53 protein-coding genes and 1 pseudogene (2 of these 54 only partly in view) are annotated in these 56,115 nt (G+C 63.8%); 25 read left to right on the top strand and 29 right to left on the bottom strand.

The features are described 5' to 3' along the window. From LOY34_RS22920 to LOY34_RS22890, 7 genes are all read right to left on the bottom strand, one after another. Positions 1-290, bottom strand: the beginning of a protein-coding gene (locus LOY34_RS22920; RefSeq protein WP_093387284.1) for a diguanylate cyclase. The gene continues 1,204 nt to the left of window position 1, outside the view; only the first 290 of its 1,494 coding nucleotides appear in the window; the start codon lies at positions 288-290; its stop codon lies beyond the left edge, outside the window. Positions 291-485: 195 nt separating this feature from the next. Continuing rightward, positions 486-1,817: an OprD family porin gene (locus LOY34_RS22915; protein WP_195885009.1), complete on the bottom strand. Its 1,332-nt coding sequence runs from the start codon at positions 1,815-1,817 to the stop codon at positions 486-488. A 205-nt stretch (positions 1,818-2,022) separates the two neighbouring features. Continuing rightward, entirely contained in the window at positions 2,023-2,238 is a 216-nt protein-coding gene (locus LOY34_RS22910; protein ID WP_045197146.1) for a hypothetical protein, read from the bottom strand. 175 nt (positions 2,239-2,413) lie between these two features. Continuing rightward, a complete protein-coding gene (locus LOY34_RS22905; RefSeq protein WP_195885008.1) occupies positions 2,414-3,796 on the bottom strand; it encodes a heavy metal sensor histidine kinase in 1,383 nt (460 codons plus the stop codon). Then, positions 3,771-4,445 carry a heavy metal response regulator transcription factor gene (locus tag LOY34_RS22900; RefSeq protein ID WP_045197149.1) on the bottom strand — a complete coding sequence of 225 codons (675 nt, stop codon included), beginning with the start codon at positions 4,443-4,445 and terminating at the stop codon, positions 3,771-3,773. The genes LOY34_RS22905 and LOY34_RS22900 overlap by 26 nt, the downstream gene beginning before the upstream one ends. Positions 4,446-4,454: 9 nt before the next feature. Beyond that, the gene (locus LOY34_RS22895; RefSeq protein WP_195885007.1) at positions 4,455-7,547 is read right to left on the bottom strand and encodes a multidrug efflux RND transporter permease subunit; all 3,093 of its coding nucleotides are present in this window, start codon (positions 7,545-7,547) and stop codon (positions 4,455-4,457) included. Continuing rightward, positions 7,544-8,710 (bottom strand): efflux RND transporter periplasmic adaptor subunit, encoded by a 1,167-nt coding sequence (locus LOY34_RS22890; RefSeq protein ID WP_258664045.1) that lies wholly within the window; start codon positions 8,708-8,710, stop codon positions 7,544-7,546. The genes LOY34_RS22895 and LOY34_RS22890 overlap by 4 nt, the downstream gene beginning before the upstream one ends. A 291-nt stretch (positions 8,711-9,001) precedes the next feature. Here LOY34_RS22890 and LOY34_RS27625 point away from each other — a divergent pair. Then, positions 9,002-9,283, top strand: a pseudogene (locus LOY34_RS27625) (PAS domain-containing protein); the annotation flags it as partial. Between the two features lie 216 nt (positions 9,284-9,499). After that, positions 9,500-10,585 carry a methyl-accepting chemotaxis protein gene (locus LOY34_RS22885; protein WP_371128667.1) on the top strand — a complete coding sequence of 362 codons (1,086 nt, stop codon included), beginning with the start codon at positions 9,500-9,502 and terminating at the stop codon, positions 10,583-10,585. 6 nt (positions 10,586-10,591) lie between these two features. Here LOY34_RS22885 and LOY34_RS22880 read toward each other — a convergent pair whose 3' ends face one another. The 4 genes from LOY34_RS22880 to norR all read right to left on the bottom strand — a co-directional run bounded on the left by LOY34_RS22880 (position 10,592) and on the right by norR (position 14,262). Continuing rightward, entirely contained in the window at positions 10,592-11,341 is a 750-nt protein-coding gene (locus LOY34_RS22880) for a YkgJ family cysteine cluster protein (RefSeq protein ID WP_195885005.1), read from the bottom strand. Beyond that, on the bottom strand, positions 11,338-11,649 hold the full coding sequence (locus tag LOY34_RS22875; protein WP_093379574.1) for a hypothetical protein: 312 nt from the start codon (positions 11,647-11,649) through the stop codon (positions 11,338-11,340). Before LOY34_RS22875 ends, LOY34_RS22880 begins: the two co-directional genes overlap by 4 nt. Before the next feature lie 79 nt (positions 11,650-11,728). Next, positions 11,729-12,628 (bottom strand): chemotaxis protein, encoded by a 900-nt coding sequence (locus LOY34_RS22870; RefSeq protein WP_045197161.1) that lies wholly within the window; start codon positions 12,626-12,628, stop codon positions 11,729-11,731. A gap of 80 nt (positions 12,629-12,708) precedes the next feature. Beyond that, positions 12,709-14,262, bottom strand: a complete 1,554-nt coding sequence (norR, locus tag LOY34_RS22865) for a nitric oxide reductase transcriptional regulator NorR (protein WP_258664044.1) — start codon at positions 14,260-14,262, stop codon at positions 12,709-12,711. A 153-nt stretch (positions 14,263-14,415) separates the two neighbouring features. On the opposite strand from norR, the gene hmpA reads away from it, so the two are divergent. Both hmpA and LOY34_RS22855 read left to right on the top strand, forming a co-directional pair. Then, positions 14,416-15,597: an NO-inducible flavohemoprotein gene (gene hmpA / locus LOY34_RS22860; protein WP_123566510.1), complete on the top strand. Its 1,182-nt coding sequence runs from the start codon at positions 14,416-14,418 to the stop codon at positions 15,595-15,597. A 170-nt stretch (positions 15,598-15,767) separates the two neighbouring features. Beyond that, on the top strand, positions 15,768-16,235 hold the full coding sequence (locus LOY34_RS22855) for a phosphate-starvation-inducible protein PsiE (protein ID WP_093379589.1): 468 nt from the start codon (positions 15,768-15,770) through the stop codon (positions 16,233-16,235). Here LOY34_RS22855 and LOY34_RS22850 read toward each other — a convergent pair. Continuing rightward, on the bottom strand, positions 16,204-16,509 hold the full coding sequence (locus LOY34_RS22850; RefSeq protein ID WP_123566509.1) for a DUF3509 domain-containing protein: 306 nt from the start codon (positions 16,507-16,509) through the stop codon (positions 16,204-16,206). The two genes, LOY34_RS22855 and LOY34_RS22850, sit on opposite strands and share 32 nt — an antisense overlap. A 200-nt stretch (positions 16,510-16,709) precedes the next feature. Between LOY34_RS22850 and LOY34_RS22845 the strand changes: the two genes are divergently transcribed. The 5 genes from LOY34_RS22845 (at position 16,710) to LOY34_RS22825 (ending at position 20,489) form a co-directional block, all read left to right on the top strand. Beyond that, positions 16,710-17,126 carry a hypothetical protein gene (locus tag LOY34_RS22845; protein WP_195885003.1) on the top strand — a complete coding sequence of 139 codons (417 nt, stop codon included), beginning with the start codon at positions 16,710-16,712 and terminating at the stop codon, positions 17,124-17,126. A gap of 3 nt (positions 17,127-17,129) precedes the next feature. Then, complete coding sequence (locus LOY34_RS22840; RefSeq protein WP_195885002.1) at positions 17,130-18,557, top strand: PAAR domain-containing protein; 1,428 nt, start codon at positions 17,130-17,132, stop codon at positions 18,555-18,557. Further along, a complete protein-coding gene (locus tag LOY34_RS22835; protein ID WP_258664043.1) occupies positions 18,550-18,948 on the top strand; it encodes a hypothetical protein in 399 nt (132 codons plus the stop codon). Before LOY34_RS22840 ends, LOY34_RS22835 begins: the two co-directional genes overlap by 8 nt. Positions 18,949-19,080: 132 nt before the next feature. Then, positions 19,081-19,482, top strand: a complete 402-nt coding sequence (locus LOY34_RS22830) for a hypothetical protein (RefSeq protein WP_195885000.1) — start codon at positions 19,081-19,083, stop codon at positions 19,480-19,482. 692 nt (positions 19,483-20,174) lie between these two features. Further along, complete coding sequence (locus tag LOY34_RS22825) at positions 20,175-20,489, top strand: hypothetical protein (RefSeq protein WP_195884999.1); 315 nt, start codon at positions 20,175-20,177, stop codon at positions 20,487-20,489. A 57-nt stretch (positions 20,490-20,546) separates the two neighbouring features. Here the strand turns inward: LOY34_RS22825 and LOY34_RS22820 are convergent, their stop codons facing one another. The 4 genes from LOY34_RS22820 to LOY34_RS22805 all read right to left on the bottom strand — a co-directional run bounded on the left by LOY34_RS22820 (position 20,547) and on the right by LOY34_RS22805 (position 24,983). Beyond that, the gene (locus LOY34_RS22820; RefSeq protein ID WP_123566506.1) at positions 20,547-20,951 is read right to left on the bottom strand and encodes an HPF/RaiA family ribosome-associated protein; all 405 of its coding nucleotides are present in this window, start codon (positions 20,949-20,951) and stop codon (positions 20,547-20,549) included. Between the two features lie 178 nt (positions 20,952-21,129). Next, positions 21,130-23,469 (bottom strand): TonB-dependent Fe(3+) dicitrate receptor FecA, encoded by a 2,340-nt coding sequence (fecA, locus tag LOY34_RS22815; RefSeq protein ID WP_195884998.1) that lies wholly within the window; start codon positions 23,467-23,469, stop codon positions 21,130-21,132. A gap of 90 nt (positions 23,470-23,559) precedes the next feature. Further along, positions 23,560-24,492 (bottom strand): FecR domain-containing protein, encoded by a 933-nt coding sequence (locus tag LOY34_RS22810; RefSeq protein ID WP_258664042.1) that lies wholly within the window; start codon positions 24,490-24,492, stop codon positions 23,560-23,562. Next, positions 24,489-24,983 carry a sigma-70 family RNA polymerase sigma factor gene (locus LOY34_RS22805; protein WP_195884996.1) on the bottom strand — a complete coding sequence of 165 codons (495 nt, stop codon included), beginning with the start codon at positions 24,981-24,983 and terminating at the stop codon, positions 24,489-24,491. Before LOY34_RS22805 ends, LOY34_RS22810 begins: the two co-directional genes overlap by 4 nt. A 219-nt stretch (positions 24,984-25,202) precedes the next feature. Here LOY34_RS22805 and LOY34_RS22800 point away from each other — a divergent pair, with 219 nt between their 5' ends. The 7 genes from LOY34_RS22800 to LOY34_RS22770 all read left to right on the top strand — a co-directional run bounded on the left by LOY34_RS22800 (position 25,203) and on the right by LOY34_RS22770 (position 33,512). Further along, positions 25,203-27,170 (top strand): ligand-gated channel protein, encoded by a 1,968-nt coding sequence (locus LOY34_RS22800; RefSeq protein ID WP_093379623.1) that lies wholly within the window; start codon positions 25,203-25,205, stop codon positions 27,168-27,170. Positions 27,171-27,244: 74 nt separating this feature from the next. Further along, the gene (locus tag LOY34_RS22795) at positions 27,245-27,550 is read left to right on the top strand and encodes a DUF3649 domain-containing protein (protein ID WP_195884995.1); all 306 of its coding nucleotides are present in this window, start codon (positions 27,245-27,247) and stop codon (positions 27,548-27,550) included. Continuing rightward, positions 27,547-29,121 (top strand): PepSY domain-containing protein, encoded by a 1,575-nt coding sequence (locus tag LOY34_RS22790; protein WP_258664041.1) that lies wholly within the window; start codon positions 27,547-27,549, stop codon positions 29,119-29,121. Before LOY34_RS22795 ends, LOY34_RS22790 begins: the two co-directional genes overlap by 4 nt. After that, positions 29,121-29,447 (top strand): DUF3325 domain-containing protein, encoded by a 327-nt coding sequence (locus tag LOY34_RS22785; protein WP_093379632.1) that lies wholly within the window; start codon positions 29,121-29,123, stop codon positions 29,445-29,447. Before LOY34_RS22790 ends, LOY34_RS22785 begins: the two co-directional genes overlap by 1 nt. Positions 29,448-29,469: 22 nt before the next feature. Next, positions 29,470-30,033, top strand: coding sequence for an RNA polymerase sigma factor (locus LOY34_RS22780; RefSeq protein WP_123566555.1), 564 nt, complete (start codon positions 29,470-29,472; stop codon positions 30,031-30,033). After that, complete coding sequence (locus tag LOY34_RS22775) at positions 30,030-31,004, top strand: FecR domain-containing protein (RefSeq protein ID WP_195884993.1); 975 nt, start codon at positions 30,030-30,032, stop codon at positions 31,002-31,004. The genes LOY34_RS22780 and LOY34_RS22775 overlap by 4 nt, the downstream gene beginning before the upstream one ends. Positions 31,005-31,109: 105 nt before the next feature. Continuing rightward, positions 31,110-33,512 (top strand): TonB-dependent receptor, encoded by a 2,403-nt coding sequence (locus LOY34_RS22770; protein ID WP_258664040.1) that lies wholly within the window; start codon positions 31,110-31,112, stop codon positions 33,510-33,512. On the opposite strand, the gene LOY34_RS22765 is transcribed toward LOY34_RS22770, so the two are convergent. Further along, positions 33,509-34,384 carry an AraC family transcriptional regulator gene (locus LOY34_RS22765; protein ID WP_195884991.1) on the bottom strand — a complete coding sequence of 292 codons (876 nt, stop codon included), beginning with the start codon at positions 34,382-34,384 and terminating at the stop codon, positions 33,509-33,511. The genes LOY34_RS22770 and LOY34_RS22765 overlap by 4 nt on opposite strands. A gap of 137 nt (positions 34,385-34,521) precedes the next feature. Here LOY34_RS22765 and LOY34_RS22760 point away from each other — a divergent pair, with 137 nt between their 5' ends. After that, on the top strand, positions 34,522-35,424 hold the full coding sequence (locus tag LOY34_RS22760; protein ID WP_195884990.1) for a DMT family transporter: 903 nt from the start codon (positions 34,522-34,524) through the stop codon (positions 35,422-35,424). A 54-nt stretch (positions 35,425-35,478) separates the two neighbouring features. On the opposite strand, the gene LOY34_RS22755 is transcribed toward LOY34_RS22760, so the two are convergent. After that, positions 35,479-36,450 carry a D-glycerate dehydrogenase gene (locus LOY34_RS22755; RefSeq protein ID WP_195884989.1) on the bottom strand — a complete coding sequence of 324 codons (972 nt, stop codon included), beginning with the start codon at positions 36,448-36,450 and terminating at the stop codon, positions 35,479-35,481. A gap of 73 nt (positions 36,451-36,523) precedes the next feature. Beyond that, a complete protein-coding gene (locus LOY34_RS22750) occupies positions 36,524-37,471 on the bottom strand; it encodes a LysR family transcriptional regulator (protein WP_045197201.1) in 948 nt (315 codons plus the stop codon). Positions 37,472-37,657: 186 nt separating this feature from the next. Between LOY34_RS22750 and LOY34_RS22745 the strand changes: the two genes are divergently transcribed. From LOY34_RS22745 to LOY34_RS22730, 4 genes are read left to right on the top strand one after another with little or no spacing between them, the layout of a single operon-like run. After that, on the top strand, positions 37,658-39,184 hold the full coding sequence (locus LOY34_RS22745) for an efflux transporter outer membrane subunit (RefSeq protein ID WP_195884988.1): 1,527 nt from the start codon (positions 37,658-37,660) through the stop codon (positions 39,182-39,184). Next, a complete protein-coding gene (locus tag LOY34_RS22740) occupies positions 39,181-41,367 on the top strand; it encodes an FUSC family protein (RefSeq protein ID WP_045197206.1) in 2,187 nt (728 codons plus the stop codon). Before LOY34_RS22745 ends, LOY34_RS22740 begins: the two co-directional genes overlap by 4 nt. Then, complete coding sequence (locus LOY34_RS22735) at positions 41,357-41,557, top strand: DUF1656 domain-containing protein (RefSeq protein ID WP_028943216.1); 201 nt, start codon at positions 41,357-41,359, stop codon at positions 41,555-41,557. Before LOY34_RS22740 ends, LOY34_RS22735 begins: the two co-directional genes overlap by 11 nt. A gap of 11 nt (positions 41,558-41,568) precedes the next feature. Beyond that, on the top strand, positions 41,569-42,435 hold the full coding sequence (locus LOY34_RS22730) for an HlyD family secretion protein (RefSeq protein ID WP_093379665.1): 867 nt from the start codon (positions 41,569-41,571) through the stop codon (positions 42,433-42,435). Positions 42,436-42,442: 7 nt separating this feature from the next. Here the strand turns inward: LOY34_RS22730 and LOY34_RS22725 are convergent, their stop codons facing one another. Further along, the gene (locus LOY34_RS22725; protein ID WP_093379669.1) at positions 42,443-42,895 is read right to left on the bottom strand and encodes a universal stress protein; all 453 of its coding nucleotides are present in this window, start codon (positions 42,893-42,895) and stop codon (positions 42,443-42,445) included. A gap of 162 nt (positions 42,896-43,057) precedes the next feature. Here LOY34_RS22725 and LOY34_RS22720 point away from each other — a divergent pair, with 162 nt between their 5' ends. From LOY34_RS22720 to LOY34_RS22705, 4 genes are all read left to right on the top strand, one after another. Then, on the top strand, positions 43,058-43,963 hold the full coding sequence (locus tag LOY34_RS22720) for a LysR family transcriptional regulator (RefSeq protein ID WP_045197211.1): 906 nt from the start codon (positions 43,058-43,060) through the stop codon (positions 43,961-43,963). Between the two features lie 111 nt (positions 43,964-44,074). After that, on the top strand, positions 44,075-45,616 hold the full coding sequence (locus LOY34_RS22715; RefSeq protein ID WP_093379674.1) for an MFS transporter: 1,542 nt from the start codon (positions 44,075-44,077) through the stop codon (positions 45,614-45,616). Positions 45,617-45,639: 23 nt separating this feature from the next. Continuing rightward, positions 45,640-46,710: an HlyD family secretion protein gene (locus tag LOY34_RS22710; RefSeq protein ID WP_093379678.1), complete on the top strand. Its 1,071-nt coding sequence runs from the start codon at positions 45,640-45,642 to the stop codon at positions 46,708-46,710. Continuing rightward, positions 46,707-48,161: an efflux transporter outer membrane subunit gene (locus LOY34_RS22705; RefSeq protein ID WP_195884987.1), complete on the top strand. Its 1,455-nt coding sequence runs from the start codon at positions 46,707-46,709 to the stop codon at positions 48,159-48,161. The genes LOY34_RS22710 and LOY34_RS22705 overlap by 4 nt, the downstream gene beginning before the upstream one ends. A gap of 41 nt (positions 48,162-48,202) precedes the next feature. Here LOY34_RS22705 and LOY34_RS22700 read toward each other — a convergent pair whose 3' ends face one another. The 9 genes from LOY34_RS22700 to LOY34_RS22660 form a co-directional block, all read right to left on the bottom strand. Beyond that, positions 48,203-49,027: an SDR family oxidoreductase gene (locus tag LOY34_RS22700; RefSeq protein WP_093379686.1), complete on the bottom strand. Its 825-nt coding sequence runs from the start codon at positions 49,025-49,027 to the stop codon at positions 48,203-48,205. A 33-nt stretch (positions 49,028-49,060) separates the two neighbouring features. Beyond that, complete coding sequence (locus LOY34_RS22695; protein WP_093379691.1) at positions 49,061-49,411, bottom strand: thioredoxin domain-containing protein; 351 nt, start codon at positions 49,409-49,411, stop codon at positions 49,061-49,063. A gap of 85 nt (positions 49,412-49,496) precedes the next feature. Continuing rightward, complete coding sequence (locus LOY34_RS22690) at positions 49,497-49,961, bottom strand: multidrug transporter (protein ID WP_258664039.1); 465 nt, start codon at positions 49,959-49,961, stop codon at positions 49,497-49,499. A 106-nt stretch (positions 49,962-50,067) separates the two neighbouring features. Beyond that, on the bottom strand, positions 50,068-51,519 hold the full coding sequence (locus LOY34_RS22685; RefSeq protein ID WP_045197221.1) for a mannose-1-phosphate guanylyltransferase/mannose-6-phosphate isomerase: 1,452 nt from the start codon (positions 51,517-51,519) through the stop codon (positions 50,068-50,070). A 33-nt stretch (positions 51,520-51,552) separates the two neighbouring features. Beyond that, the gene (locus tag LOY34_RS22680) at positions 51,553-52,209 is read right to left on the bottom strand and encodes an alginate O-acetyltransferase AlgF (RefSeq protein ID WP_258664038.1); all 657 of its coding nucleotides are present in this window, start codon (positions 52,207-52,209) and stop codon (positions 51,553-51,555) included. Positions 52,210-52,222: 13 nt separating this feature from the next. Continuing rightward, entirely contained in the window at positions 52,223-53,380 is a 1,158-nt protein-coding gene (locus tag LOY34_RS22675) for an alginate O-acetyltransferase (protein WP_195884986.1), read from the bottom strand. An 11-nt stretch (positions 53,381-53,391) separates the two neighbouring features. Beyond that, the gene (locus LOY34_RS22670; protein WP_195884985.1) at positions 53,392-54,849 is read right to left on the bottom strand and encodes an MBOAT family protein; all 1,458 of its coding nucleotides are present in this window, start codon (positions 54,847-54,849) and stop codon (positions 53,392-53,394) included. A 140-nt stretch (positions 54,850-54,989) separates the two neighbouring features. Next, on the bottom strand, positions 54,990-56,099 hold the full coding sequence (locus tag LOY34_RS22665; protein WP_195884984.1) for a mannuronate-specific alginate lyase: 1,110 nt from the start codon (positions 56,097-56,099) through the stop codon (positions 54,990-54,992). Positions 56,100-56,106: 7 nt separating this feature from the next. Further along, positions 56,107-56,115: the 3' end of an alginate O-acetyltransferase gene (locus LOY34_RS22660; protein WP_195884983.1), read on the bottom strand. It continues 1,401 nt past the right edge of the window; the window shows 9 of its 1,410 coding nt (coding positions 1,402-1,410); its start codon lies beyond the right edge, outside the window — the gene reads right to left on this strand; it ends in the stop codon at positions 56,107-56,109.

The following is a 56,115-nucleotide window of genomic DNA, read 5'->3' as shown; positions in this document are numbered from 1 at the left end:
TGCTGGCGCAGTTCGACCGGCACGGCGAGCAGTTCCGGGCGCTGCACGGCCCAGATCAAGCCTTGCAGGGAAAGGTCGTAGAGTTCGACATTGCGCACGATGTCGCTTTCGATCAACTGCACTATGTTGCTGGCCGAGCGTGCGGCGGCCTGTTCGACGCTGCTGCGTTCGCGCATCAACAGGAAGGTGACAATGGCGACGATGGCGAGCACCGCGAGGCAACTGCCCAGGTTGAGGATCAGCTCCGGATGAGACTTGTACAGGGCGGATCGCTGGGATCGGGTGGGCAACGTCATGGTCACTGATGCCGAAGACCGTCTGGAAAGTGCGGTATTACTGCGCGGCGGCCGTATTCTAGGGGCGCGCGGATTGTCGGACAAGGATTTAATGGTGACATTCTGACGAATGTGGGAGCGGGCTTGCCCCGCGATTGCAACGGGTCGGACCCATCGCATCGCGAGTCAAGCTCGCGCCTACCGGTTCGATCAGAAAATGTTCAGCGGGTAGTCAACGATCACCCGGTACTCGTCGACATCGTTGTCGATGTGCGAGTAGCCCTGAGTGCCACGGTGCGAGGCCCAGCGCAGCAGTACCGAGAGGTCCTTGAGCTGGCCTTGCTGGAACACGTACTGCAGGTCGACGTCACGTTCCCAGTGCTGGGCATTCTCGCCGTCGGCGTTGTACCAGTGGCCGTAGCCGACGCTGTTGGGGTCGACCTTGCTCATGTCCAGCTCACCGCGCGAGTAGGACACAATCGAGGTCAGGCCGGGGATGCCGGCACCGGCGAAGTCGTAGGCGTACTTGAGCTTCCACGAGCGCTCGTTGGGGCCGTTGAAGTCCGAGTAAATCTGCGAGTTGTCGAGAAAGACGCTGTCGCCCTGGTTGATGTAGTCGAACGGGGTGTTGCCGTTGACCCGCTGGTACACCGCGGTGAGGCTGTTGTAGCCGACGTTGACGGTGAAATGCAGGCTGTAGGTGTTGTTGTCGATGTGCCCGAGCAGCGCCTGGCCGGTGTCCTGGGTGTGGTAGAAGTGCAGGCCGGGGTTGAGGCTGACCCGCTCGTTGAGCTGCCAGGTGTAGTCCAGATCGAAGTAGTACTGGTTCCAGATGTCCTTGAGCTCGGCGGCATACAGGCTCGAGGTCAGGTTCGGTACGCCGCTCCAGGCCACCCCGGCCCAGTTCAGGTGGCGGCTGTCGCGCTCGTCCTGCAACTTGCCGTAGAAGGTGTCGATGCGCCGATGGCCGCTCTGGTTGTAGGGCTTGGTGAAGCTGGCCTGGCCGGCTTCGAGCATCACCCCGTCAAAGCTGTTGTTGGTGACGCTGACGCCACGGAAGGTCTGCGGCAGCATGCGCGACTCGCCGCCGGCGATCACCGGGTTGGTGAGGAACAGGTCGCCGGCCTTGAGCTCGGTGTCGAAGGCTTTCATCTTCAGCGCAGCGCCGGCAGTGGAGAACGAATCGTGGGCCTTGCCCGGTTCGCCATCGCCCTTGGTGTTGATGGGCAAAATACTCGAGCCGGAGGTACCGCCACCGCCGTCGAGTTTCAGCCCGAGCATGGCGTGGGCATCGAGGCCGAAACCGACTGTACCCGGGGTGTAGCCCGACTCGAACTTGCCGAGAAAACCCTGGCCCCATTCGCGGTTGTCACGCACGCCTGGCAGCAGCTGGTTGCGGTTCAGGTAGTAGTTGCGAGCGTGCACATTGAGGCTCGACCCTTCGATGAAGCCTTCGGCTTTTTCCTCGTCGGCCTGGGCGCTGCAGGGCATCGTTGCAGCCAATGCAACGAACAGTGGGGTGAAGCGTAAAGCAGTGTTCACCGGTGTGGACTCCTTGGGGTGAATGTACGGCAGTTTTTATTGTGTGAAAGACGGTCTTGTTATGAACAAACGAGCCAGCGCGCTGGCATTTTTCGACACACGAAAAAAAGCCGCTGATCGGCAGCGGCTTTGAAAGACAACCGCACAGGCGCTCAAGTCACCTGTACGGCCATCGAGGGAGTCGAAGGAGTGGAGCGTGTCGCTATCAGCTATCGGAAGCGTCACTCGTTTGAGCCTTGGAAGCGGTCTGTTCCAGGCCTTTGGCCTGCTCGGAACGTTGCGCGGCGAAGGCTTCCTGAACGACGGCGGCGCGCTCGGCATTACGGGCAACAAAGGCCGGGGATTCTTCAGCCATGGCCAGTGGCGACAGCAACAGGGACGACAGGACGAATACGCTGGCAACACCCATACTGTTGGACATTTGCAACAACCTTCTTGCTTGGCAAGTGTGGATTAGGTTTGACTAAATTAGTCGGAAATGGGTGATAGAAACAGTTACTTTTAGGATAAGCACTGTTGCGTCAAAGGTAATAGTCATCGCGGGTCAAGCCCGCTCCCACAATGGATCTGTGTACACCGGACCCGCGATGAGGCCCTCAGGCCGGCAACAGGATCCCGAAGGTATTGGCCCCCGCCTGGCTGCGCACGAACACGCTGCCGCCATGCATCAGCGCAATCGCCTTGACGATCGCCAGCCCCAGCCCGTGGTTGCCGGCGCCGCTGTTGCTGCGCGCTGCATCCACCCGGTAGAAGCGCTCGAACAGCATCGCCAGGTGTTCCTCGCCAATCGCCGGCCCCGGGTTGCTCACGGCGATGCTCACCTGGCCGTCCTGTTCCTCGATGCGCACCTGGATCACCTGCTCGGGCAAGGTGTGCTGCACCGCGTTGTTCAGCAGGTTGATCAGCGCCCGGCGCAACTGGGCCTTTTCGATGCGCGCTTGGGCATCACCACTGACCTGGACGCTGATGCACGCGTCCTCGAGGATGTAGTCCAAGTAGTCGAGGGTGGTCGCCACTTCTTCGGCCAGCGAGGTGCTGGTCAGCGCCGTGGCTTTGCTGCCCTGGTCGGCGCTGGCGAGGAAGAGCATGTCGTTGATGATGCTGCGCAGGCGCTCGAGTTCTTCAAGGTTCGATTGCAGCACCTCGAAGTAGTGCTCGGCGCTGCGCCCACGGGTCAGGGCGACCTGGGTCTGGCCGATCAGGTTGGTCAGCGGCGAGCGCAGTTCATGGGCGACGTCGGCGTTGAAGGCTTCCAGGCGGCTGTAGGCCTGGTCGACGCGCTCCAGGGTCGAGTTGAAGGCGCTGGCGAACTGCGCCAGCTCCGGGGCGAGGTCGGCCAGTTGCAGGCGCCCGCTCAGGCGCGGTGGCGCCAGCTTTTGAGCTTCGGCCGAGAGTGCCAGCAACGGCCGCAAACCATAGCGCGCCACCCAGTAACCGAGCAACGAGGCCAGCACCACGCCCAGCACCGACAGGCTGATGATCGCCACCAGCAAGGTGTGCTGGGTTTGCCAGAAAGTCTCGGTGTCGATGCCGATCAAAAAGCGCAGGGCCGGGCGCTTGCCCATGGCCGGCAGTTCGCTGACCAGTACCTTGTAAGGGTAGGGGCTGGCGGCCAGGTGCAGGTCGCGCATGCCCAGCCGGCCCTGGGCAAAGGTGCGGATGCTGGCGTCTGGCTGGCCATACTCGAACGGGCTACCGTCGCTGACCACCCAGAAGCGGATGCGCCGGTCTTCTTCGCTGAGCAAATTGAGTTTGTTGGTGATCTTCTGCCAGTGCTCGCGGGTGTCGTAGCGGGTCAGCGACGACTCCAGCACGCTGAAGCGCGCTTCAAGCTCGGCGGTGGGCAGCAGGTCGAGGCTGCGGTCGACCTGCTTGTACAGCGCGGTACCGATCACCAGGAACACACCCAGTGCCACCAGGGTGAACAGCGCGCTCAGGCGCAGGGCGATGGAGTTAGTCGGCACGGTTTTCCAGAACATAGCCCATGCCTCGGATGGTGTGCAGCAGTTTGGTTTCGAAAGGCCCGTCGAGCTTGGCGCGCAGGCGCTTGATCGCCACTTCGACAACATTGGCGTCGCTGTCGAAATTGATATCCCAGACCAGCTCGGCAATCGCCGTTTTCGACAGAATTTCGCCATGCCGGCGGGCCAGCACGCTGAGCAGCGAGAACTCCTTGGCGGTCAGCTCCAGGCGCTGCCCGGCGCGGCTGGCCTTGCGGCTGATCAGGTCGACCCAGAGGTCGGCGACCTGGATCTGCACCGGCTCATGGCCGCCGCCACGGCGGGTCAGGGCTTGCAGGCGGGCGACCAGTTCGAGGAACGAGAACGGTTTGCCAAGGTAGTCGTCGGCGCCTTCGCGCAGGCCGTGGATGCGGTCTTCGACCCGCTCGCGGGCGGTGAGCATGATCACCGGCGTCTGCTTGCGCGCACGCAGGGCGCGCAGCACACCGTAGCCGTCCAGGCCCGGGAGCATCACATCGAGGACGATCACCGCATAGTCGCCTTCCAGGGCCATGTGCAGGCCATCGATACCGTCGCGCGCCAGGTCCACGGTAAAGCCTTGCTCGCTGAGGCCGCGGTGCAGGTAGTCGGCGGTCTTTTGTTCGTCTTCGATAATCAGCACACGCATGGTCGGCTCTCAACTGGCATCGGTTTGCGCCATGGTCACGGCCGTCTGGCGCCGGTGGAACAGGCGTTCCAGGGCCAAGTATATGACCGGTGTGGTGAACAGTGTCAGCGCCTGGCTGACCAGCAGCCCGCCGACCACAGCAATGCCCAGTGGCTGGCGCAGCTCGGCGCCGGCGCCCATGCCGAACATCAGCGGCACGGCGCCAAGCAGGGCGGCGAGGGTGGTCATCATGATCGGCCGAAAACGTGTCAGGCAGGCCTTGTGGATCGCCTCTTCGGCGCTCAGGCCCTGGTGGCGCTGGGCGTCGAGGGCAAAATCGATGAGCAGGATGCCGTTCTTCTTGACGATGCCAATCAGCAGCACGATGCCGATCAAGCCCATGATCGAAAAATCCTCGCCCGACAGCCACAACAGCGCCAGGGCGCCGAGCCCGGCCGAGGGCAGGGTGGAGATGATGGTCAGCGGATGGACGAAGCTCTCGTAGAGCACGCCGAGGATGATGTACACCGCCACTAGCGCCGCGAGGATCAGCCACGGCTGGCTCGACAGCGAACTCTGGAAGGCCTGGGCCGCACCCTGGAAGGTGCCGATGATCGAATCGGGCATGCCCAGTTCGCGCTGGGTGCGTTCAAGAATCTGCACCGCGTCGCCCAAGGCGACGCCGGGGGCCAGGTTGAACGACAAGTTGGCGGCCGGGAACAGGCCGTCATGGGCAATCGACAACGGCCCGGTGCTCGGCGCCGCGACCTTGGCCAGCACCGACAACGGCACCATCTCGCCGTTCAAGGGCGAGCGCAGGTAGAAGTAGTTGAGGCTCTCGGCCTTGCCGCGCTGGCGGGCGTCGAGTTCGAGGATCACCTTGTACTGGTTGGTCTCGGTCTGGAACTCGCTGATCTGCCGCTGGCCGAAGGCATCGTAGAGCGCCTGGTCGACGTCGGTGGTGGTCAGGCCGAAACGCGCCGCGGCCTTGCGGTCGATGTCGATGCGGGTAACGCTGGCGCCCAGTTGCAGGTCGTTGGACAGGTCGCGAAAGGCCGGGTTGGCCTTCAGCCGCTCGGTCAGGCGCTGGGTCCAGAGGTTCAGCGCCGGGCCGTCATTGCTCTTGAGCACGTACTGGTACTGGCTGCGGCTTGGTCCGGAGCTGAGGTTGATGTCCTGGCCGGCGCGCAGGTACAAGACCACGCCCGGCACCTTGGCCAGTTTCGGCCGCAGGCGGTCGATGAATTCGCTGGCCGAGACGTCGCGATCGCCGCGGTCCTTGAGGGCGATCCAGAAGCGGCCGTTGGCGATGGTCTGGTTGCTGCCGGTGACCCCGACAGCATGGGAGAAGGCTCGCACGGCCGGGTCGGCCTCGACGATCCTGGCCAGCGCCTTATGTTTTTCGAGCATGTCCGGGTAGGAGACATCGGCCGCCGCCTCGCTGGTGCCGAGCACGAAGCCGGTGTCCTGCACCGGGAAGAAGCCTTTGGGGATGGCAATGTAGCCGACCACTGCCAGGGCGAAGGTCAGGCCGAATATACCCAGCATGAGTCGCTGGTGGGCCAGGGCCTTGACCAGCCCGCGCTCGTACCAGCCGAGCAGGCGGCTCGGGGTGTCATGGGCGTTGTGCTGCGGGCGGCGCATGAACAGGGCGCAGAGGGTCGGCGCCAGGGTCAGCGACACTACCACGGAAATCAGGATGGTCGAGGTGGCGGTGAGGGCGAACTCCTTGAACAGCCGCCCGACCACGCCGCCCATGAACAGCAGCGGAATGAACGCGGCAATCAGCGAAAAACTGATCGACACCACGGTAAAGCCGATTTCGCCCGAGCCCTTGATCGCCGCCTCGCGCATGCCGTCACCGGCTTCCAGGTGACGGTGGATGTTCTCCACCACCACGATTGCGTCATCGACCACAAAGCCCACGGAGATGACGATGGCCACCAGGGTCAGGTTGTTCAGGCTGAAACCGAACAGGTACATCAGGGCGAAGCTGGCCACCAGCGACACACCGAGCACGCTCGACACGATCAGGGTCGCCGACCATTGGCGCAGGAACAGCGCCATTACCCCGATCACCAGCAGCACGGCGATCATCAGGGTGATCTCCACCTCGTGCAGCGAGGCGCGGATGGTCTGGGTGCGGTCGTTGAGCACCGACACCTGCACGGATGCCGGCAGCATCTGCTCAAGCCCCGGCAAGGCCGCCATGATGCCGTCGACGGTATCGACGATGTTCGCCCCGGGCTGGCGGAACACCACCAGGTTCAGGCCCTGCTGCTCGCCGGACCAGGCTTTGACGTAAGCGTTTTCGGCGCCATTGATGACCTTGGCAACATCCTGCAGGTGCACCGGCGCGCCGTCGCGGTACGAGACGATCAGCTGGGCGTATTCCTCGGGGTGGAACAACTGGTCGTTGGTGGCGATGGTCGACACGCTGTTCTGCCCGTACAGCGCGCCCTTGGCCAGGTTCAGGCTGGTCTGCTGGATGGCCTGGCGCAGGTCGGCCAGGGTCAGGCCCAGGGCGGCGAGTTTTTCTGGCTGGGCCTGCACGCGGATGGCCGGGCGCAACTGCCCGGTGATGTTGATCAGGCCGACCCCGTCGATCTGGCTCAACTGGCGGGCCAGCAGGGTTTCGGCGTAATCACTGAGCTCGTTGGCCGGCATCTGCGCCGAGCTTACGGTAAGAATCAGCACCGGGCTGTCGGCCGGGTTGACCTTGCGCCAGGTTGGCGGGCTGGGCATGTCCTGGGGCAGGCGCGCGGTGGCGGTGTTGATTGCCGCCTGGACTTCCTGGGCGGCGGTGTCGATGCTCTTGTCGAGGGTGAACTGCAAGATCAGGTTGGTCGAGCCCAGGGCGCTGCTGGAGGTCATCTGGGTCATGCCGGGGATGGCGCTGAACTGTACCTCAAGCGGCGTGGCCACCGACGAGGCCATGGTTTCCGGGCTGGCGCCGGGCAGTTGCGCGGTGACCTGGATGGTCGGGAAATCGGCTTCGGGCAATGGCGCCACCGGCAGGCGCGGAAAGGCGATGACCCCGAGCAGCACCAGGGCGAAGGTCAGTAGCAGGGTGGCGATCGGGCGGTCGATGCACCAGGCGCTGATCGAGCCGCGCGGGTTCATGGCTGCACCTTGGCGCTGGTCACGTCTTCTGGCGGCGGCGCCTCAGGGGCGACTTCGACATGGGCGCCGGGCTTGAGCCGCGACTGGCCGTCGGACACCAACTGGTCGCCAGCTGCGACCCCGGCAATGATGTTCAGCACACTGTCCTGGTACAGCACCTTGACCGGCACGCTGTCGACCTTGTCGCCATGGAGGCGGTACACGTAATGGCCGTCGATGCCGCGCTGCACCACTTGCGGTGGCACCACCAGGGCTTTTTGATCCAGCGCGGTCTGCAGTTTGAGGGTCACCAGTTGCCCGGGCCACAGCCGCGCATCCGGGTTGGCGAACTCGGCCTTGACCCGGATGGTGCCGGTGTTGGCTGCCACCTGGTTGTCGATCAGGCTAAGCCTGCCCTCGCCCAGCAGTGTGCCGCCACTGTCGCCGTCGCCTTCCAGGTAGGCTTGCACCACCGCCGGGGTTGGCGCGGTGAGCAGGCCCTGCAGGGTTGGCAGCTGTTGCTGCGGCAGCGAGAATTCGACACCGATCGGGTCGATCTGGGTCACGCTGAACAGCCCCTGGGTGTCGGCCACGCGCAGGAAGTTGCCTTCATCGACATTGCGAATACCGACCCGGCCGGTCACCGGCGAGCGAATCTGTGTGTATGAAAGTTGTACCTGAGCGGCGGCAATCGCCGCCTGGTTGCCGAGTACCGTGGCCTTGAGCTGGTTTAACAGTGCCTGCTGCTGGTCGAGCGTCTGCTTGGAGACGCTGTTGTCGGTGCTCAGCAGCCTATAGCGCTTGAGGTCGACTTCGGCCACTTGCAACTGCGCCTGGCTCTGGCCCAGCTGGGCCTTGGCCTGTTCGAGGCTGGCGCGGATCGAACGGTCGTCGATGGTGGCCAGCAGGTCGCCTTGCTTGACCGCCTGGCCTTCCTTGACCAGCAACTGCGTCAGCAGCCCTTCGACCTGCGGGCGAATCACCACGCTGTGCAGCGACAGCACCGAACCGATGCCGCTGACAAAGCGCGGCACGTCCTGCTGCTTGACGCTGACCACGCGCACCGGGATGGCGCTACTGGTGGTGGATTGTTCCTTGCCGGGGCGGTTGACCAGCCACAGGGCGATGCCTGCCAGGGCGATGAGCAGGGCGCAGATAACGACGGAACGAGGCTTGATTCGCATGCTTGCAGGGCACCGCGGACGGAGGGGTGGGTATTTAGCGTTATAGCTGCTCAATCAGGTCAGCAGCGTGACCGCTAACTGACAGCGCTGACAGGTTTGGCGTACACCGCTCCTTTGTGGGAGCGGGCTTGACCCGCGATGAGGCCCGACCTGCCAACACAGCAGAATCTGTGTATTTCAGCTCGGTAATGGCCAAGTGCCAATATCCTGAGCTGGATCAAGATTGCGCAAAAATTTGCCACTAGAGTCGTACGCCCTGCCGATTCTCCCCGACAAAAACGAGTGCCTCCGATGAAGAGCAATTTGCCTGTGACCGGTCGCAATGTGGATTATCCCGGTGACGCCAATATCCTTTCCACCACTGACCTGACCAGCCAGATCACCTACGCCAATGACGATTTCATCAAGATCAGTGGCTTTACCCGCGAAGAGTTGATCGGCAACCCCCACCATATCGTCCGCCACCCGGACATGCCGCCCCAGGCTTTCGCGCAGATGTGGCAAACGCTGAAGAGCGGCCGCTCATGGATGGGCCTGGTGAAAAACCGTTGCAAGAACGGCGACCATTACTGGGTCAGCGCCTTTGTTACGCCCATCTCCAGCAACGGTCAGGCCATGGAGTACCAGTCGGTGCGGACCAAGCCCAGTGCCGAGCAGGTCGAGGCCGCTGAGCGTTGTTACGCCCACCTGCGCAGTGGCCGCAACCGCTGGTGGCAGCGTCTGCCGGTGCTGGGGTTGGGCTGGCAGTTGTGGGGCGGGGTGACCCTGGCGTTGGCGGCGGTGTTTGCCATCAGTCGCCTGCTGCTGCCGGTGCTGCCATGGCAAGGTGCGCTGGAGCTGATTGTGGCCAGCGGCCTGGCGGCGTTGATGATCTTCATTGCCCTGCGCCCGCTGGAGCGCCTGCGCGTGCAGGCCCAGGCGATTGCCGACAACCCCTTGAGCCAGCAGCTGTACACCGGCCGGCGCGACGGCATCGGCCAGATCGACTTCGCCCTGCGCATGCTCAAGGGCCAGTTGGGCGCGGTGGTCGGGCGTATCGGCGATACCTCGCGGCGCCTGGCCGGGCATACCGGCAGCCTTGCCCAGTCGCTGCAAAGCAGCCACAGCAACAGCCTGGAGCAACAAAGCGAAGCCGACCAGGTGGCCACCGCGATCAACCAGATGGCCGCCAGCGTTGCCCAGGTTGCCAGCAGCGCCCAGCAAGCCTCGCAGGCTGCCGACCAGGCCGAAGGGGAAACCCAGGCCGGGCATCAACTGGTCGATCTCAACCGCAGCGCCATCCAGAACCTGGCCAACTCGCTGAATTCGGCCACCGAAGTTATCCACAATCTGGAAAGCCACAGCAGCGAGATCACCGGGGTGCTCGAGGTGATTCGCGGCATCGCCGAGCAGACCAACCTGCTGGCCCTCAACGCTGCCATCGAAGCGGCGCGAGCCGGAGACCAGGGCCGTGGTTTTGCCGTGGTTGCCGACGAAGTACGCGGCCTGGCCCAGCGCACCGCGCAGTCGACCCACGAAATCCAGCGGATGATCAGCGCCCTGCAAAATGGTGCGCGCGAAGCGGTGCAGGTCATGCAGCAGAGCAGCGAACATGCCGGGCACAGTGTCGAACAGGCGCAGCGCGCCGCCAGCGCCCTGGACGGCATCAGCCTGCGGGTCAACCAGATCAGTGAAATGAGCCTGCAGATTGCCGCTGCAGTCGAGCAGCAAAGCCAGGTCAGCGAGAGCATCAACCGCAACATCATCAGCATTCGCCAGGCCAGCGAAGCCACGGTGCAGGTCGGCCAGCAGAGCCACCTGAGCGCCACCGACGTGGCCGGGCTGGCGCAAGACCTGCGCCGCTTGGCGGATGAGTTCTGGCGGCGCTGCCAGTAGGGTGATTCAAAAACCGATGAAGCTGTAGTACAGGCTCGGCTCGCTGCGCACCTGCGCACCGCAGGCTTCAAGCTCGGCGCTCAGTTGCGGGTCGACCACATGCAGCGTCCACGGCGCCAGCGGCTGCTCCAGCGCCGGTTGTTGCAGGGCCTGGGCCAATGCTGCGGTGTCGGGCAGGTAAGCGGTAAAGCCATTGCCCTTGAGCGCGCTGACATCGATGCCCAGTGCCTGGCAGATGGCAACCTTGGCACGGATATCATCGCGATCGGCCTGGCGCGAACGCTCGATCAGCTCCGCCAGGCGCTTATCGACCAATTGATTGCCGTGGATCAGCGCCGGGCCGCTTTGCCAGGCTTCGCCCGGGCAGTCCTTGGCTTCGGGGCGCAGCGGGATGTGCGGGTTGATTTCCATCGGGTAGATGCGGCACACCAGCGGGCGGATCTCGTAGATGCCGCAGCGGTTGTCGTCATCCAGGTTGCGGCAGCGGCCGGGGTTGAAGGCAGCGAAGGTGATGGTCACCCAGGCTTCGCTGCTGCCGCAGGGCACCGGCCAGGAGCGGCGCATGGCGTGCTCGCGCTGCTCGGCCGGCAGGCCCAGGCCGTTGGCGAGGAAGGCTTCGACCAGGACGATGACCTGGCCGCCAGAGTCAGCCCAGTGGCGGGCTTCGCTCAAGGTCAGGGGCACATGATGCCCGGTGCAGCATTTGCCACAGCCGGTGCAGTCGAAACGGATATCGGAGGCAGGTGCGCTGTTCACGGTTGGCCGGGTGCCCACTCGGTGACGAAAGCCGCCTTGCGTTTTTTATCGAACAGGCACAGCTCGGTGCCTTTGCGGTTGTTCATGTGTTTTTGCGGGTAGCGGCCTTCGAGCAGCAAGGCGCTGTAACCGACGCGGTCGTCGAACTCGGCGGCCTTGCCCAGGGCCTTGACCTGTTTGAGCTGGCTGGCGGCGATGCAGCTTTTCAGGACCTGCTGTTCATGCTCGCTCCAGGCCTGGCTGCTGGAAGCCTGGGCGCCGGCACTGAACACAGCGCAGCCGAGCAGGGTGAAGAGGAGGGCTTTCATGGCGGGTACTCGCAAAGGTGTGCGCACAATTGTGCCTGAGCCTCAGGCACATTCAAGCGCAGCGCTTCGCGGGTATGTGTCAGCGTTCTTCGAAGGCCACGGTGCGCGCGGCGACGATCAGGCAGTCGGTCAGCTCCGGCGAGGAGAACTTGGTCAGCACCGCGTTGGCCCCGGCATCCTTGGCTTTATCGCTGTTCATGGCGCTGTCCAGCGAGGTGTGCAGCAACACATAGAGGTGCTGGAAGTCAGGGGTTTCGCGCAGGGTGCGGGTGAAGGCGTAGCCGTCCATCTCTGACATCTCGATGTCCGATACCACTACGTTGATCTCGCGCTCGGTGCCTTGCAGTTCCAGCAGGGTGTTGATTGCATCCTTGGCGCTGCGCGCGGTGTGGCATTCGATGCCGAGGTTGCGCAGGGTGTGCACCGACTGCTGCAGGGCCACCTGGCTGTCATCGACCACCAGAATGTTGGTGGCGGCCAGTACCGCAGCATCTTCGGCATTGAGCTCGGAGCTGGCCACCTCATGGGGCGGCGGGGCGATGCCGTGGATGACCTTCTCGATATCCAGTACCTGCACCAAGGTGTTGTCGACCCGGGTCACGCCGGTGATGAACGACTTGCTCCCCGAGCCGTAGGGCGGCGGCTTGATGTCGGTGCTCAGGCAATGGACGATCTTGCTCACCGCCTGCACGTGCAGGCCCTGTTTGGAGCGGCTGATGTCGGTGACGATCAGGCAGCCGCCGTCCGGGTCTGCCAGCGGCCGTTCGCCGATGGCCCGGGACAGGTCGATGACCGACAGCGAGTTGCCGCGCAGGGTGGCCACGCCTTTGACGTGCGGGTGCGACTCCGGCAGCTTGGTCAGCGGCGGGCAGGGGATGATTTCACTGACCTTGAGCAGGTTGATCGCCATCAGCTTGCCGCTGCGCAGGGTAAACAGCAGCAGCGACAGCGAGTCCGCGCGGGCATTTTGCGACGCCATAGGCACCTTCAGGGCAGAGTAATAGGGGGAGATGCCAGGTTATCGACCCGGCAGCCCGTGGCTTTAATCACTCGGTGAAATCAGCGTAGACCCAAGCGCCGCGCCAGGCGACTGAGATTGGCCCGGTCCAGGCCCAGCTCGCGGGCGGTGCTGGCCCAGTTGTGCTGGTGGCGCTCCAGGCAGGTCTGGATCAGCTGGCGCTGGTAGTCATCCAGGGCCTGGCGCAGGTCGCCAACGGGCAGCGGCGCTTCGACCAGCGGCTGTGTTTCGGCTTGTGTCGGCAGCGCCTCGAGCGGGCGCAGGTCCAGGTCAGCGGCCTCCAGGGTGAGGATTTTCGGCCGCTGTGCATGTTGACCCAGGGCCTTGAGCGCCGAGCGGCCGATCAGGTGTTCCAGCTCGCGCACGTTGCCCGGCCAGCTGTAGGCAAGCAACGCGGCCTGGGCTTCGGCGCTCAGGCGCAGGCTACCGAGGCCCATGCGCGAGCGGTTCTGTTCAAGAAAGAAGCCGCTGAGCAGCAGCACATCGCGCCCGCGCTCACGCAACGACGGTACCAGCAGCGGATACACACTCAGGCGGTGGTAGAAGTCGGCGCGGTAACGCCCGGCGCGCACTTCTTCGGCCAGGTCGCGGTTGGTGGCGGCGATCAGGCGCACATCGACGCGGTGCTCCTGGTCCGAGCCCAGGCGTTGCAACTGGCCGCTTTGCAGCACGCGCAACAGCTTGGCCTGCACGCTCAGCGACAACTCGCCGACTTCATCGAGAAACAACGTGCCGCCATTGGCCAGCTCGAACTTGCCACGGCGCTCGCCGACCGCGCCGGTAAAGGCGCCACGCACATGGCCGAACAGCTCGCTCTCGACCAGGGTGTCGGGCAGCGCCGCACAGTTGAGGCTGATCATCGGCCGCTCGGCGCGGCTCGAGGCCTGGTGGATGGCCTGGGCCACCAACTCCTTGCCGACCCCGGTTTCGCCGGTGATCAACACCGTCAGGTCGCTGCTGCCGACCAGGCGGATTTCTTCCAGCAGGCGTTTGTGCGCCTTGCTCTGGCCGATCAGTTCTTTGTGCTGTTGGCCGCTGGCCTGGCGATACACCTCGGCGCGCTGGTGTTCGTCTTCGGCGCGCAAGGCCAGTTGTTCGATGCGCTCGGCAACGTTGACCGTAGCCGCAGCCAGGCTGGCAAAGGCCTGCAGGGCATCGAGCTCGACCTGCTGGAACTGCTCCGGGTCGAGCGCATCGAGGGTGATCAGGCCCCAGGGCTGTTCGTCGACAAACAGCGGGCAGCCCATGCAGTCGTGGACCTCAAGCTGATGATGCAGGCCTTCGACCAGGCCGTCATAAGGGTCGGGCAAGTCGCTGTCGCTGGCGAAGCGGGTGGGCTCTTCGCGGCTGAGGATGGCGGCAAAGCGTGGATGTTCATCGACCTTGAAGCGCCGCCCGAGGGTATCGGTGCTCAAGCCGTCCACCGCCAGGGGCACCAGCCATTCGCCGTCCAGGCGCAACAGCGCCGCGGCATCGCACGGCAGCAGGCTGCGCATGGCTTGGAGCAGGCGCCGGTAGCGCTCGCTTTCTGGCAATTCGCGGGACAGGTCGCTGACCAGCGGCAGCAAGGCGGTGAGCAGGGATTTTGCGGTCATAAAGACTCCTGTGGGTCAAAATGACTATATCGCAGATGTTGTCGTTATGACTCTTTAATTTATAAGTTGTTGATTTATATGGATTAAATAGTTGGCACGAAAGCTGTAATAACTCAGGCATTCATCAAGAAGCCACAGGCTCAGGAGTCATCCATGCTCAATGCCCAGGATCGTGCAATCGTCAAAGCCACCGTACCCCTGCTGGAAAGCGGCGGTGAAGCGCTGACCACCCATTTTTACAAGCTGATGCTCAGCGAGTACCCCCAAGTGCGCCCGCTGTTCAACCAGGCCCACCAGGCCAGCGGCGACCAGCCACGGGCCCTTGCCAATGGCGTGCTGATGTACGCCCGGCACATCGACCAGCTCGAGCAACTGGGTGGCCTGGTCGGGCAGATCATCAACAAGCATGTGGCTTTGCAGATCCTGCCGGAACATTACCCGATTGTCGGTAGCTGCCTGCTGCGCGCCATCGAAGAAGTCCTCGGTAAAGACATCGCCACCCCTGAAGTGATCGCCGCCTGGGGCGCGGCCTATCAGCAACTGGCCGATATCCTCATCGGCGCCGAAGGCGAGGTCTATGCACAAAAAGCTGCGGCCCCTGGTGGCTGGCGTGGCGCGCGCGCATTCAAGCTGGTCGAGCGGGTCGAGGAGAGCAGCGAAATCGTCTCGTTCTACTTCGCCCCGGTTGATGGCGGCGCGATCCTGCAGGCCGAGCCTGGCCAGTACATCGGGTTGCAACTGCTGATCGACGGCGTCGAACAGCGCCGCAACTATTCGCTGTCGGCCCTGAGCAATGCTGGCCAATACCGCATCAGCGTCAAGCGCGAAGCCGGCGGCAAAGTCTCCAACTACCTGCACCAGCAGTTGGCGGTAGGCGACAGCATCAACCTGTTCCCGCCATCGGGCGAGTTCACCTTGAGTGCCAGCGACAAGCCGCTGGTGCTGATCAGCGGCGGCGTCGGCATCACCCCGACCTTGCCGATGCTCGAAGCGGCGCTGGACAGCGGCCGTTTGGTGCACTTCATTCACTGCGCACGCAACGGCGCGGTGCACGCCTTCCGCGACTGGGTCGATGAACTGGCGGCGCGCCACCCGCAGGTCAAGCGCTTCTACTGCTATGCCGAGGACGATGGCGTCAGCCAGCCGGCGGACGCCGTGGGTTTGCTCAGCGCCGATCAGCTTGGCCAGTGGTTGCCGCAAGAGCGTGATGTGGACGCCTACTTCCTCGGCCCGAAAGCCTTCATGGCCGCCATCAAGCGCCACCTCAAGGGCCTGGGCGTGCCCGAGCAGCAGAGCCGCTACGAATTCTTCGGCCCGGCTTCAGCGCTTGAGTAAACACGTTTCGGTAACCGCGAACTGAAAGGATGGGGCACAGCCAGCGATGGCTGTGCCTTGCGGCAATCGGTCGCCTTCTCAAGCAGGGGGCCTGGCCTTTTTACTGCATGCAGACAAAGCGTCATGCGCCTGGCGCATCATCCTTCCAGCCGTATCAAGGAAACCGTATCGTGAGCATCAATTGGGCTGACAAACTGCGCAAGAGCCTGCATGGCTCGGCCGACTCGCTGGGCAACCTGTGCGTCGAGGCGTTCCACTACCTGGCCCTGTTCGGCATCGGTGGCATCACCGCCTACGCGGCCGTGGTCACCTTCATCGAGATGCTCGGCAAGGGCGTCAGCGTCGACGACATCCTGCTGCTGTTCATCTACCTCGAGCTCGGCGCCATGGTCGGGATCTACTTCAAGACCAACCACATGCCGATCCGCTTCCTGCTGTATGTAGCGATCACCGCGCTGACCCGCCTGCTGATTGGCGACGTGTCGCACCACAAGGCGCCGGACGCCGGTTTGCTGTACGTGTGCGGCGGCATCCTGCTGCTGGCGTTCTCGATCCTGGTGGTGCGCTACGCCTCGTACCGCTACCCGTCGACCAAAGCCATCGATGCTAGTGGCAAGGAGATCGAGGAAGCGAAGTAACCTGGCCGGCTTTTGCACCGTTGCGGGTCATGGCGGCGAGGATTTCCACGGCGCTGTGGCCCTGTTCGATGGCGATACCGAACTGGACGCTCTCGATCAAGCGCTGCAGGCGCTGCGGGTCATTGCGCTGGGCCGGGCTGATCAGCCGCTTGGCGACGATGCCGGTGTCGTTGGAGAGGGTCAGCATGATGCTGCCGTCGAGTCGCTCGATACTCAGGTTGACCCGGTACTCGGGGGCGAAAGCGTCGTTGATCTGTTCGAAAGGGTTGATCATGGTGCTTCATCTGGCAAAGACATGCAGTGATTGACCGGGAGGGGGAAGGTTGGTTCAGGTAACTTTTCTCACGATCTTTTGCGATATCTGACAGCTAAATCCTACGACCGAGTGGGATGCTTCTGAATTGCCTCTACCCAGGTAGAAGGCCACCTTTACCGTGCTAGGTTCCGGGCTTCGTTTGCCCAAGGAAGCTACACATGACACGGAATAATCAACCCACCTCTTCCTTCACCAACGCGCTGACTTCGCAACAGTGCGCAGCCGTTTCATCCCCTGTTACCGAAGCCATCTATCGTCTGGCAACCCAAGGCAGCCGCACGCGCAAGGGTGGTGTCATTCGCCAGGCCAGCGCCCCACTGACCATCACCCTGGACGATGGCCAGGTGGTGCGCGTGGCGCAGACCGGTGACTATGCCGAGTATCCGGACGGCAGCCGCGCGCACATCATCAGTGGCGCCGGAGCCCAGGGGCAACTGCAGGATCAGGCCATTGCCCTGGTCGGCAGTGCCTTGAGCAACGGTGATGAAATCATCGACACCCCACAAAACACCGTGCTGATCAGCAAGCAGCAAGGTGTACCCATGGCGGACGACTTCCTCACGAGCGCGAGGTGAGCGATGGTTTATCGCCTGAGCCTCAATGGTCGCGGCGCCGGGCAGCATGGCGACCCGACCACCAGCGGGGCGACCTGCCTCAGCAGCCAGTCCAGTCACCTGCAGAACGGGGTCGGCAGCCTGCGCCTGGGGGATGCCACCACGCCATGCCCGGAGTGCGGCCAGGCCGGCAAGATTGCCGAAGGGTATGCTGACTGGACCATCAACGGGCTGCCGATCGCCTTTGATGGTGCGCAGATCGACTGCGGCTGCCCGGCCGGCAGCAACCGCCTGGTCGCGCCGCTGGATGGCGGCGGCGCCAGAGCGGCGCCGGTAGCGGGCGGCTTTGCCGCGCCAGCTGGCCAGGCCTTCAAGCCGCCTGCGGCGACGCCCAGGCCAGCCGCCATCGGTACGACCAGGCCCGCTTCAGCCATGTCCAGTGCGCCCGGCACGCTGGAGCCTGGCTTCTATGTGGTGCCACGCAGCATGTCGGGCCAGCAGGTGCTGGCCCGGCTTGGCGGCGAAAACCGCTACCTCAGCGCCCGGCTGCAGCGGCTTAACCCCAGCTTCGCCGAAGGCTTCAAGGCCGGTGAGCTGTTCGTCCTCGGCGACCCCGACAACGGCATGAGTTGCACCCGCGAGGAAGCGCAACTGATGGCCGCTGCCGCCCAGGTGCGCGAGGTACTGGCGCCGCTGACCGAGGAAGAGGCCAACTTCATGGTCCGCTACCAGGGTGAAATCGCCGGCTTGTTCAGCGGCGCCAGCCAGTCGATGGGCGTCGGCAAAGACATGCTCGGCCATGGTTTGAGCCAGGTTGAAAACAGCCTGCGTGCGCTTGAACAGCTGCATCAGCGCTCGTTCAGCACCTACGGGCATCTGAACAGCCCGCAGTTTTTCGCCTCTCGCCAACAGCTGTACCGCCAGCTGGATGCCCAGTTGAAGACGGCGTTTCTCAACAAGCCGTTGAACCTGGGCAGTTACGACAGCCTGCGTCGAGACCTCGGCATCTCGACCAAAAGCCTGGTTCACCACTGGAGCCGTGCCGGTGCGCCGGGAGAGATCCCGGGTTATGCCACACACCTTGAGCAGGTATCCCGGACCGCGAAATACCTTAAGCACGGTGGGTATGTCGGTATTGCCCTGGGGGGCGGCGCGTCGGTTCTCAAAGTGCAGGAAGTGTGTAGAGCGGGGGAGACGGAGGAATGCAAGAAGATTCGATTTACTGAGGCTGGTAGTTTTTCTGGGGGGCTGGCGGGTGGTGGTGCTGGTGCCTATCTGGGAGGGAAGACAGCTGTAGCTGTATGTGGCGCCGCCGCTGCGGCTGGCGGCGGGATTGGTCTGGCGTTATGTGGAATCGTCCTAGTGGGAGGGGGATCATTTGCAGGAGGGAGCGGCGGTGGATCATTTGGAGAATGGCTAGGAGACAAGATTTATGAGGTGAAACATGATTGACATAAACACTTGGCCGCCGAGCGTTGCGATCGCTTTCGGTTTTGCACCATTTGTGATCCTATTATCTGGCGTAGTCATGGAAACCTACATCGCCCGAAGCCGTGACTTCGACCTCGTCATTGCCAGCCTCCCAAACAGCCTCTGGCTCAAGCAGCAGATACCGTTCTGGGGGACCACCAGGTTGAAATCGCGCTGTTATTTGCTCAGCACGATTTGCGGCGCAATGCTTTATCCAAAGCTCTGTATCCGCCTGGGAATGATGGACGCAGAGGATCTGCGCAACTTTCCCCCACGGCTTCGGCGACGATTGTTGATTGCTTCCTGGTTGATCATCATTGGTTCGGCGTGGATGTTTATCGGTGTCGGCCTGATCAAGCTTTCAAAAACCTGAACATAAAAAATCGAGTCCCATGGACTCTCCTTTTTACTGTCTGCGTCGTTGATTACCAGTTGAGGCGAGCTTGCTCGTTATTCAGAAATTATTTGAGCCCAAGGCGAAGGTACTTTACAACTGGATGGAACCATGACATTTGATTACTACACCTGGCATTCTGATATCCAGATTTCATTCCTGCTCACCCCCATTGTAACTGGTGTGACAGGCGTATTTATCAACCGATACGTGGCCAGTAGTCGACACTTGAACGTCATGCTTGCAGCCCTTAAGAACAGTCGTTGGCCAGAGCAGCAGATATTAAAGGGAGGGCTGATCCTTCCGACGGCTCGAGTCAATCTGGTTGCCGGTGTCTCGGGCTTTCTTGTGTTCCCGAGCTTCAGTGTTCGCACCGGGAGGCTGAATGCAGAAGACTTACGTAACTTTCCACCTTACCTTCGACGGTCGTTGATCGCATCGTTCTGGCTCACGATTTTGGGGTGCATAGGAATGCTCCTAAGTGTATGCCTTCTCAAACTTTCAGCAACCTGAGCATTCCAAAGCGGGCCCTATAGGTTCGCCTTGGAAGTTTGCAGAGCAGAGGAGACGGAGGCGTGTAAAAATATTCGATTTACTGAGGTCAGAAGCTTTTCTGGTGGGTCGCTTGCCGGTGGACCAGGAGCTGAAACAGGTGGCGAATGGCTCTGGGAATTTGTATATGAAAAGGTCAATCCATGACGGGATTTTGGAGTTCTTGGTGGGCATTTACTTTCATGCTGACTCCTTTCGTACTCAGTCTTTCCGGCGTGGCGATAGGTGCGCATATAGCCTGCAGCCGCGACTTCAACGCCATGATTTCCGCGCTTCCAAACTGTCGTTGGCTTAAGCAACAGGTACCGTTCTGGGGCACTTCGAGTCTCAAATCACGTTGCTTCTTGGTTAACACTGTTTGCGCTGCGATGGTTTTTCCGGCGATCGGAATACGTAGAGGCTTGTTCGAGGCAGACGAGATACGAAATTTCCCCAAACCCCTTAGGTATCGAATGGTTGCATCCGTCTGGCTGACGACTACTGGCTTTGCCTGGATGCTAATAGCCGTAGCGCTTCTTAAATTATCGAAAGATTGAATAGTGCAGAGGTACAGTTGGCATGGAGTCATGATCTTTGAATATTACACCTGGCATCCAGGGCTATGATTCGCCTTCTTGTTCACGCCGTTCGTGATCATGATGTCTGGTGTGGCAATGAGTACTTACCTTGCCCTAAGTCGAAACTTTGAGACCATGATTGCGAGCCTGCAAAAGAGTTTTTGGCTTCAACAGCAGATGCCTTTATGGGGGACGACAGGTTGGAGGTCACGTTGCTATTTGCTTAGCACAATCAGTGGAGCATTGCTCTATCCGAAACTTAGTGTTCGATCAGGGATGATGGATGCCGAAGAGTTACGTAACTTCCCTCGGTACCTTCGACTCAGAATGCTAGTGGCTTCCTGGCTGACAATCATTGGCTCAGCCTGGATGTTTATCGGTGTCGGCCTGATCAAGCTTTCAAAAACCTGAGCATAAAAAAAGCGAGCCCCAGGGGCTCGCCTTTTTACCGTCTGCGTTGCTGCTTGTTCAGTTGATACGAGCTTGCTCGTTCTCCAGGAACTCTTCCTGCAACAGCCCGTCATTCTGGGCGCCGTCGATGCTTTGCTGAGTCACCGCGCGTTTGCTGCGCAGTTTGCCGTAGAAATGCTCCAGGGCGTGGTTCAGTTTGATTGCGGCGCCTTCGACAGCCTGGTCGAGGGATGCGGACTTGTGGCTTACGGAAATCGGTTGATGGCCTTTTGGGCGTGCCTCCATCTGGCAGCGTTTGTCGTGCGGACCTGGCTTGTCGCCGTTCTCGTCGCGCAGGTGGACCTCGATGCGGGTGAGGTCTTCGTCATATCGTTCGAGCGTGCTTTCTACCGTGCTGCGGACCCACTCTTCCAGCCGGATGTTGCCTTGAATATGGTTGTCGCTATTGACCTGGATTTGCATAGTTCAATCCCTTATTCAGCTAGCTCGCAAGAGAATCGATGGGGCCTTGGCGGCCTGTGACAACCATCGCCTCTTGACTACAAGGTCAGGCACTTGGCCAAACAATTCAAGCCCTTTTGAAATAAAAATATCTTGTAGCAAATAGCCCGGCACAGGCCGGGCTTTTGCATGCGCTGGATCAGAACGCGACGGAGGTCTGCAGGTATACCGTACGGGGTTCACCCACGTACTTGCCCTTGTTGTTGTCGTCGAACGAGCGGGTGTAGTACTGGTGATTGAAGATGTTTTTCACCCCCACGGCGACGTTGAGGTTCGACAGTTGCGGGCCGAAATCGTAGGCCGCACGGCTGCTGAACAGCATGTAGCCGGGGATGCGCCCGGTGCTGCCGTCAGCGCTTTCGGCCGCGGTGTTGGCGTTGTCGGCGAACTGGTCGCTCTGGTAGCTGCTGTCGAGGTTGAGCCGCCACTGGCCTTCTGTATAACCGATGCCCAAGGTGCCTTTGTGGCGCGAGGAGAAGGGCACACGATTGCCTTTGTTCGGCCCGTCTTCGCGGATTTTAGCGTCGACGAAGGCGTAGGTGGCATACACGTCGAAACCTGCCAGCGCCGGGTTGAGGCCTTCGAGGGCGTACTTGACGCTGGTCTCGATGCCCTGGTGGCGGGTTTCGCCTCGGGCGATCACCGAATCGTTGGTCTGGTTGCTTTCGTACTGGTTGTCGAAGTTGATCAAGAAGGCGCCGATCTCGGCCTGCAGGTTGCCGTTGTCGTAGCGGGTACCCAGCTCCCAGGTGCGGGCTTTTTCCGGTTTCACTTCGCCACTGCTGACCCGGTTGGGCATCTGGCTGTACTGCACGCTGCCGAACGAGCCTTCGGTGTTGGCGTACAGGTTCCAGCTGTCAGTCAGGTGGTACATGACGTTTAGCGCCGGCAGCGCGGTGTTGTAGTCGCCCTGGTAGCGCTGGCCGTTGAGTTTGTTCGACTGCTCGGAGTCGATCATTTCGTAGCGGATGCCCGGGGTGATGGTCCACTGGCCGATGTCGATGCGGTCATCGAGGAACAGCGCATGGGCTTCGGTGCTGCCACGGGTGTCGCGGTCGTTGCGGCTGGCGCTGGTCGGCAACTGGTTGGCAGCGATCGACTCGCGGTAGCGCAGCTCGTGGCCGGCTTCGTTGACGTAGCGGTAACCGACACCCACTTCATGCCAGCTCTCGCCGAGGGCAAAGCCCTGGGAGAAGCGTGTTTCGATGCCGCGTACCCAGTACTCGCGCGGCGACAGCGAGACGAAGCTGCCCTGGTCCAGATAGCCACTGCGCAGGGTCTTGGTGAAGAAGCTGTTGACGCTGAACTGGCGGGCGCCTTCCTTGTAGTCATAGCCGAAGTTGAACATCGTTCGGCGGCCCCAGAACTTGTCCTGCAGGCGGGTCGACTGGTACGGGTCGGCATCGTAGTCGGCAACGCTCAGGCCGCCGGGCATCTGCGCTTCGCCTTCGTAGTACTGGGCCATGGCGTGCAGGCTGTTGGCCTCGTCGAGCTGGTATTTGCCCTTGAGGATCAGGTCGTCGATCTGCGTGTCGCTGTGCTCGCGCCAGTCACCGCCACGGCTGCCGGAGTACAGCAGGGCGCCGCCCAGGCCGTTGGCGTTGGTGCCGCCGGCGAGCAGGTTGGCGCTGGTCTTGAAGCCGTCGTGGCTGGACGACGGGCTGGTCTGGGTCTGGAAACCGGCTTTCACCGTCGGCTCGTCGGGGATCGCCCGGGTCACGAAGTTGACGATGCCGCCGACGTTCTGCGGGCCGTAGCGCACCGCGCCGCCGCCGCGCACGACGTCCACCGCGTCCATGTTGCCCATGCTGATCGGAGCGAACGACAGTTGTGGCTGGCCATAGGGTGCAAACGGCACCGGAATGCCGTCCATCAGCACCGTCGAGCGCGAGGCCAGGCGCGGGTTGAGCCCGCGAATGCCGAAGTTCAGCGCCATGTCGTGGCTGCCGGTGCCGTTGTTTTCCGGGGCGTTGACCCCGGGAATGCGGTTGAGCACTTCGCGCGCGGTGGTAGCGCCGCTGCGCTCGAATTCTTCGCGGCGGATTACATCGCGGGCACCGGCATGTTCGAAGACGTTGTCTTGCTGCGCCGCGCCCAGCCAGTCGCCGACCACGGTGGAGGCGCCGAGCTCGACCGGCGCGCTGGCGGCCGCGAGCGGTTGCAGGCTGAAGGCGTTGTCACCTTCGGCGCGGGCGTGCAGGCCGGTGCCTTGCAGCAATGTATCGAGACCCTGCTGCGGGCTGTACTGGCCCTGCAGGCCGGGGCTGTGCACACCACGGGTGAGCTGCGAGCCAAACGAGATCAGCACGCCGCTTTCACGGCCGAACTGGTTCAGGGCGTTTTCCAGCGTGCTCGGGGCGATCTGGTAAGTGCGCGCCGGGGCCTCGGCTGCCTGGGCGGCAACGGCGCTGAAACTCAGGCTGGCACCTAGCAGCAGGGTGCGCAGGGCCTGGGCAAGTGGACTCGGTCGAAGGGGCATGCAGAAGATCCTTGAGAAGGTCGAAGCAAAGGGTTCTGCCTTCTCTGTCACGCGAGATGTGAAAACGGCTCAGGTCAGTGAAAAAAACCTTCAGGCCCGCGCTTCAACCGTCACCCAGTAGCGGGTAAAGCGCCGCACGCGCACCGGCAGTGCCACCTCGAGCAGGTCGAGAATGCGTTCGCTGTCGGCCAGCGGATAACTGCCGGAGATCAGCAAATTGGCTACCTCGGGTGCACAGTTGAGCTGGCCGCGACGGTAGCGCCCGAGCTCGTCGAGAAACGCGCCAAGGGGCATGTGCGCAGCCACCAGCATGCCGTCGACCCAGGCGCCGAGGTTGCGGTCCAGGGCCTGGCTGGCCTGCCATTGCGGGCCGTTGAAGCGCGCTTGCTGGCCAGCCTCCAGGCGATTGCCGGCAAGGCTGGCGCTGCCTTCGAACACCGCCAACTGGCTGTAGCCGGCGAACTGGCGCAGGTTGTAGCGGCCGTTGCCCAGGTTCAGCAGGCCGTGTTCGCTGCGCAGTTGCAGCGGTCGGCTATCGCCGGCCACGGTCAGTTGCAGTTCACCTTCGAGCAGGTGCACCAGGCGCTGGCTGGCATCGAAACGCACGTCGGCGGCGCTGCGGGTGTTGAGCAGCAGCAGGCTGCCGTCGTCCAGAGCCAGGCGCCGGCGTTCGCCGACCCGGCTGCGGTAATCGGCAAGCAATGTCGGCAACGGGTTGTGCTGCTGCAAGGCCAGGCCACTGGCGCTGCCGACCCCGAGGATCAGCAGGGTTTTCAGCGCCCGGCGGCGGCTGGCCGAACGTGGCGCCTGCAACGCGGCGTGGGCCAGGGGCGAGGACAGGCCGCGCAAGCGTTGATTGACCCGCTGAATGTGCTCCCAGGCGCGCTGGTGGTTGTCGTCGGCCTGCAACCATTGCTGCAGTGCCTGTTGCTGACGCGCATCGAGGGCGCCGCCCTGCAGTTCGATCAGCCAGTGCACGGCCTGTTCGGCCACCTGCGGGGAAAACTCCTGATGGCTGTTCACAAGGCGAAGTAACAGCGCATGGCCGCCTTGTTCAGGTAGCGCTTGACCGTGGCCAGGGAGATGCCCAGTTGCGCGCCGATCTCGGCGTAACTCAGGCCGTCGACCTGGGCCATCAGGAACGCGCGCTTGACCACCAGTGGCAGGCCGTCGAGCAGGCGGTCGAGCTCCAGCAGGGTTTCGAAAATGATTGCCCGGTGTTCTTCCGACGGTGCCAGTGCTTCGGGCAACTGCGCCAGCGCCTGGAGGTAGGCGCGCTCCAGGTCCTGGCGGCGGTAATGGTTGCACAGCACGCGTTTGGCGACGGTGGTGAGGAACGCCCGCGGCTCGTTGAGCAGCGGCGTTTCGCGGCCCTGGAGCAGGCGCATGAAGGTGTCCTGGGCCAGGTCGGCGGCACTGTCGGGGCAGCCCAGACGCCGGCGCAACCAGCCAGTGAGCCAGTTGTGATGGTCGAGGTAGAGGCCTTCGAGCGAGGAAGAGGGAGCGCTGGGCACCGTGAACACTCCGGCGCCGGGATGCGCAACAGAATAAGAATTGTTCGCATTGTAGTGAAAGGTGCCACTACTCGGCAATCGGTGCCTGACTGACGGGCGTAGCAGAGGATCGGGGAAATGTAAAAAACGTAAATACGCTTTACTCACATTTGAGAATGAATAGCATTCGCTCCCTAGATGAATTTACGCAACCTTTACATTTCTCAGGGAGAGGTCCTCGTGTCCCCGACTTTCAGTAAATCCTGCCTCGCGCTTACCCTCTGCTCGCTCTACACCGCGCAAGCCACAGCTCAGAACCAGCCGCTGGAGCTGGACAACATGGTGGTGACTGCGTCGGGTTTCTCCCAGCAGATCAAGGATGCGCCGGCATCGATTTCGGTGATTACCCGCGAGCAGATCGAGAACAAGTCCTACCGTGACGTCACCGATGCCCTGCGCGATGTGCCGGGCGTGGTGGTCACCGGTGGCGCCAGCTCCAGCGACATCAGCATTCGCGGCATGGCCTCCAAGTACACCCTGATGTTGGTCGACGGCAAACGCCAGGACTCGCGTGCCACCCGCCCGAACAGTGACGGCGCCGGTATCGAACAGGGCTGGATGCCGCCGCTGGAAGCCATCGAGCGCATCGAAGTGGTGCGCGGGCCGATGTCTTCGCTGTATGGCTCCGACGCCATGGGTGGGGTGATCAACATCATCACCCGCAAGGTCACCCCGCAGTGGTACGGCGGCGTGCGCACCGAAGCAACCTTCCAGGACCGCTCCGACTCGGGCAACTACAACAGCACCAACGCCTTCATCTCCGGGCCCCTGGTCGACAACCTGGTCGGCCTGCAGCTGTACGGCCAGCGCTCGCGCCGCGACGAAGACCATATCGTCAACGGCTTCAACGAGCAGAGCACCGACAGCGCTACGGCCAAGCTGTCGTTCACCCCGGATGAACACAACGACATCACCCTCGAAGCGGGCAAGTCCGAGCAGGAGCGCAACTCCCACGTCGGCCGTTCGGCCAGTCGTTCCGCCAGCCGTAACGACTACGACCGTACCAACTTTTCCATCACCCATTCCGGGCGCTGGGACAGCCTCACCAGCGAAAGCTACCTGCAGCGCGAAAAGATCGAGAACCCGGGTCGGCGCATGGAACTGGAAAACACTGTGCTTAATTCGCAGGTGTCGTTCTTCAGCGATTCGCACATCACCACCTTCGGTGGCCAGTACAAGTACGAAGACCTCAGCGACGAAGGCAACCAACTGGCCTCGGCGGCCAGCGTCAACCAGCTGACCCGCTGGTCGTGGGCCCTGTTTGCCGAAGACGAATGGCGCCTGACCGAAGCCTTCGCCCTGACCGGCGGCCTGCGCATGGACCGCGACGAGAACTACGGCACGCACTGGTCGCCACGCCTGTACGGGGTCTACCACCCGACCGAGCAGTGGACCATCAAGGGGGGGGTATCCAGCGGCTACCGCTCGCCGGACATCCGCGCCGCCGTCGATGACTGGGGCCAGATCACCGGTGGCGGTGGCGACCCGGCGATCATCGTCGGCAACTCCAGCCTCAAGCCGGAGAAGAGCCTGAGCCAGGAAATCGGCTTTATCTGGGACAACCTCGAAGGATTCTCCACCGGCCTGACCCTGTTCAACACCGACTTCAAGGACAAGATCACCGAGACCCGCCGCTGCACCGACAGCACCGGCAATGCCTCGGGCCAGTGCCAGATCGGCGGTACCTCGTACAAGTTCATCAGTGACCGGGTCAACGTTGACGAGGCGCAGATGCGCGGCATCGAAGCGACCCTGGACTGGGACATCACCCAGACCGTGTCGCTGGCCACCAACTACACCTTCACCGCCTCCGAGCAGAAGAGCGGCCCGCAGAAAGGCAAGGCCCTGAACCAGATGCCGCGGCACATGTTCAACGCCACCCTCGACTGGCAGGCCACCGACCAGCTGGGCACCTGGGCGCGCCTGAACTATCGCGGCAAGACCTCGGACTACCTGGGCCGCACCACCATGTCCGACGGCACGCCGTCGTACACCTTCGTCGACTTCGGCGGCACCTACCGGGTGACCAAGAACGTCAAGCTGCTGGCCGGTATGTACAACGTCTTCAACAAGGAAGTGGACTACGACAACTACCAGACCGTGCTGGACGGCCGCCGCTACACCATGGGCGTCGACCTGTCGTTCTGATCGGCCGGCCTGCGGTTTTGCTTATGAGAATATAAATCATTATTATTGTGCGCTTCTCGTAATGGACCGATGCCATGAAAAGCAAAGCCGCCGGGCTGCCCATCAGCTATCGCCTGGCCGTGACTTCCCGCAGCCTGGCTGCCGTGTTCGGTGGCTACCTGCTGGCGGCCATGGCCAGCGTCTGTATCACCCTGCTGTTGCCGGTGCCGCGTGCCGAGGCGGTGATCAGCGGCATGATGCTGTCGTTCCTGTTCTACCTGGTGGCTTTTCTCTGGTGCTTCGCCTGTCGTAGTGCCTGGCAGGCCTGGCTGGGAGTACTGGTGCCGAGCCTGGTGCTGGCGATGGTCAGCGGCCTGGCCTACTGGATGAAAAACCCATGAAAGAGGGCTTTCGCCAGGCCATGGCCTGGCTGCATACCTGGACCGGGCTGATCTTCGGCTGGTTGCTGTTTGCGATTTTCCTGACCGGGACCATGTCCTACTTCAAGGAAGAAATCAGCCACTGGACCCAGCCGGAAGTGCCCAGCCGGGCGCTGGATCCGGCGGCCAGCCTGGACCTGGCCCAACGCTACCTGCAAGAGCATGCGCCGACTGCGGGCAGCTGGTTCATCGAGTTGCCCAACGCTCGCGAACCGGCGCTGAGCGTGAGCTGGCCCAAGGCTGGAGGCGGGCGCCGCGACTTCACTTCCAAAACCCTCGACCCTGCCACCGGCGCCGAATTGCAGGCGCGCGATACCCGTGGCGGCAATTTTTTCTACCGTTTCCATTTCCAGCTGGAAATGCCTCACCCCTGGGGCCGCTGGCTGTCGACCTTTGCCGCGTTCATCATGCTCCTGGGCCTGGTGACCGGGATCATTACCCACAAGAAGATTTTCAAGGAGTTCTTCACCTTCCGCCCGGGAAAGGGCCAGCGTTCCTGGCTCGACGGGCATAACGCCATTGGCGTATTGGTGCTGCCGTTTCACCTGATGATCAGCTACAGCAGCCTGGTGATCTTTATGGCCATGGTCATGCCGGCCAGCATCATCGCCAGCTATGGCGACAATACCCGTGGCTTTTTCAACGACCTGTTCGGCGGCCAGAGCCAGGTCCAGGCCGCCGGCACCGCGGCGCCGTTGCTGCCCTTGCCGCAGCTGTACGCCAAGGTCCAGGAGCAGGCGCCCGGGGCCAATCTTGCCTGGGTCGAGGTACAGAACCCCGGTGACCAGAACGCCCGGGTCCGGTTTGCCCGCCATGCCGGTGACCGTATCGCTCACCAGCGCGGCGGTGGCTGGCTGTTTGACGGGGTTAACGGCACGCTTGAGGGCGGCAGCCAGATCGAGGCCACGCCGGTGCTGATTTCCGGCGGCATGTACGGCCTGCACATGGGCATTTTCGCCGGGCCGTGGCTGCGCTGGCTGTACTTCTTCTTTGGCCTGGCCGGCACCGCAGTGATCGGCACCGGCCTGGTCATGTGGCTGGGCAAGCGCCAGCTCAAGCATGCCAAGAGCGGCACCCAGCCGTTCGAGCTGCGCCTGGTCGAGGTGCTCAACATCGCCAGCATGAGCGGCTTGCTGCTGGGTGTGGCGGCGTTCTTCTGGGCCAACCGCTTGTTGCCGATCGGCCTTGAAGGCCGTGCCGACTGGGAGACCAACTGCTTCTTCCTGCTCTGGGCCTTGTCACTGGTGCACGCCATGCTGCGCCGCGGCCGCCGAGCCTGGGCCGAGCAACTGGGCCTCGGCGCGCTGATGTGGGCGGGCTTGCCGCTGCTCAACGGCCTGACCACCGGCCAGGGCCTGAACCACTCGCTCGCCGTCGGCGACTGGGCCATGGCTGGTTTCGACCTGACCGCCTTGGCCAGCGGCCTGTTCCTGGCCTGGGCTGCCAGCAAGATGTGGCGGGCGCCGCTAGTCGCGCCCAAGCGCAAGCCCAAGGCCGCGCCTGGCACGTTGATTGAAAGCGAGGTGAACTGATGCTAGCCATTGCCCTGTTTGGTTTTGCCGGCTTCGCCGCCCTGTGCCTGGCCATGGACAAGCACTACAAGGACCTGCTCGGACAGCCACCGAGCAATGCGCGGCGTGCGGCGCTGCGGGTGGCGGGCTGGGCGCTGCTGGCCCTGGCGCTGTTGTTGGCGGTGCGCCACAGCGGCTGGGCCATGGGCCTGGTCGAGCTGTTCGCGGTGCTGATGGCCGGCGTCACCCTGTGGGTGTTCCTCCTGCCTTACCAGCCGCGGCTGCTGCTGGGCCTGGCGGCGGCCAGCGTGGTGCTGGCGCCATTGACTGCCCTGGCGTCGCTGTAGCTTGGTCAACGAGCCGCTCGATCTGCCCGCCGAAGGTGGCAACGACACCGACGGGGCCAGCGGGCGGGCGCGATTTGTGCAGGTGTTTCTCGCCCAACGGGCGCAGATGGAAGCCCTGGTCAGCCGCCGCATCGGCTGCCGGGCCACAGCTTCTGACCTGATCCAGGAGTTGTTCCTGCGCTTCTGGCGCCGGCCGCAGGTCAAGGTCGAGGCGCTCGATACCTACCTGCTGCGCTGCGCCGGCAATATCGCCATCGATCACCTGCGCAGCGAAGGTGCCCGCGAGCGGGTCAACGACAGCCTGCAACTGGAGGTGGCCGACGAGCATGTCAGCGCACCGCAAGTGGCGCTGGAGGTAAACAGCGACCTGCAGCGCATCGAGGCGGCGCTGCGCCTGCTGCCCGAGCGTACCCGGCAGATCTTCTTGCTCAACCGCATTCACGGGCGCAAGTACGCCGAGATCGCCAAGGCCATGGGCCTGTCCCAGAGTGCGGTGGAAAAACATATGATGCGCGCACTGGAGGCGTGCAAGGCGAGTATCGAGCTGCCGCCGGCCAGCACCCGCAAGCCAGGGAAAGCACCATGACTGACATCACCGCCGCGCAGCACCAGGCCGCACTGGGCTGGCTGAGCCGGATCAACGAGCAACCGCAACTGGCCGAGCGCGCCGAGTTCAAGCGCTGGTTGCTCGCCCATCCGGCCCATGGCCGCGCCTATGCCCAGGCCCAGGCGTTGTGGCGCCTGAGCGAAGCGCCGGCGAGCCTGTTGGCAGCCGAGGACGACCCGGCCTTGCAAGGCTATTTGCGCGCCATGCAGCAACCGCCAGCGGGGCGCACCTGGCGCCGTGTCGCCACCTTGGCTGCCGCTGCCTGCCTGGTACTGGCGCTGGGCACCGCTGCCGGCTGGCATCCGGCCTACTGGCTGGATGACCTGCAGGCGGATTACGTCACGGCGCCGGGGCAGGTCGAGGAAGTGGTGCTGGCCGACAACTCGCACATGACTCTAGATGCTGGCAGCGCCGTGTCGGTAGATTTCAGCGATGGTCAGCGCCAGGTGACGATCCGCCGTGGCGCGGCGTTCTTTCATGTCACCCACACCGGCGCGCCGTTCGTGGTCGAGGCGGCAAAGGGCGAGACGCGGGTACTCGGCACCCGCTTCGAGGTGCGCAAGCACAATGGCGGCGCGCGGGTCACCGTGCTCGATGGCCGGGTGGCGGTGACCGCCGAGCCCGGGCGCTTGCAGCAACAGCTTAGCGGCGGCCAGCAGGTGGCCTACCGCCACGGCACCGCCAGCGCCGTCGAAGCGGTGGACAGCGAATCGCGCCTGGCCTGGCGCCAAGGCTGGCTCAATTACTACCAGGTGCCGCTGAGCACGGTGATCGACGACCTGGCCCGCTACTATCCCGGGCGCATCATCGTGCTCGACAGCGAACTGGGCAAACGCAAGGTCAGCGGCAGCTTCCCGGTCAGCCAGCCGCTGGCGGCGCTGGATTCGCTCGGCGCGGTGCTGGGCTTCAAGCGCAATACCCTGCTGGAGCGGGTGACGCTGATCCGCTGAAAAATATTTTCAGAAAACTGATGAGGTAAGTTCGCGCGGCAACCGTGTAGTGAGTGAAAGTGCGATTCATTCGCATAAACGTCACTCCTTCACAGGTTACCGGTCATGAAGTTCACCCCCTCGGCAGCGCGCAGCTTTTCAATCTGGCTCAGTGTCTCGGCCCTGGCCACAGCGGGCGCATTCCCCCTGGGCGCGGTGGCCGCGCAGCAGGTCTACGTGTTTGCCCAGCCGAGCAAGCCGCTGGTGCAGGCGCTCAATGACTTCAGCCGGCTGACCGGGCAAAGCGTGATCTATACCACCGATCTGCCGGCGCTCAACGCCCCGGCCCTGCACGGCAGCCTCAGCGCCGAGCAGGCCCTGCAGCAACTGCTGGGCAATTCCGGTTTTGCCGCACGCCGGGTCGATGCCCGCACCCTGACCCTCGAACCACTCGATGCCGGCGCTGCGCTCAAGCTCGACGCGACCACGGTGAACTCGCAAGCCGATGCCGACTACAGCTACCAGCCGCCAGCCAGCAGCTCGGTGATGCGCAGCCAGGCTTTGATCATGCAGACGCCCCAGGCGATCAACGTGGTGCCGGCCCAGGTGCTCAAGGACCAGGCCCCGCGCAACCTCGACGATGCCCTGGCCAACGTCAGCGGCGTGACCCAGGGCAACAACTTCGGCGGCACCCAGGACACGGTGATGAAGCGCGGCTTTGGCGACAACCGTGACGGCTCGATCATGAGCGACGGCATGCCGATCGTGCAGGGCCGCAGCCTCAATGCCAGCACTGAGCGGGTCGAAGTGCTCAAGGGCCCGGCCTCGTTGCTGTATGGCATCCAGGACCCGGGCGGGGTGATCAACGTGGTCAGCAAGCGCCCGCAACTGCAGCAATACAACGCCCTGAACCTGCGCGGCTCGAGCTATGGCAGCGGCAAGAACGGCAGCGGTGGCGGCCTGGACAGCACGGGTGCCCTGGGCCAGAGCAACTTCGCCTACCGCCTGGTGCTCGACCATGAAGACGAAGACTACTGGCGCAACTTTGGTACCCACCGTGAATCGCTGGTGGCGCCGTCGCTGGCCTGGTTCGACGAAGACACCCAGGTGCTGCTGGCCTACGAGCACCGCGAGTTTCTCTACCCGTTCGACCGCGGCACGGCCATCGACCCGCGCACCAACCACCCGCTGGATATCCCCAGCACCCGGCGCCTGGACGAGCCGTTCAACGACATGCAAGGGCGCTCGGACCTTTACCGCCTGGAAGTCGATCATCAGCTTGCGGACGACTGGAAAGCCCACTTCGGCTTCAGCTACAACCGCGAAACCTACGACGCCAGCCAGGTGCGGGTGACCGCCGTCAACGCCGCCCGCGGCACCCTGAGCCGAAGCATGGACGGCACTCGCGGCGCGCTCAGCAGCGACCGTTTCGCCACCGCAAGCCTGGAGGGCAAGGTGCAACTGGCGGGCATGCAGCATGACCTGCTGTTCGGCCTCGACAATGAGTACCGCAAGGTCTACCGTGCCGACCTGATCCGCCAGGGCAGCCTCAGCACTTTCAGTTACCTCGACCCGGTGTATGGCCGCGAAGTTGAGGGCACCAGCGTGCGCGATAGCGACAGCGCACAGACCGACAAGCTGCGCAGCGACTCGTTGTTCTTCCAGGATTCGATCCACCTCGATGAACACTGGATTCTGGTCGCCGGTGCGCGCTACCAGATGTACGACCAGCTCGCCGGGCGCGGGCGGCCGTTCAAGGCCAATACCAACACCAACGGTCAGGCCTGGGTGCCGCGGGTGGGGCTGGTGTACAAGGTTGACGAGCAGTTGTCGTTGTATGGCAGCTACAGCGAATCGTTCAAGCCCAACTCCAGCATCGCCCCGCTGACCGGCGGCCTGGTTCTGGATTCGGGGATCGAACCGGAGGAGGGTAAATCCTGGGAACTGGGCGCCAAGCTCGACATGCCGGGGGCGCTGACCGGCACCCTGGCGCTGTTCGACATCCGCAAGCGCAACGTGCTGGTGGCCAACTTCGATTCCGCTACCGGCGACACGCTCTACAGCAACGCCGGCGAGGTGCGCTCGCGCGGCATCGAGCTGGACCTGACCGGGCAGTTGAGCGAGCGCTGGAGCCTGATCGGCAACTATGCCTTCATCGACGCCGAAGTCACCCAGGACCCGACGCTTGAAGGTAATCGCCTGCAGAACGTGGCGCGCCACAGCGGCTCGCTGTCGGCGGTGTATGACGCCGGCAGCCTGTTCGGTGGCGACCGCCTGCGCCTGGGCGCCGGGGCGCGCTATGTCGGTGAGCGGGCCGGTAACGCCGAGAACGATTTCGAGCTGCCGGGCTACACCGTCGCCGATGCCTTCGCCAGTTACGAAACCCGCCTGGACGAACACAAGGTGCGCTTGCAATTGAACGTCAAGAACGTGTTCGACCGCACCTATTACAGCTCGGCGGTGAACCGCAACTTTGTCTCGGTGGGCGATGCGCGCCAGGTCAGCCTGTCCAGCACCCTCGAATTTTAACTGTTGAAGGCCGCCCGGTAGGCGCCGGGCGTTGCTCCCAGGGCCTGGCGGAAGCGGTTGCTGAAATGGCTGGCGCTGGCAAAGCCGCACAGCAGCGCCACTTCGCCCAGCGGCAGTTGGCCATGGCGGAGCAATTGCCGCGCTTTGGCCAGGCGCCGGGCCAGCAGGTACTGGTGCGGCGGCAGGCCGAAGCTTTGACGAAACATTCGCGCGAAGTGGTACTCGGAAAGGTTGCACAGCGTCGCCAGCTCACCAAGGCTCAGCGGCTGATCCAGGTGGCCTTCGACATATTCACTCAGTTGCCGGCGCTGGTGCGCGGCCAGCCCGCCCTTCAGGCGCAGGCCCTGGCGCAGGCCGACCTGGCTGAGCAGGGCGTGGTCGAGAATCTCGTGAGCCAGGCTGCTGGTCAGCAGGCGTTCGGCGGGCTCGTCCCAGTCCAGGGCAATCAACTGACGAAAGCGCCGGGCCTGCTCGGGATCGTCGAGAAAGGTCGCTTCCTGCAATTGCAGCTCGCGCGGTTCGCGGTCCAGCAGGCTGACGCAGCCGAGGGCGAATTGCTCCTGGCTGATGTACAGGTGCGCCAGGCGGATCGAGCCGTTGACCACCCAGTGCGAGGCGGAGCCGGCGGGCATGATGCACAGCTTGTCGGGCGAGCCGGTGTGGCCGGGGCGGTCGCGGCGAAAGGTGCCGGTGCCGTCGGCGATGTAGCACGACAGGGTGTGATGGCTGGGCGCTTCGTAGTCGCGGGCGTCGTGGCGGTTGTTCCACAGGGCTGCCGCCAGGCCGTCCCCCAGGTGCGCGCTGTGTTCCAGGCGGGCATGGGGTGAGTCGTGCATGGCTTTGAAAACTTGCAGCTGGTCCAACGGCGTCATGGTCGCTACCTCTGTTGGCCATCCTACTCCGCCGCGTCCGGGCTGACAGCTGCTGCCTGCGCAAAAGCGCAAGAATGTGCAAGTGCCGTTGCCGTGGGCGGCTGCACACTGGTGGCCTGGAATTGAGGAGTGCCGCCATGAACCTGTCGTTATACCTGCTCACTGTGCTGATCTGGGGCACCACCTGGATTGCCTTGAAGCTGCAACTGGGGGTGGTCGCCATCCCGGTGTCGATCGTCTACCGCTTTGCCCTGGCGGCGCTGGTGCTGTTTGTCATTCTGCTGCTCAGCCGCCGCCTGCAACCGATGAACCGTCGCGGTCACATGATCTGCCTGGCTCAGGGGTTGTGCCTGTTCTGCGTCAACTTCATGTGCTTTCTGACCGCCAGCCAGTGGATACCCAGCGGCCTGATCGCCGTGGTGTTCTCTACCGCGACCTTGTGGAACGCGCTGAATGCGCGGGTGTTCTTTGGCCAGAAGGTGGCCGCCAATGTGCTGGCCGGTGGCGCCCTCGGCCTGGCCGGGCTGGGCCTGTTGTTCTGGCCCGAGCTGTCCGGGCATGCCGCCAGCCGTGAAACCATCATCGGCCTGGGCCTGGCGCTGCTGGGAACCCTGTGCTTTTCGGCCGGCAACATGCTCTCCAGCCTGCAACAAAAAGCCGGTTTGCGCCCGCTGACCACCAATGCCTGGGGCATGCTCTATGGCGCCGGCATGCTTGGCCTGTATTGCCTGGTCAGCGGTATTGCGTTCGCCATGGAATGGAACACGCGCTACATCGGTTCGCTGATGTACCTGGTGATTCCGGGCTCGGTGATCGGCTTTACCGCCTACCTGACTCTGGTCGGGCGCATGGGCCCGGAGCGGGCCGCTTACTGCACGGTGTTGTTCCCGCTGGTGGCGCTGAACGTCTCGGCGTTCTATGAGGGTTACCAATGGACGGCACCGGCGCTGGCAGGCCTGGTGCTGGTGATGCTGGGCAATGTGCTGGTGTTTCGCAAACCCCGGCCCAAGGTGGTCGAGCCGGTGGTGGCCTTGCGGTAGCTATGGCACCGAACCTGTGGGAGCGGGTTTGACCCGCGATGGGGCCTGTACGGCTTACTTCCACACCTGCGGATTGACCAGGTCCCGTGGCCGTTCACCGAGCAAGGCGCTGCGCAGGTTATCAATCGCCCGATTGGCCATGGCCTCGCGGGTTTCAGCGGTAGCCGAACCCACATGCGGCAAGGTCAGGGCGTTTTTCAGCTGGAACAGCGGTGATTCGGCCAGCGGCTCCTTCTCGTAGACATCCAGCCCGGCGCCGCGAATAGTGCCGGCCTGCAAGGCTTCGACCAGCGCCGCTTCATCGACCACCGGCCCACGGGAGACGTTGATCAGAAACGCGCTGGGTTTCATTAACTGCAGCTCGCGACGGCTGATCAGGTGTTTGGTCTGCGCCCCCAGTGGCACCACCAGGCAGACGAAATCAGCTTCAGCCAGCAGTTCATCAAGGCTGCGGTACTGCGCGCCGAGTTCTTGCTCCAGCGCTGGCTTGCGGCTGTTGCCGCTGTAGATCACCGGCATGTTGAAGCCGAAGCGCCCGCGCCGGGCGATGGCTGCGCCGATATTGCCCAGGCCGACGATGCCCAGGGTCTTGCCGTGCACGTCGCTGCCGAACTGCGCCGGGCCGACGGTGGCTTGCCATTGCCCGGCCTTGGTCCAGGCATCCAGCTCGGCGACCCGCCGCGCCGCGCCCATGAGCAGGGCAAAACCGAGGTCGGCAGTACTTTCGGTAAGCACGTCGGGGGTGTTGGTCAGGGCGATGCCGCGCTGGTTGAAGTAGGCCAGGTCATAGTTGTCGTAGCCCACCGAGACGCTGGCGACCACTTCCAGCTTGCTGGCGTTTTCCAGCTGCGCCTGGCCGAGTTTGCGGCCGACGCCGATCAGGCCATGCGCTTGGGGCAGGGCTTGGTTGAACTGGGCGCTGATGTCGCCGAGCTTGGGGTTCGGCACGATCACGTTGAAGTCTTGCTGCAGGCGTTCGACCATCGCCGGGGTGATGCGGCTGAAGGCAAGGACGGTCTTTTTCATCGGCGAAATCTCTGCGGGCGGTGGAGAATGGGTAGCACGCTATCATTCTCCACCGCCGCTGTGCAGCAAGATTTCAGGTGGCAATGCGCAGTTCGTGGGTTTTCAGGTCCGCTTCGTGGGCGGCGAGAATTTCCGGCAGCGAGTTGCGCAGGTACTCGACCCAGGTCTTGATCTTGGCATCCAGGTACTGGCGCGACGGGTAGATCGCGTACAGGTTCAGCTCCTGCAGGCGGTACTCGGGCATTACCCGCACCAGCGAGCCATCGCGCAGGCCCTCTATGGCCGAGTAGATCGGCAGCACGCCAACGCCCATGCCGCTGCGGATCGCGGTTTTCATCGCATCGGCGGAGTTCACCTGGAACGGCGCCTGGGTGATGTTCACCACTTCCTGGCCTTCGGGGCCGTCGAACAGCCATTTTTCCAGCGGGATCACCGGGCTGACCATGCGCAGGCAGGCGTGGTTGAGCAGGTCGCTGGGCTTGTGGGCGATACCGTGGCGCTTCACGTATTCGGGCGATGCGCAGACGATGCTGTAGGTAATGCCCAGGCGCTGGGAGACGAAGCCCGAGTCTGGCAGCTCGCTGGCCAGCACGATCGACACGTCGTAGCCCTCGTCGAGCAGGTCCGGCACGCGGTTGGCCATGGTCAGGTCGAAGGTCACGTCCGGGTGGGTTTCGCGGTAGCGGGCGATGGCATCGATGACGAAATGCTGGCCGACCCCGGTCATCGAATGCACCTTGAGCTGCCCGGCCGGGCGCGCATGGGCGTCGCTGGCTTCGGCTTCGGCTTCTTCGACATAGGTAAGAATCTGTTCGCAGCGCATCAGGTAGCGCTTGCCGGCTTCGGTCAGGGCAATGCGCCGGGTGGTGCGGTTGAGCAGGCGGGTTTGCAGATGGGCTTCAAGATTGGAGACCGCCCGCGATACGTTAGCGGTGGTCGTATCCAGTTGCACGGCCGCGGCAGTGAAGCTGCCGACTTGCGCGACGCAACTAAAAGCACGCATGTTTTGCAGGGTGTCCATGGGTCGCTCTCAAAGTAGACGACAAATTGTGACATGAAGTAACCGGGGCGGTCTTCAGACTAAAGCCGGATTATCGCTGTTTTCGTAACAAAGATTCGCAGTAATGCACGCTTATCGCCAGTGCGGCGGCCCCCTAGAATTGCCTCTCCAAGCGTCATCCACCTTCTACGTCGGGAATTCGCAGCTGTGCCGCGTCGCATTATCAGAGCGCTCAATGCGCTCAGTGCCTGTGCCTTTAGCTTGACCTTGAGCGGCTGTATCGGAACCTGGGGCATTGCCCCGCAAAGCAAGACGCTGCAAGCCAATACCCTGACCACCGACGCGGCCATCCGTGATGCCGCCCTCGACGCCCACTGGCCCGAGCAGCAATGGTGGCGGGCCTACGGCGACCCGCAACTCGATCGCTGGATCGCCCTGGCCGTACACGACAGCCCCAGCATGGCCATGGCCGCCGCCCGTGTGCGCGAAGCCAGGGCCATGGCCGGGGTGGTCGAGTCGGCGGAGAAACTGCAGGTCAACGGCCAGTCGACGCTCAAGCGCCACAACTGGCCGGAAGACCAGTTCTATGGCCCTGGCGCACTGTCGGGTTCCAACACCTGGGACAACAATTCGGCATTGGGCTTCAGTTATGCCCTCGACCTCTGGGGCCGCGAACGCAATGCCAGCGAGCAGGCCGTGGACATGGCCCACATGAGCGTGGCCCAGGCCCGCCAGGCCCAGCTCGAGCTGCAGAACAACATCGTCAAGGTCTATATCCAGCTGTCGCTGCACTTTGCCCAGCGCGATATCGTCAAGGCCGAGCTTGAGCAGCAGGAGCAGATCCTGGCCCTGGCCGAACGGCGCCTGGCCGGCGGTATCGGCACCCATTTCGAAGTCAGCCAGGCGCAGACGCCGCTGCCGGAAACCCACCGCCAGCTCGATGCCCTCAATGAAGAAATCGCTCTGGCGCGTAATCAACTGGCGGCGTTGGCCGGCAAAGGGCCGGGGCAGGGCGCGCAGTTGCAGCGCCCGCAACTGGCCCTGGGTACCGCGTTGAAGCTGCCCTCGGCGTTGCCCGCCGAACTGGTCGGCCAGCGCCCGGACGTGGTCGCCAGCCGCTGGCAGGTGGCGGCCCAGGCCCGTGGTATCGATGTCGCCCATGCAGGCTTCTTCCCCAATGTCGATTTGGTCGGTGGTCTCGGCTTCATGGCCACCGGTGGCGGCGCGCTGGAGTTTCTGACCGGGCGCAAATTCAACTACAACGTCGGCCCGGCGATCAGCCTGCCGGTGTTCGACGGCGGCCGCCTGCGCTCGCAGCTGGGGGTTGCCTCGGCCGGTTACGACATCGCCGTGGCGCGCTACAACCAGACCGTGGTCGAGGCGCTCAAGGGCATTTCCGACCAGCTGATTCGTCGTGAGTCGATGAACGAGCAACAGCACTTTGCCGCCGAGTCGGTGGCTTCGGCGCAAAAAACCTACGACATCGCCATGATCGCTTTTCAGCGCGGCCTGACCGATTACCTCAATGTGCTCAACGCGCAAACCCAGTTGTTCCGCCAGCAGCAGATCCAGCAGCAGGTCCAGGCTGCGCGCCTGAGTGCCCATGCCGAGCTGGTTACGGCCCTGGGCGGCGGCCTGGGCGCGGGTAGCGATGTGCCCGGCGAAGACCGCCAGCAGGCGCCGAAGACCCCGGCGACCCTGGCGATTTTCGATAAGCCGGTTCACGCCCAATGAGCGCGCTGACCCTGCCGTTTCGCTGGCTGGCCACCCTGGAGTGGCGTCGCGGGTTCTTTGAATGGCTGCGCACCGACGGGGTGACCTGGGTGTACATCTTCAAGGTCCTCAGCGCCGCCTTCCTGACCCTGTGGCTGGCCATGCGCCTGGAGTTGCCGCAACCGCGCACGGCGATGATCACCGTGTTCATCGTCATGCAGCCGCAGAGCGGCCATGTGTTCGCCAAGAGCTTCTACCGGCTGCTCGGCACCCTGGCCGGCTCGTCGATGATGGTCGCGCTGATCGCCCTGTTTCCGCAAAACACCGAGCTGTTCCTGCCGAGCCTGGCGATCTGGGTCGGCCTGTGTTCGGCCGGTGCCATGCGCTACCGCACCTTCCGCGCCTATGGTTTCGTGCTCGCCGGTTATACCGCGGCGATGGTCGGCTTGCCGGCCTTGCAGCACCCCGACGGCGCGTTCATGGCCGCCGTGTGGCGGGTGCTGGAGATCTCCCTGGGGATTCTGGTCTCGACCCTGGTCAGCGCCGCGATTTTGCCGCAGTCGGCCAGTGCCTCGATGCGCAACGCCCTGTACCAGCGCTTCGGCGTGTTCGCCGGTTTCGTTGCCGAGGGCCTGCGTGGCGACAGCCAGCGCGACCGCTTCGAAAGCAGCAACGTGCGTTTTATCGCCGAGGCCGTGGGCCTGGAGAGCCTGCGCAGCGTTACCGCCTTCGAAGACCCGCACATGCGCCGGCGCAACGGTCGCCTGGGGCGCATGAACAGCGAATTCATGGCCATCACCACGCGCTTCAACGCCTTGCACCAGTTGCTTGAGCGCCTGCGTTTGCGTGGGCCGCTGCAGATCGTCACCGCCATCGAACCCGGGCTCACCGCCCTGGCCGAGCTGCTCGACGGTTATGCCGGGCGCGGCCTCACCGAGCGCGATGCGGCGCGCCTGGCCGAGCAACTGGCGGCCTACAAGGAAGGCTTGCCGGAGCGCGTGCGCACGCTGCGCGCGGCCTATGTCGAAAGCGGCCCGAGCGACGCCGACCTGCTGGATTTTCACACCGCCTACGAGCTGCTGTACCGCTTCGTCGACGACATGCACAGCTACGCCCAGACCCACGCCTCGCTGACCGAACACAACCATGCCCGCGAGCAGTGGGATGAGCCCTATGTGGCGCAGACCAACTGGATGGCTTCGCTGGCCGCCGGTGTGCGCGCTTCGTTCATTTTGCTGGTGCTGGGCAGTTTCTGGATTCTTACCGCCTGGCCGAGCGGGGCGATGATGACATTGATCGCCGCCGCCACCGTCGGCCTCTCGGCGGCGACGCCGAACCCCAAGCGCATGTCGTTCCAGATGGCCTGCGGCACTTTGTTCGGCGCCTTTGTCGGCTTCTTCGAAACCTTCTTCGTGTTCCCCTGGATCGACGGTTTCCCGTTGCTGTGCCTGGTGCTGGCGCCGGTGTTCGTGTTCGGTGCGTTCCTCGCCTCGCGCCCGGCCTATGCCGGTTATGGCCTGGGCCTGCTGATCTTTTTTGCCACCGGTTCCGTGCCCGACAACCTGACCATCTACAACCCCTACAACTTCATCAACGACTACATCGCCATGGTCATCGGCATGCTGGTCTGCGCCGCTGCCGGGGCGATCATCCTGCCGCCCAACAGCCGCTGGTTGTGGAGCCGCCTGGAGCAGGACCTGCGCGCCCAGGTGCTGTATGCAATTACCGGGCGCCTGCGCGGCCTGGGTTCGAGCTTCGAAAGCCGCACCCGCGACCTGCTGCACCAGGCCTATGGCCTGGCGGTCGGCCAGCCGTTGGTGCAGAGCAAGCTGCTGCGCTGGATGTTCGTGGTGCTTGAGGTTGGCCACGCGATCATCGAGCTGCGCAAGGAACAGGCAATCTTGCCAGTGCACCCGTGCTATGCCGAATCGCAGCCCTGGCGCCAGGCCATCCGGGTCATGGGCCGGGCGTTGGCGCGGCTGTTCATGCAACCGAGCGCCAGCAACCACGAGCGCGCCCTGGTGGCGGTGGATCACGCCATCAGCCGCGTACAGGCCACCGACGAGCCGTTCGCCCGCCACTTCGACACCTCGGCCCTGCGCCGGGTGCAGAGCTACCTGCACTTCATCCGTACTTCGTTGCTCGACCCTCAGTCGCCGCTGGCCGAACTGGCCCCGGCCAAAGGACTGCCCCATGCCTCGTGAAATCGCCTTCCATGGCGTCTACATGCCGACCATGACCTTGATGTTCCTGTTCGCCGCCGGGCTTGCCTGGGGGCTGGACCGGTTCATCGCCAGCCATGACGGCTACCGCTTTTTCTGGCACCCGGCGCTGCTGCGCCTGTGCCTGTTTATCTGCCTGTTCGGATCCATGGCCCTGACTCTCTACCGTTGAGACCCCTGTTGATGAAAAAGTTTTTCAGCCTGATCGCCACCTTGCTCGTGCTGGCCGCTGCCGTGGTGATCGGTCGCCAGCTCTGGGTGCATTACATGAACACGCCCTGGACCCGCGACGGGCGGGTGCGTGCCGATATCATCAACGTCGCCGCCGACGTGCCGGGCTATGTGGTCGACGTGCCGGTGCGCGACAACCAGTTGGTGAAGAAGGGCGACGTGCTGCTGCAGATTGACCCCGAGCATTACCAGGTGGCGGTCCGCCAGGCCCAGGCGCTGGTCGCCTCGCGCAAGGCCACCTGGGAGATGCGCAAGGTCAACGCCCATCGCCGCGCCGACATGGACAACCTGGTGATCTCGCGGGAGAACCGTGACGATGCCAGCAACATCGCCAACTCGGCGCTGGCCGATTACCAGCAGGCCCAGGCGCAGCTGGCGGCGGCCGAACTGGACCTCAAGCGAACCCGGATCCTCGCCACGGTCGATGGCTATGTCACCAACCTCAACGTCCATCGCGGCGATTACGCGCGCACCGGCGAGGCGAAGATGGCGGTGGTCGACAAGGACTCGTTCTGGGTTTATGGCTTTTTCGAAGAAACCAAGCTGCCGCACGTGCGCGTGGGTGACCAGGCCGAGCTGCAGATGATGAGCGGCGAGCGGCTCAAGGGCCACGTCGAGAGCATCTCGCGCGGTATCTATGACCGCGACAACCCTGAAAGCCGCGAACTGATCGCCGATGTCAACCCGACCTTCAACTGGGTGCGCCTGGCCCAGCGGGTGCCGGTGCGGATTCACATCGATGAAGTGCCGGAAGGCTTTTTACTGGCGGCGGGGACCACCTGCACAGTGGTGGTCAAGCCGGCTCGGAAAGAAGGCTAAAAGCGCCTCAAGCCTGGCGCGAATCCACCAGCACCGGGCAACTGACCTGATCGATCACCTTGTTGCTGATCGACGGATCGAGCAACCGCCCGAGGCGGTTCAAGTGCCGGTGGCCGATGATGATCAGCTCGCACTCAAGCGCGCGGGCGGCAGCGACGATGGCCGCCACCGGCTCGCCCGGCACCAGCCTGCCTTCGCTCTCGAAGCCCAGCGCCCGCAGGTTCTCCAGGGCCTGGCGCACGGCCTGGACGGCATGGCGCTGCTCATCGGTGGCCGCCGGGTATTCCTGCTGCTCGTACAGGCTGATCGCCCCCGGGCCGTCGCTCAGGGCGAAGGCGCTGTCGATGGCCAGCACCACCTGCAGGCGATGGCAGTTGGGCAAACAGTACTGTTGCGCGAGCTCGACCAGGCCCTGGGAGGCGGGCGATCCATCGATGGCAATCAATACGGGGCTGAGCATGGGCGGCTTCTCTGGGCGGCAGTCGAGCCGGCTATTGTTGAGGATCCCCGGCCTGCGGATAAATGGCCTGGCATGCACTGTGTAGTTGCGTGACGCGCAACCCGATGGCCGCTGCCGAGCTGTTAAGATCGGCCCTTGTTTACCCGTCATGGATGCCTGGCAATGCAGATCCCGGATATGAACCTGTTGGTCGCTCTCGATGCCCTGCTTGATGAGGGCAGCGTGGTCGGCGCAGCGCGGCGCATGAACCTCAGCCCGGCGGCCATGAGCCGGACCCTGGGGCGAATCCGCGAGGCCATCGGCGACCCGATCCTGGTCCGCGCCGGCCGTGGCCTGGTGCCGACGCCGCGGGCGCTGGCCCTGCACGAGCAGGTGCGGGCCCTGGTCGAGCAGGCCGGGCTGGTGTTTCGCAGCCGCGAAGAAGTCGACCTGGCAACCCTCGACCGGGCCTTCAACATCCGCACCAACGACCTGTTCATCGCCCTGTATGGCGCGCAACTGCTGCAGATGATGCACGAGCAGGCGCCGCACACCGTGCTGCGTTTTGTCCCGGAAGGCGGTGGTGACGATGATGCGGTGCTGCGCGACGGTGGCACTGACCTGATCGTCAGCTCGACCATCGACCTGGGCCCCGAGATCAAGATGCAGAGCCTGTTCAACACCATCTACGTCGGCCTGGCGCGCCAGGATCACCCGATCTTCGAGGCCGAAATCACCCCCCAGCGCTTTGCCGCCTACCCGCAGATCAGCGTCTCGCGCCGCGGCCGCGCCAACGGCCCGATCGATGTCGAGCTGGCCAACTACAAGGTGCAGCGGCGGGTGGCGCTGATCACCCCGAGCTTTCATTCGGCGATGTTCTCCTTGCCTGACTCCGACCTGTTGCTGCCGATGCCGGCCAATATCCTCAGCAGCGTGACCAAGCTCGGCCTGCCGCTGCGCTCGTTCCACATCCCGTTGCCACTGGAACGGGTGACGGTGATGCAGGCCTGGCACCCGCGTTTTGACAACGACCCGGCCCACCGCTGGCTGCGCCAGACCCTCAAGGCGTGCTGCAGCGAGCAGCGCTGAACCAGTCGATTGCGTTTGCTGCACTAGTAAACTGCCAATATGTCAGTTTTCGTAAGCATTGCCCCTTCATAGACTTGCGCCGGTTCTTTTGTTTGTCCGGAGATGTCTGTGATGAGTTCGCTGACCGCGACTCCTTTACCTGTGCTGCCCCGACCGGTTGCCGCTACGGCGGCGCCGGCGGCTTTTGGCACGCGCATTCTGGTCGGCCTGCTCGGGGTACTGCTGGCGGTGCTCTGCGCCGGCCTCAACGAGATGGTCACCAAGGCCTCGCTGGCCGATATCCGTGGTGGCATGTTCATCGGCGCCGATGAGGGCGCCTGGCTGATCGCGGTGTATTCGGCGGCGTCGGTCTCGGCCATGGCCTTTTCGCCGTGGCTGGCGGCGACCTTTTCCCTGCGCCGTTTTACCCTGTGCGCCATTGCCGTGTTTGCCCTGCTCGGGCTGGTGCAGCCGTATGCGCCCAACCTGTCCAGCCTGATGCTGCTGCGCACCTTGCAGGGCCTGGCATCAGGGGCGTTGCCGCCGATGCTGATGAGCGTCGCCCTGCGTTTCCTGCCGCCGGGGATCAAGGTCTACGGCCTGGCCGGCTATGCCTTGACCGCGACCTTCGGGCCCAACCTGGGCACGCCGCTGGCCGGGTTGTGGACTGAATATGTCGGCTGGCAGTGGGCGTTCTGGCAGATCATTCTGCCGTCATTGCTGGCAATGGCCTGTGTTGCCTGGGGCCTGCCCCAGGACCCGCTGCGCCTGGAGCGCTTCAGGCAGTTCGACTGGCGCGGGCTGCTGCTCGGCCTGCCGGCCATCTGCACGCTGGTGATCGGCCTGACCCTGGGGGATCGCATGGGCTGGTTCGATTCACCGCTGATCTGCTGGCTGCTCGGTGGCGGCCTGGTGCTGCTGGTGCTGTTCCTGTGCAACGAGTGGTCCGAGCCGCTGCCGTTCTTCAAGCTGCAGATGCTCAAGGTGCGCAACCTGACCCACGCCCTGGTGACCCTGTTCGGCGTGCTGATCGTGCTGACGGCGGTGATCATCATCCCCTCCAGTTACCTGGCGCAGATCCAGGGTTACCGCCCGGCGCAGACCGGCCCGCTGATGCTGCTGGTGGCCTTGCCGCAGTTGCTGGCGCTGCCGCTGGTGGCGGCGCTGTGCAACATTCGCGCAGTGGATTGCCGCTGGGTGCTGGCGGCGGGGCTGGGCATGTTGTCGCTGTCGTGCGCGCTGGGCAGCCAGCTCACCAGCGTGTGGATTCGCGACAACTTCTACCTGCTGCAACTGCTGCACATCTTCGGCCAGCCGATGTCGGTGATCCCCTTGCTGATGCTGGCCACCGGCGGCATGACCCCACAGGACGGGCCGTTTGCCTCGGCCTGGTTCAACACGGTCAAGGGCCTGGCTTCGGTGGTTGCGGCCGGCTTGATCGAGGCGCTGACCACCGTGCGCCGGCATTTTCACTCCAATGCGCTGGTCGACAGCCTGGGCAATTCGCCGCTGGCCGACAGCAGCGCCCCGGGCCTGGCCAGGCGCATCCATGAACAAGCCCTGGTGCTGACCTCGGCCGATCTTTACCTGTGCATGGCACTGCTGGCTGCGGCGCTGATTGTACTGATTCCTTTTGTGCCTACCCGGATCTACCCACCGCGCGCGGTGGCCTAGGTTTGCGGATTTGAGAGAAAGACATGACCACGACAACAACTCACCGAAAAACCGCCTTGATCGTCGCCGCCCTGGTGGTGGCAGGGATTGCCGGCGTGTTCGGCCCGATGCTGCTGGGCCACGACAGCGCGCAGAGCACCAACGACGCCTACGTGTCTGCCGACTACACGGTGATCGCACCGAAGGTGGCCGGCTTTATCAAGCAGGTGCTGGTGGAGGACAACCAGCAGGTCAAGGCCGGCCAGTTGCTGGCGCAGATCGACGACCGCGACTACCAGGCGGCGCTGGCGGCGGCGCAGGCGCAACTGCTGGTGTCCAGCGCGCAAAGCCACAACGCCCGGGCGACCCTCGAGCGCCAGGCCTCGCTGATCGACCAGGCCCAGGCCGCGGTCAGTGCCGACCAGGCTGAGCTGGCCTTCGCCAATCACGAACTGACCCGCCACAGCCGCCTGGCCGAGCAGGGCGCCGGTACCGTGCAGAACGCCCAGCAGGCGCGCAGCCGGGTTGATCAGGCGCGGGCGCGGCTGGCCAACTCGCAGGCGGCGCTGGCGGCGGCGCGCAAGCAGGTGGATATCCTCAGCGCCCAGGTCGACAGCGCCGAAGGGGGCCTCAAGCATGCCCAGGCAAGCCTTGAGCGGGCGCAACTGGACCTGTCGTACACGCGCATCGTCGCACCCATCGACGGCATGGTCGGCGAGCGCGCGCTGCGCGTTGGCGCCTACGTCAACCCGGGGGCGCGGCTGCTGTCGGTGGTGCCGCTGGAGCACGCCTATGTGCTCGGCAACTTCCAGGAAACCCAACTGACCCACGTGCAACCCGGGCAGCCGGTGCAGATCCGCGTGGACACCTTCGCCGATGAATACCTGCACGGGCGGGTCGAGAGCATCGCCCCGGCTACCGGTGTCACCTTCGCGGCGGTCAAGCCGGACAACGCCACCGGCAACTTTACCAAGGTGGTGCAGCGCATTCCGGTGAAAATTGTCTTCGACGCCAACCAGCCATTGCTGGATCGCCTGCGGGTCGGCATGTCGGTGGTGGCCACGATCGATACCGGCGCGAGCCTGAGTACCGGTAAAGAGGTCAGCGCCCGATGAAACCTGCATTCGCCCTTTGCCCGCTGCTGCTGAGCCTGCTGGCCGGCTGCAGCCTGGGCCCGGATTTCAGCGCGCCTGACAGCCATGCCCCGGCCGCATGGCCGGCGCTGCAGGAAACCCCCGCCGCCAGTCAAGCCCAGGCTACACCGCTGGAGCAGCGCTGGTGGGAAAGCTTTCACGACCCCAAGCTCAGTGCCCTGATCGAGCGCGCCAGCCAGCGCAACCTCGACCTGCAGATCGCCAGCGCGCGCTTGCTGCAAAGCCGCGCGCTGCGCATGAGCATCGCTTCCGAGCAAACCCCGTCGGTTGATCTGGGCGGCGGATACAGCCGGGCGCGCAACAGTGCCGAAGGCCTCAACGACCCGTCCGGCAACGGCGGCAAGTCGGCCTTCAACCTCTGGCAGGGCGACTTTACCGCCAGTTGGGAGCTTGACCTCTGGGGCCGCGTACGCCGCCAGGTCGAAGCCGCCGACGCGGTGGTCGAAGTCGCCGAGAACGACCGCCGTGGCGTGCTGTTGTCGCTGCTGGCCGAGACCGCCGGCAACTACATCCAGCTGCGAGCGGTGCAGAGCACCCTGGCCGTCACCCGGGAGAACCTTGAGGTTTCGCGGCACAGCCTGCGCCTGTCGCAAATGCGCCTGCGCGACGGGGTAGCCACCGCCCTCGATGTGGCCCAGGCCAGTGCCCAGGTCGCCTCGGTCGAGGCCCGCCTGCCGACCCTGGAAGAGCGCCAGGCACAATTGATCAACGCCCTCGGCCTGTTGCTGGCCGAGCCGCCACGCAGCCTGCAGGCCGAATTGCTGGAGCCAGGCGCGATGCCGACGCCGCAGCAACGCTTTGCCATCGGCGTGCCGTCGGAGCTGGCCGAGCGGCGCCCGGACATTCTTCAGGCCGAGGCCCAGTTGCATGCCGCCACCGCCAGTATCGGGGTGGCCAAGGCGGATTTTTATCCGAGCATCCGCTTGTCGGGCAATGTCGGTTTGCAGTCACTGCAGTTATCGGATTTCGGCAGCTGGGATGCGCGTCGATTCGCCATCGGCCCGCAACTGAACTTGCCGATTTTCGAAGGCGGGCGCCTGCGCGGCGTGCTCAAGTTGCGCGAAGCCCAGCAGCAGGAAGCGGCTCTGCGCTACCAGCAGGTGGTACTGCGCGCCTGGCACGAAATCGACGATGTGCTGCGCCTGTACAACGCCAGCCAGTTGCGCCGCGACCTGCTCGAAGAGGCCGTGCGCCAGAACCGCATCGCCCTGCAGACCGCGCAGCAGCAGTATGTCGAGGGCGCCGTGGACTTTCTCAATGTACTCAGCGTGCAGGGCGCCTTGCTGGCCAGCCAGGAACAGTGGGTCGAAAGTTCGGCGGCGGTGTCCCAGGCCCTGGTTGGCTTGTACAAGTCGCTGGGCGGTGGATGGCAGCCGTTCAGCGAGCCGTTGCAGGCCGCCGCCCAGGGGTGATCGTTGCGCGGTCATGCACCCGGCGTGCTGCGCTCGATCGCCTAGAGCGCGCGGTCCAGGCCGAAGCGTTTTTTCAGCACGCGCTGCAGCAAGCCCCGCGGCAGCCAGTTTTGCAGCAGCGGCAAGGCGCGGCTGCCATTGCCCAGGCGTACCAGCGCCGCCGGCTCTGGCTGGCGCACGGCCTTGAGGACATCGCGGGCGAAGTCGGCCGCCGGGGTCGGTTTGTCCTGGGAGGCGCGTGAGCGGGCACGGATGCCTTCGCGCAGCGGCCACCACGGCGATTGTTCACCGATCAGTTGTTCGGCTTCGTGCCCGGCGTTGCTGGCGAATTGCGAGGCAATTGCGCCAGGCTGTACTTCCATGACCCGTATGCCAAAGGGCGCCACTTCCAGGCGCAAGGCTTCGCTCAGGGCGTGCACGGCCGCCTTGGAGGCGCAGTAGGCGCCGGCGAACGGCGTGACCAGTACCCCGGAAACACTGCCGATATTCACCACCAGGCCTTTGTTGCGGCGTAGCGCCGGGAACAATGCGCGGGTGACCCCGACCACGGCGAACACATTGGTTTCGAATTGCCGGCGCATCGCCTCGGCGCCGCCATCGAGCAGCGGCCCCATGGCGCCGTAGCCGGCGTTGTTGATCAGTACATCGAGGCCCTGGCCGTGCTGTTCCAGTTCACCGGCCAGTTGCGTCAGCGCCTGCTGGTCATTGACGTCCAGTTGGCGGGCATTGAAGCCGCTGGCGGCCAGGCGGTCTACGTCCTCGGCCTTGCGCGCCGTGGCCCAGACCTCGAAACCGGCATTCTTGAAGGTCTCGGCCAAAGCCAGACCGATACCGCTGGAGCATCCGGTGATCAACACGCTGGGCATGAGCTGCTGTCCTTGAGCAGTGGGGGTACTGGATCATAGTTCAGCAATCAGCGTTTTCAATGCATTTTCCAACCGATCGGTGCAAATGCCGGTCCAGAGCTGGCGTTGGCTTGCCCTGTCATACAGCAGTTGAGTGGGCACGTGGGTGACCTGGGTGTCGAGGGACAACGTTTGAAAGGCAGCGAATGTCAGCTGGTAGAAGTCAACCCGGTCCCGATAGCCGTTATCGGCCAGGGTTGTCACGTTGCGCTTGGCATCGGCACATGCCGGGCAGGTGTCCGAATACACCAGGATCACCACGGGCCTGGCCAGCGGTTGATGATGATTGATCCGTTCGAACAGTTGCTTGAACTGGTCCTGAACCGCTGGCGATGTATCGACCATGACCTTACTCCGCTAGGCAGTGAAGTACGCGGAGTCATTCAACAGGATTTTGCCGCTTGGGTAACCTGGCAAAAATACCAGGTGCTCAGTCGGCGAAGCTGCCTTGCAGGTGCTCGGCGCGGTAGTCGACGCTCTGTGGCCGGTAGCCGGAACGCAGTGGCGGCAACGGCAGGCACTCCTGCCAGCTGGCGCCGGGCTGCAGCTCGCCGGGGCCGCGGTAGCGCGGGGCGGCGTAGGTGTTCTCAGCGAGGTTGACGGTATCGCCCGGGGCATAGGCCGCGACCCGCCAGCGCAGCTCCACCATTGGCACCGGGTTGCCGTTGTTGATGTGCACCTGCAGCGGGCGATCGGCCGGGCATTGCTCCGGGGCGTAGGTCAGGCGCAGCTCCAGGTGGGCCAGTTGCCTGGCTTCGCGGTTGTCCAGCCAGACCACCCACAACGCCACCAGGCCCAGGCCGAACAGTGCCGCCAGCGAAATCGGCAGGGCTTTGGCCGGGTAGCGCAGCAGCAGGACCAGCCAGGTGAGGATGAGCAGGGCGCCGATGAACATGGAGCGAACCTTGTGGGTGGGGGTGCTTTCATCCTAACCAAAAAGCATCGCGGGGCAAGCCCGCTCCCACAATGTTTAGGAGCGGGCTTGCCCCGCGATTGGGGTTTTACTGCGCGATGGTCTTGATCGAGATCCCGCGCTCGATCGGCGTCGAGCGTCCGTAGATATCTTCAAAGCGCTCGATATCGTCCTCGCCCAGGTAGCTGCCGGACTGCACTTCGATGATCTCCAGGGGGATCTTGCCCGGGTTGCGCAGGCGGTGCACCGAAGCGATCGGGATGTAGGTGGACTGGTTTTCGGTGAGCAGGAACACGTTCTCGTCGCAGGTCACCTCGGCAGTGCCGGACACCACGATCCAGTGCTCGGCGCGGTGGTGGTGCATCTGCAGCGACAGGCTGGCACCGGGCTTGACGGTGATGTGCTTGACCTGGAAGCGCCCGCCCATGTCCACCGAGTCGTACGAGCCCCACGGCCGGTACACCTCGCAGTGGTTCTGGGTTTCGCTGCGGCCCTGTTCGTTGAGGGTGTTGACCAGTTGCTTGACGCCCTGGACCTTGTCCTTGTGGGCAATCATCATGGCGTCCTTGGTCTCGACCACGACGATGTTCTCAAGGCCGATCACCGATACCAGCTTGCCGTTGCCGTGGATCATGCAGTTGTGGCTGTCCTGGACCACCACGTCGCCCTTGGTGACGTTGCCGTTGTGGTCTTTTTCATGCACATCCCACAGCGACGACCAGCAGCCGACATCGCTCCAGCCCGCCGACAGCGGCACCACGCAGGCGCGCTGGGTCTTTTCCATCACCGCGTAGTCGATGGAGTTGTCCGGGCAGCAGGCGAAGGTGGCTTCGTCGATGCTCAGGTTATCGCCGTCTTCCTCGCTGCGCTCCAGGGTCAGCAGGCAGGTGTCGTAGATATCGGCGTCGTGCTTTTTCAGCTCTTCGAGGAAGCGGCTGGCGCGGAACAGGAACATGCCGCTGTTCCAGAAGTAGCCACCGGCCCGGACGAACTCGGCGGCGCGTTTTTCATCCGGTTTCTCGACGAACTGCGCCACCCGGCTGACGCCTTCGGGCAGCAGCACGTCCTGGCTCGACTTGATGTAGCCGTAGCCGGTTTCCGGCTTGGTCGCCGGCACCCCGAACAGCACCATCTCGCCGCGCTCGGCGGCCACGGTGGCCAGGGCCAGGGCCCGTTGCAGGGCTTTCTGGTCGTCGATCACATGATCGGCCGGGAGCACCAGCATCAGCTCGTCACGGCCTTCGTTAACCAGCTTCATCGCGGTCAGTGCCACTGCCGGCGCGGTGTTGCGGCCGAAGGGCTCCATGAGGATGCCCTGGGTTTGAAGTTTGAGGCTTTGCAGCTGCTCGCTGACGATGAACTTGTGGTCTTTGTTGCAGACCACGATGGGCGCGTCCATGCCGTCGAACACCAGGCGCGAGAGGGTTTGCTGGAACAGAGTGTGTTCACCGGTCAGGGCCAGGAACTGCTTGGGAAACTGCTTGCGCGACAGCGGCCACAGACGCGAACCGCTACCACCGGACAGAATGACTGGAATCATGGGTGTTCTCCAAAAATAGAAATAGGCAGGTGGTTAACGGGTGGATACCGGGCGCTTGACCCAGACCGGCGACAGGCCGCTGCCGGAACCGGTGACATACAGCACCGCCGCTTCGCCGCGCTCAAGCGCCACAGGCTTCAGATCGCTGACTTTTTTATCGCCTTCATACAGCGCCAGGCTGACCTTGACCGGGTTGATCTCGCGCTCGCCACGGGCCTTGGCGGCCACCGGCTTGACCACTTCGGTCTTGCCGTCGGCGGTCTTCAGGGTCAGGGCCTGGCTACTGAGGTTCTGTACCCGCACCAGGGATTTCTGCTTGTTCTTGAACGGTGGCTCCTCGACCAGTTGCGGCTGGCCCGAGGCGTTGTTGACCAGGGTGTAGTAGTGATCGGCGGCGAGCTTGACCGGCAGGCTCTGGCTGCCGACCTTGGCGCTGTAATCGCCCTGGGGCATGAAGCTGAAGTCACTGCTGCCCTGGGCCGCCACTTCGCTGATCTGGGTGTTGCCAACGCTGGCGCTCACTGGCTGGGCGCCGGCGTTGTAGATGCGCACGAAGGTCGAGCCTTTCGGCGCGGTCGGGCCATACAGCGCGGCGTCGGCGCCGGCCAGGGCTTGCAGCGAGAGCAGGCTGAGGCCGGCGGCCAGGGCGCAGGCTTTGGCGATGCGCAGCTTTTGGGTATGCAAGGTCATGTGCGTTTCCTCTTCAGTTTTCCGTCCGATGGGACGACAGGGCCAGGTCTTGATTGGCATTGCGGGTTTTTTTCAGCTGCGCGATCCACTGCGGATCGAAAGCGCTGAGGTCGTTTTTCATTGGCAGATAACGTTCCGGGAACTCCCAGATCAGCACTTGCGGCGCGCTGTTCTTGAAGGCGTCGGTTTGCAGGTACTTGAGCATCGGCAGCAGTGGGCCATGGCCGTCTTCGGCGTAATTGACCACGTCGCTGCGCAGCGCTTGCTGCAGGGCTCCGAGGAAGTTCCAGTTGGGGTTGGCGCTGTAGCTGGTGCCGATCAGCGCCACCGGGATTTCACTGTCGGCGAACAATGCATCGCCGCTTTCACCTTCAGCCTCGGCCGGGCGGGTGCTGCGTTTTTGCAGGCTGTCCGGCGGCGGCAGCAGGTTGCTGAACAGCGGGTCGAGCGGCAGGAAGTTGGTCAAATCGCCCTTGTATGGCGCGCTCTGGCGTTGTTCGGTGACGAACTGCTGGGGCTCGCCGTTGAGCAGGGGCTGGCGCGCCACGGCGGCGGCCAGGTGCTGGGCAACCACTTCGGCGCCCATCGGCGTCCAGTGGGTGTCGGTGCGCAGGAACACCTGGCCACGGGCTTTGGCCTCTTGCAGCGGCGCCAGCAGGTCGGGGGCGAACACGCCGGCCTGGCGGGCCTGGGCGTGGAACTCGTTGTACAGGTCGGTGTGCAGGCTGGCCGGGGTCTGTTCGCCGACATACTCCGGATACAGCCGCGCCTTGGCCGGCACAATCGCCAGCACCAGTTGCACGCCGTGTTGCTGCAGGGTGTCACGCACACCGCGGATCAGCGCCAGGTTCTCTTGTTCGTACTGGTCGCTGTTGGCCACCGGCTTGAACTCCTCGTCACTGAACAGCCAGTGCTCGCGGCCCAGCACCACGCCCGGGCGGCCTTCGTTGAACAGTTTGAAGTCCAGCGCCGCCCACAGGTTGGTGCCGATGCGCTTGAGCGGGAACTGCTCGTCGTAGTGGGTTTCGGCGGCCTTGGCCAGTTTGCCGTCGAGGGCGCTCATCTGTGCAGTGCGCTGGAAGCTGCCCAGGCCGCCCAGCGACCACAGGCCCAGGCCCAGCAACAGGGCGAGGAACAGCAGGGCGTAGAGTTTGCGTAAATGTCGGGTCATGGTCGGCTCGCTCAGAACTGGAAGTAGAGGAACGGCGAGTAGCTTTGCGCCGAGAGCTTGAGGATCGAGGCCACGAACAGCAGCAGCACCAACGCGCGGGTGGCGTACAGGCCCCAGTCCAGGCTCAGGCTGCCGTCGGCATGCACGGCCACCGGGCTGGCCTTGGGCGCGGGCCTGGCGTTGCGATAGAAGTCGCGCAGGCCGAAGTACGCCAGAGTCACGTAGGCCAGCACCAGGGTTGCCACTTGCAGGCCGGTGAGGCTGGCGCGGTTGAGCTCCGACAGTTGCCAGTCACCGAAGCTGAACATGGCGCCGTACATGCGTGCGGCGACGTGCAGGTTCTCGGCGCGGAAGATCACCCAGCCCATCACCACCAGCAGGAAGGTGAAGGCCCAGCGCACCAGGTTGAAACGCTGCGGCGCGGCGTTGATGCCCAGGGCCCGCTCGATCGCCAGCCACATGCCATGCCAGGCACCCCAGACGATGTAGGTGAAGTTGGCGCCGTGCCACAGGCCGCCCAGCAACATGGTCAGGAACAGGTTGCGGTAGGTGGCGAAGGTGCCGCCGCGGTTGCCGCCCAGGGTGATGTACAGGTAGTCGCGCAGCCAGGTCGACAGGCTGATATGCCAGCGCCGCCAGAACTCGGTGATCGACTGGCTGATGTACGGCTGCTTGAAGTTCTCCATGAAGCGAAAGCCCATCATCAGGCCCAGGCCGATGGCCATGTCGCTGTAGCCGGAGAAGTCGAAGTACAGCTGCGCGGTGTAGGCCAGGGCGCCGAGCCAGGCGTCGCCGGTGCTCGGGTTCTGCAGGGCGAAGCAATGGTCGGCGACCACCGCCAGGGTGTCGGCGATGAACACCTTCTTGATGAAGCCCTGCATGAAGCGCGTGCAGCCTTCGGAGAACTTGTCGAGGGTGTGGGTGCGGTGGTTGAACTGGTCGGCCAGGTCCTTGAAGCGCAGCACAGGGCCGGCGATCAGGTGCGGGAATATCGCCACGAAGGCGGCGAAGTCGATCAGGTTGCGGGTTGCCGGGGTGTCGCCGCGGTACACGTCGATGATGTAGCTGATCGACTCGAAGATGTAGAACGAGATACCGATCGGCAGCAGCACATGGGTGAGGATGAACGGCTCAAGGCCGAACGAGGTCATGATCGCGTTGATGCTGTCGACGCCGAAGTTGGCGTACTTGAAGTAGCCGAGGATGCCCAGGTCGACCGCAACCCCCAGCAACAGCCAGCGCTGGGCCGGCTTGCTGCGCACGCCGGCGGCGCCGACTTTCAGGCCGATCCAGTAGTTCCACAGGGTGACCCCGGCAAACAGCGCCAGGAAGTCCACCCGCCACCAGGCATAGAACACGTAGCTGGCCAGCAGCAACAGGGCGTTGCGATAGCGTTGCCCGCTCAGGTAGTACAAGCCGAGAAAGATCGGCAGGAACAGGAACAGAAACACGTTGGATGAAAACACCATCCCGATCTCTCCTTGTCGTTAGCAATCGGGGCAGCAGCCCCCCAAACCCCCCATGTCGGAACGCGGGGGGGCAGTGTTTAAAGCATCGCGGGTTCGCCGCGCTCCTGTGGGAGCGGGCTTGACCCGCGATAGGTCCTAGCTCATTTTTTCTGTTCGGCCTGCGGGTCATAGACCCGGGTCAGGTCGCCGCCCAGGCGGAAGCTCTTGAACGGCTGCATGTCGTGCTTGCGCCCGAGCACGTCGCTGTTGCAGCTGTAGAGGCTGCACCAGGGCTCGAGCCAGGCGTATTTGCTGTCGATCTTGAGGTCGTCCATGTCTTGCTTCTCGCCGTTCTTGGTCCTGAACGGGCCTGGGTCTTTCGAGCCCGACAGCACCCGCTCACCCAGGCGCTTGAGCGCGCCGTTGTTTTCCGGGCGCACATCGACACCGTTGGCCTGGGCGAAGCTGGCGATCATCGCCAGCGGCGGCAGGGCGTAGTTGTGGTAGGCCAGGGCGCGCTGCTTGCGCTTGAGCTCGTTGGGCAAGAAGCCCTGGGCGTCGACCTGGTTGGCGGCCACGCGGTATTCCTTGATCGACCAGTCGAACAGGTCGCGGCGGTCGGTGGCGACGGCGGTGGCCATCACCGACCAGGCCGCCCAGTAGGAGTGGTTGTTGATCTTCTCCAGCGGCAGGTCGCTCCAGTCCTTGACCACCTGGTCGGCCAGGCGCCCGAACCATTTCTCGATCAGTTCGGCCTGTTGTTGGTGCGCCGCCAGCGGCTGGGAGTTGGAGAACTTCAGGCGCAGCCAGGCCGAGCTGAGGCTGCCCAGCGCCCATTTGCGCATCGACTTGCCGGTGTGGTTGTAGTCGGTGGACATCAGCGCATTGGCGCTGGCCCAACTGCTCAGCCACTCCAGGGTGCAATCGAGCTGTTGCGGGCGGCCATCGCGCATGTACTGCATGACCTGTTTGCTGACCCCGCGCTCGAGGGTGGTGATGCTCGCGGTGGAGTCGCGGAAGGCCTTTTCCGAGGCTTTGTTCAGGGTTGCGCGGGCCTTGTCCGAGCCTTCGTACTTGCTGCGAAACTGCAGCTTGTCGGTGTAGGGCGTGGGGATGGCTGCGCATTTGAAGTCACTGTCGCCGGTCTTGAGTTTTTCGATCCCGGCGTAATAGCCCTGGGGAGGGACCAGCCCGGCGGCGTGCGCGGCCGGGCCGTACAGGGCCAGCGCCAGTGCGAGCGCTGCTACAGGGGATGTGCTGAAATTTTTCATAGGCGCCTCACTTTCG

Source organism: Pseudomonas sp. B21-009 (assembly GCF_024749345.1).
Lineage (GTDB): Bacteria > Pseudomonadota > Gammaproteobacteria > Pseudomonadales > Pseudomonadaceae > Aquipseudomonas.
This window is presented reverse-complemented; position numbering and strand designations above follow the sequence as displayed.

Excerpts from the sequence above, each read along its gene's own strand:
- LOY34_RS22910 (WP_045197146.1), bottom strand. The coding sequence starts at position 2,238 with ATGTCCAACAGTATGGGTGTTGCCAGCGTATTCGTCCTGTCGTCCCTG.
- LOY34_RS22905 (WP_195885008.1), bottom strand. The coding sequence starts at position 3,796 with ATGTTCTGGAAAACCGTGCCGACTAACTCCATCGCCCTGCGCCTGAGC.
- LOY34_RS22900 (WP_045197149.1), bottom strand. The coding sequence starts at position 4,445 with ATGCGTGTGCTGATTATCGAAGACGAACAAAAGACCGCCGACTACCTG.
- LOY34_RS22895 (WP_195885007.1), bottom strand. The coding sequence starts at position 7,547 with ATGAACCCGCGCGGCTCGATCAGCGCCTGGTGCATCGACCGCCCGATC.
- LOY34_RS22890 (WP_258664045.1), bottom strand. The coding sequence starts at position 8,710 with ATGCGAATCAAGCCTCGTTCCGTCGTTATCTGCGCCCTGCTCATCGCC.
- LOY34_RS22875 (WP_093379574.1), bottom strand. The coding sequence starts at position 11,649 with ATGAAAGCCCTCCTCTTCACCCTGCTCGGCTGCGCTGTGTTCAGTGCC.
- LOY34_RS22870 (WP_045197161.1), bottom strand. The coding sequence starts at position 12,628 with ATGGCGTCGCAAAATGCCCGCGCGGACTCGCTGTCGCTGCTGCTGTTT.
- norR (WP_258664044.1), bottom strand. The coding sequence starts at position 14,262 with ATGACCGCAAAATCCCTGCTCACCGCCTTGCTGCCGCTGGTCAGCGAC.
- hmpA (WP_123566510.1), top strand. The coding sequence starts at position 14,416 with ATGCTCAATGCCCAGGATCGTGCAATCGTCAAAGCCACCGTACCCCTG.
- LOY34_RS22850 (WP_123566509.1), bottom strand. The coding sequence starts at position 16,509 with ATGATCAACCCTTTCGAACAGATCAACGACGCTTTCGCCCCCGAGTAC.
- LOY34_RS22845 (WP_195885003.1), top strand. The coding sequence starts at position 16,710 with ATGACACGGAATAATCAACCCACCTCTTCCTTCACCAACGCGCTGACT.
- LOY34_RS22840 (WP_195885002.1), top strand. The coding sequence starts at position 17,130 with ATGGTTTATCGCCTGAGCCTCAATGGTCGCGGCGCCGGGCAGCATGGC.
- LOY34_RS22835 (WP_258664043.1), top strand. The coding sequence starts at position 18,550 with ATGATTGACATAAACACTTGGCCGCCGAGCGTTGCGATCGCTTTCGGT.
- LOY34_RS22830 (WP_195885000.1), top strand. The coding sequence starts at position 19,081 with ATGACATTTGATTACTACACCTGGCATTCTGATATCCAGATTTCATTC.
- LOY34_RS22825 (WP_195884999.1), top strand. The coding sequence starts at position 20,175 with ATGAGTACTTACCTTGCCCTAAGTCGAAACTTTGAGACCATGATTGCG.
- LOY34_RS22820 (WP_123566506.1), bottom strand. The coding sequence starts at position 20,951 with ATGCAAATCCAGGTCAATAGCGACAACCATATTCAAGGCAACATCCGG.
- fecA (WP_195884998.1), bottom strand. The coding sequence starts at position 23,469 with ATGCCCCTTCGACCGAGTCCACTTGCCCAGGCCCTGCGCACCCTGCTG.
- LOY34_RS22795 (WP_195884995.1), top strand. The coding sequence starts at position 27,245 with ATGAAAAGCAAAGCCGCCGGGCTGCCCATCAGCTATCGCCTGGCCGTG.
- LOY34_RS22790 (WP_258664041.1), top strand. The coding sequence starts at position 27,547 with ATGAAAGAGGGCTTTCGCCAGGCCATGGCCTGGCTGCATACCTGGACC.
- LOY34_RS22785 (WP_093379632.1), top strand. The coding sequence starts at position 29,121 with ATGCTAGCCATTGCCCTGTTTGGTTTTGCCGGCTTCGCCGCCCTGTGC.
- LOY34_RS22775 (WP_195884993.1), top strand. The coding sequence starts at position 30,030 with ATGACTGACATCACCGCCGCGCAGCACCAGGCCGCACTGGGCTGGCTG.
- LOY34_RS22770 (WP_258664040.1), top strand. The coding sequence starts at position 31,110 with ATGAAGTTCACCCCCTCGGCAGCGCGCAGCTTTTCAATCTGGCTCAGT.
- LOY34_RS22765 (WP_195884991.1), bottom strand. The coding sequence starts at position 34,384 with ATGACGCCGTTGGACCAGCTGCAAGTTTTCAAAGCCATGCACGACTCA.
- LOY34_RS22760 (WP_195884990.1), top strand. The coding sequence starts at position 34,522 with ATGAACCTGTCGTTATACCTGCTCACTGTGCTGATCTGGGGCACCACC.
- LOY34_RS22755 (WP_195884989.1), bottom strand. The coding sequence starts at position 36,450 with ATGAAAAAGACCGTCCTTGCCTTCAGCCGCATCACCCCGGCGATGGTC.
- LOY34_RS22750 (WP_045197201.1), bottom strand. The coding sequence starts at position 37,471 with ATGGACACCCTGCAAAACATGCGTGCTTTTAGTTGCGTCGCGCAAGTC.
- LOY34_RS22740 (WP_045197206.1), top strand. The coding sequence starts at position 39,181 with ATGAGCGCGCTGACCCTGCCGTTTCGCTGGCTGGCCACCCTGGAGTGG.
- LOY34_RS22735 (WP_028943216.1), top strand. The coding sequence starts at position 41,357 with ATGCCTCGTGAAATCGCCTTCCATGGCGTCTACATGCCGACCATGACC.
- LOY34_RS22730 (WP_093379665.1), top strand. The coding sequence starts at position 41,569 with ATGAAAAAGTTTTTCAGCCTGATCGCCACCTTGCTCGTGCTGGCCGCT.
- LOY34_RS22725 (WP_093379669.1), bottom strand. The coding sequence starts at position 42,895 with ATGCTCAGCCCCGTATTGATTGCCATCGATGGATCGCCCGCCTCCCAG.
- LOY34_RS22720 (WP_045197211.1), top strand. The coding sequence starts at position 43,058 with ATGCAGATCCCGGATATGAACCTGTTGGTCGCTCTCGATGCCCTGCTT.
- LOY34_RS22715 (WP_093379674.1), top strand. The coding sequence starts at position 44,075 with ATGAGTTCGCTGACCGCGACTCCTTTACCTGTGCTGCCCCGACCGGTT.
- LOY34_RS22710 (WP_093379678.1), top strand. The coding sequence starts at position 45,640 with ATGACCACGACAACAACTCACCGAAAAACCGCCTTGATCGTCGCCGCC.
- LOY34_RS22705 (WP_195884987.1), top strand. The coding sequence starts at position 46,707 with ATGAAACCTGCATTCGCCCTTTGCCCGCTGCTGCTGAGCCTGCTGGCC.
- LOY34_RS22700 (WP_093379686.1), bottom strand. The coding sequence starts at position 49,027 with ATGCCCAGCGTGTTGATCACCGGATGCTCCAGCGGTATCGGTCTGGCT.
- LOY34_RS22695 (WP_093379691.1), bottom strand. The coding sequence starts at position 49,411 with ATGGTCGATACATCGCCAGCGGTTCAGGACCAGTTCAAGCAACTGTTC.
- LOY34_RS22690 (WP_258664039.1), bottom strand. The coding sequence starts at position 49,961 with ATGTTCATCGGCGCCCTGCTCATCCTCACCTGGCTGGTCCTGCTGCTG.
- LOY34_RS22685 (WP_045197221.1), bottom strand. The coding sequence starts at position 51,519 with ATGATTCCAGTCATTCTGTCCGGTGGTAGCGGTTCGCGTCTGTGGCCG.
- LOY34_RS22680 (WP_258664038.1), bottom strand. The coding sequence starts at position 52,209 with ATGACCTTGCATACCCAAAAGCTGCGCATCGCCAAAGCCTGCGCCCTG.
- LOY34_RS22675 (WP_195884986.1), bottom strand. The coding sequence starts at position 53,380 with ATGACCCGACATTTACGCAAACTCTACGCCCTGCTGTTCCTCGCCCTG.
- LOY34_RS22670 (WP_195884985.1), bottom strand. The coding sequence starts at position 54,849 with ATGGTGTTTTCATCCAACGTGTTTCTGTTCCTGTTCCTGCCGATCTTT.
- LOY34_RS22665 (WP_195884984.1), bottom strand. The coding sequence starts at position 56,099 with ATGAAAAATTTCAGCACATCCCCTGTAGCAGCGCTCGCACTGGCGCTG.